This window comes from Pirellulales bacterium, from assembly GCA_019636335.1.
In the GTDB taxonomy this organism is placed as follows: domain Bacteria; phylum Planctomycetota; class Planctomycetia; order Pirellulales; family JAEUIK01; genus JAHBXR01.
This window is the reverse complement of the sequence record JAHBXR010000002.1, coordinates 230,687-288,357: the sequence shown is the minus strand read 5'-3', so window position 1 is coordinate 288,357 and position 57,671 is coordinate 230,687. Positions and strand designations below refer to the sequence as shown.

At 64.2% G+C, this 57,671-nt stretch carries 46 protein-coding genes (2 of these 46 running past the window's edge); 27 read left to right on the top strand and 19 right to left on the bottom strand.

Annotated elements, in window-relative coordinates:
- Nucleotides 1-379, bottom strand: partial view of a hypothetical protein gene (locus tag KF708_03330; GenBank protein ID MBX3411728.1) — the beginning only. The gene continues 2,066 nt to the left of window position 1, outside the view; only the first 379 of its 2,445 coding nucleotides appear in the window; its start codon is at nt 377-379; its stop codon lies off the left edge, out of view.
- A gap of 255 nt (nt 380-634) precedes the next feature.
- Between KF708_03330 and KF708_03325 the strand changes: the two genes are divergently transcribed.
- The 4 genes from KF708_03325 (at nt 635) to KF708_03310 (ending at nt 6,295) form a co-directional block, all read left to right on the top strand.
- A complete protein-coding gene (locus KF708_03325) occupies nt 635-2,272 on the top strand; it encodes an FAD-dependent monooxygenase (GenBank protein MBX3411727.1) in 1,638 nt (545 codons plus the stop codon).
- 44 nt (nt 2,273-2,316) lie between these two features.
- The gene (locus KF708_03320) at nt 2,317-2,979 is read left to right on the top strand and encodes a methyltransferase domain-containing protein (GenBank protein MBX3411726.1); all 663 of its coding nucleotides are present in this window, start codon (nt 2,317-2,319) and stop codon (nt 2,977-2,979) included.
- A 66-nt stretch (nt 2,980-3,045) separates the two neighbouring features.
- A complete protein-coding gene (locus tag KF708_03315; GenBank protein ID MBX3411725.1) occupies nt 3,046-4,869 on the top strand; it encodes a sigma 54-interacting transcriptional regulator in 1,824 nt (607 codons plus the stop codon).
- A gap of 163 nt (nt 4,870-5,032) precedes the next feature.
- Nucleotides 5,033-6,295: a PQQ-binding-like beta-propeller repeat protein gene (locus tag KF708_03310; GenBank protein ID MBX3411724.1), complete on the top strand. Its 1,263-nt coding sequence runs from the start codon at nt 5,033-5,035 to the stop codon at nt 6,293-6,295.
- 73 nt (nt 6,296-6,368) lie between these two features.
- On the opposite strand, the gene KF708_03305 is transcribed toward KF708_03310, so the two are convergent.
- The 4 genes from KF708_03305 to KF708_03290 all read right to left on the bottom strand — a co-directional run bounded on the left by KF708_03305 (nt 6,369) and on the right by KF708_03290 (nt 12,039).
- Nucleotides 6,369-7,409: a WD40 repeat domain-containing protein gene (locus tag KF708_03305; GenBank protein ID MBX3411723.1), complete on the bottom strand. Its 1,041-nt coding sequence runs from the start codon at nt 7,407-7,409 to the stop codon at nt 6,369-6,371.
- On the bottom strand, nt 7,406-8,698 hold the full coding sequence (locus KF708_03300; GenBank protein ID MBX3411722.1) for a DUF1501 domain-containing protein: 1,293 nt from the start codon (nt 8,696-8,698) through the stop codon (nt 7,406-7,408). Before KF708_03300 ends, KF708_03305 begins: the two co-directional genes overlap by 4 nt.
- Before the next feature lie 39 nt (nt 8,699-8,737).
- The gene (locus tag KF708_03295; GenBank protein MBX3411721.1) at nt 8,738-10,456 is read right to left on the bottom strand and encodes a DUF1549 domain-containing protein; all 1,719 of its coding nucleotides are present in this window, start codon (nt 10,454-10,456) and stop codon (nt 8,738-8,740) included.
- 332 nt (nt 10,457-10,788) lie between these two features.
- The gene (locus tag KF708_03290) at nt 10,789-12,039 is read right to left on the bottom strand and encodes a DUF1559 domain-containing protein (protein ID MBX3411720.1); all 1,251 of its coding nucleotides are present in this window, start codon (nt 12,037-12,039) and stop codon (nt 10,789-10,791) included.
- Nucleotides 12,040-12,289: 250 nt separating this feature from the next.
- On the opposite strand from KF708_03290, the gene KF708_03285 reads away from it, so the two are divergent.
- The 7 genes from KF708_03285 (at nt 12,290) to KF708_03255 (ending at nt 23,180) form a co-directional block, all read left to right on the top strand.
- On the top strand, nt 12,290-15,565 hold the full coding sequence (locus tag KF708_03285) for a PD-(D/E)XK nuclease family protein (GenBank protein ID MBX3411719.1): 3,276 nt from the start codon (nt 12,290-12,292) through the stop codon (nt 15,563-15,565).
- Complete coding sequence (locus KF708_03280) at nt 15,562-19,065, top strand: UvrD-helicase domain-containing protein (GenBank protein ID MBX3411718.1); 3,504 nt, start codon at nt 15,562-15,564, stop codon at nt 19,063-19,065. Before KF708_03285 ends, KF708_03280 begins: the two co-directional genes overlap by 4 nt.
- Before the next feature lie 163 nt (nt 19,066-19,228).
- A complete protein-coding gene (locus KF708_03275) occupies nt 19,229-20,473 on the top strand; it encodes a CCA tRNA nucleotidyltransferase (GenBank protein MBX3411717.1) in 1,245 nt (414 codons plus the stop codon).
- A 147-nt stretch (nt 20,474-20,620) separates the two neighbouring features.
- Nucleotides 20,621-21,124 (top strand): hypothetical protein, encoded by a 504-nt coding sequence (locus KF708_03270; protein MBX3411716.1) that lies wholly within the window; start codon nt 20,621-20,623, stop codon nt 21,122-21,124.
- A gap of 100 nt (nt 21,125-21,224) precedes the next feature.
- A complete protein-coding gene (locus KF708_03265) occupies nt 21,225-21,623 on the top strand; it encodes a hypothetical protein (protein MBX3411715.1) in 399 nt (132 codons plus the stop codon).
- Nucleotides 21,616-21,786, top strand: a complete 171-nt coding sequence (locus KF708_03260) for a hypothetical protein (protein ID MBX3411714.1) — start codon at nt 21,616-21,618, stop codon at nt 21,784-21,786. Before KF708_03265 ends, KF708_03260 begins: the two co-directional genes overlap by 8 nt.
- A gap of 302 nt (nt 21,787-22,088) precedes the next feature.
- Entirely contained in the window at nt 22,089-23,180 is a 1,092-nt protein-coding gene (locus tag KF708_03255; protein MBX3411713.1) for a sugar phosphate isomerase/epimerase, read from the top strand.
- A 39-nt stretch (nt 23,181-23,219) separates the two neighbouring features.
- On the opposite strand, the gene KF708_03250 is transcribed toward KF708_03255, so the two are convergent.
- Complete coding sequence (locus KF708_03250; protein MBX3411712.1) at nt 23,220-25,562, bottom strand: MMPL family transporter; 2,343 nt, start codon at nt 25,560-25,562, stop codon at nt 23,220-23,222.
- 346 nt (nt 25,563-25,908) lie between these two features.
- Here KF708_03250 and KF708_03245 point away from each other — a divergent pair, with 346 nt between their 5' ends.
- Nucleotides 25,909-27,324 (top strand): PhoPQ-activated pathogenicity protein, encoded by a 1,416-nt coding sequence (locus tag KF708_03245; protein MBX3411711.1) that lies wholly within the window; start codon nt 25,909-25,911, stop codon nt 27,322-27,324.
- Nucleotides 27,325-27,777: 453 nt separating this feature from the next.
- Here KF708_03245 and KF708_03240 read toward each other — a convergent pair whose 3' ends face one another.
- Nucleotides 27,778-30,444, bottom strand: coding sequence for a hypothetical protein (locus KF708_03240; GenBank protein ID MBX3411710.1), 2,667 nt, complete (start codon nt 30,442-30,444; stop codon nt 27,778-27,780).
- On the opposite strand from KF708_03240, the gene KF708_03235 reads away from it, so the two are divergent.
- Entirely contained in the window at nt 30,443-30,952 is a 510-nt protein-coding gene (locus KF708_03235) for a hypothetical protein (protein ID MBX3411709.1), read from the top strand. The two genes, KF708_03240 and KF708_03235, sit on opposite strands and share 2 nt — an antisense overlap.
- A complete protein-coding gene (locus tag KF708_03230; GenBank protein MBX3411708.1) occupies nt 30,939-32,135 on the top strand; it encodes a hypothetical protein in 1,197 nt (398 codons plus the stop codon). The genes KF708_03235 and KF708_03230 overlap by 14 nt, the downstream gene beginning before the upstream one ends.
- A gap of 61 nt (nt 32,136-32,196) precedes the next feature.
- Here KF708_03230 and KF708_03225 read toward each other — a convergent pair whose 3' ends face one another.
- Nucleotides 32,197-35,268: a serine/threonine protein kinase gene (locus KF708_03225; GenBank protein ID MBX3411707.1), complete on the bottom strand. Its 3,072-nt coding sequence runs from the start codon at nt 35,266-35,268 to the stop codon at nt 32,197-32,199.
- 82 nt (nt 35,269-35,350) lie between these two features.
- On the opposite strand from KF708_03225, the gene KF708_03220 reads away from it, so the two are divergent.
- Nucleotides 35,351-36,100: a sigma-70 family RNA polymerase sigma factor gene (locus KF708_03220; GenBank protein ID MBX3411706.1), complete on the top strand. Its 750-nt coding sequence runs from the start codon at nt 35,351-35,353 to the stop codon at nt 36,098-36,100.
- Between the two features lie 52 nt (nt 36,101-36,152).
- On the opposite strand, the gene KF708_03215 is transcribed toward KF708_03220, so the two are convergent.
- From KF708_03215 to KF708_03180, 8 genes are read right to left on the bottom strand one after another with little or no spacing between them, the layout of a single operon-like run.
- Nucleotides 36,153-37,058: a DUF1559 domain-containing protein gene (locus KF708_03215; protein ID MBX3411705.1), complete on the bottom strand. Its 906-nt coding sequence runs from the start codon at nt 37,056-37,058 to the stop codon at nt 36,153-36,155.
- Nucleotides 37,055-37,489: a hypothetical protein gene (locus tag KF708_03210; GenBank protein ID MBX3411704.1), complete on the bottom strand. Its 435-nt coding sequence runs from the start codon at nt 37,487-37,489 to the stop codon at nt 37,055-37,057. The genes KF708_03215 and KF708_03210 overlap by 4 nt, the downstream gene beginning before the upstream one ends.
- Complete coding sequence (locus KF708_03205) at nt 37,486-38,079, bottom strand: prepilin-type N-terminal cleavage/methylation domain-containing protein (GenBank protein ID MBX3411703.1); 594 nt, start codon at nt 38,077-38,079, stop codon at nt 37,486-37,488. Before KF708_03205 ends, KF708_03210 begins: the two co-directional genes overlap by 4 nt.
- Nucleotides 38,076-38,534: a hypothetical protein gene (locus KF708_03200; protein ID MBX3411702.1), complete on the bottom strand. Its 459-nt coding sequence runs from the start codon at nt 38,532-38,534 to the stop codon at nt 38,076-38,078. The genes KF708_03205 and KF708_03200 overlap by 4 nt, the downstream gene beginning before the upstream one ends.
- Nucleotides 38,531-39,814 (bottom strand): type II secretion system F family protein, encoded by a 1,284-nt coding sequence (locus KF708_03195; GenBank protein MBX3411701.1) that lies wholly within the window; start codon nt 39,812-39,814, stop codon nt 38,531-38,533. The genes KF708_03200 and KF708_03195 overlap by 4 nt, the downstream gene beginning before the upstream one ends.
- 19 nt (nt 39,815-39,833) lie before the next feature.
- A complete protein-coding gene (locus tag KF708_03190) occupies nt 39,834-40,853 on the bottom strand; it encodes a type II secretion system F family protein (protein MBX3411700.1) in 1,020 nt (339 codons plus the stop codon).
- Nucleotides 40,850-41,914, bottom strand: coding sequence for a type II secretion system F family protein (locus tag KF708_03185; protein ID MBX3411699.1), 1,065 nt, complete (start codon nt 41,912-41,914; stop codon nt 40,850-40,852). Before KF708_03185 ends, KF708_03190 begins: the two co-directional genes overlap by 4 nt.
- Entirely contained in the window at nt 41,911-43,143 is a 1,233-nt protein-coding gene (locus KF708_03180; protein ID MBX3411698.1) for a type II/IV secretion system protein, read from the bottom strand. Before KF708_03180 ends, KF708_03185 begins: the two co-directional genes overlap by 4 nt.
- A 247-nt stretch (nt 43,144-43,390) precedes the next feature.
- Between KF708_03180 and KF708_03175 the strand changes: the two genes are divergently transcribed.
- The 3 genes from KF708_03175 (at nt 43,391) to KF708_03165 (ending at nt 46,648) form a co-directional block, all read left to right on the top strand.
- Nucleotides 43,391-44,698 carry a Gfo/Idh/MocA family oxidoreductase gene (locus tag KF708_03175; protein ID MBX3411697.1) on the top strand — a complete coding sequence of 436 codons (1,308 nt, stop codon included), beginning with the start codon at nt 43,391-43,393 and terminating at the stop codon, nt 44,696-44,698.
- A 50-nt stretch (nt 44,699-44,748) separates the two neighbouring features.
- Nucleotides 44,749-45,621, top strand: coding sequence for a phytanoyl-CoA dioxygenase family protein (locus tag KF708_03170; GenBank protein ID MBX3411696.1), 873 nt, complete (start codon nt 44,749-44,751; stop codon nt 45,619-45,621).
- A gap of 196 nt (nt 45,622-45,817) precedes the next feature.
- Nucleotides 45,818-46,648: a diguanylate cyclase gene (locus KF708_03165; protein MBX3411695.1), complete on the top strand. Its 831-nt coding sequence runs from the start codon at nt 45,818-45,820 to the stop codon at nt 46,646-46,648.
- Nucleotides 46,649-46,771: 123 nt separating this feature from the next.
- Here KF708_03165 and KF708_03160 read toward each other — a convergent pair whose 3' ends face one another.
- Nucleotides 46,772-47,704 carry a hypothetical protein gene (locus KF708_03160; GenBank protein MBX3411694.1) on the bottom strand — a complete coding sequence of 311 codons (933 nt, stop codon included), beginning with the start codon at nt 47,702-47,704 and terminating at the stop codon, nt 46,772-46,774.
- Between the two features lie 315 nt (nt 47,705-48,019).
- On the opposite strand from KF708_03160, the gene KF708_03155 reads away from it, so the two are divergent.
- From KF708_03155 to KF708_03125, 7 genes are all read left to right on the top strand, one after another.
- Complete coding sequence (locus tag KF708_03155; GenBank protein MBX3411693.1) at nt 48,020-49,783, top strand: HAMP domain-containing protein; 1,764 nt, start codon at nt 48,020-48,022, stop codon at nt 49,781-49,783.
- A 215-nt stretch (nt 49,784-49,998) separates the two neighbouring features.
- Complete coding sequence (locus KF708_03150) at nt 49,999-50,982, top strand: PstS family phosphate ABC transporter substrate-binding protein (protein ID MBX3411692.1); 984 nt, start codon at nt 49,999-50,001, stop codon at nt 50,980-50,982.
- Nucleotides 50,983-51,083: 101 nt separating this feature from the next.
- On the top strand, nt 51,084-51,938 hold the full coding sequence (gene pstC / locus KF708_03145) for a phosphate ABC transporter permease subunit PstC (GenBank protein ID MBX3411691.1): 855 nt from the start codon (nt 51,084-51,086) through the stop codon (nt 51,936-51,938).
- Entirely contained in the window at nt 51,935-52,810 is an 876-nt protein-coding gene (gene pstA, locus KF708_03140; GenBank protein ID MBX3411690.1) for a phosphate ABC transporter permease PstA, read from the top strand. The genes pstC and pstA overlap by 4 nt, the downstream gene beginning before the upstream one ends.
- Nucleotides 52,811-52,896: 86 nt before the next feature.
- Nucleotides 52,897-53,745 (top strand): phosphate ABC transporter ATP-binding protein, encoded by an 849-nt coding sequence (locus KF708_03135; GenBank protein MBX3411689.1) that lies wholly within the window; start codon nt 52,897-52,899, stop codon nt 53,743-53,745.
- Between the two features lie 6 nt (nt 53,746-53,751).
- Nucleotides 53,752-54,435, top strand: a complete 684-nt coding sequence (gene phoU / locus KF708_03130) for a phosphate signaling complex protein PhoU (protein ID MBX3411688.1) — start codon at nt 53,752-53,754, stop codon at nt 54,433-54,435.
- Nucleotides 54,436-54,466: 31 nt separating this feature from the next.
- Nucleotides 54,467-55,159: a response regulator transcription factor gene (locus tag KF708_03125; protein MBX3411687.1), complete on the top strand. Its 693-nt coding sequence runs from the start codon at nt 54,467-54,469 to the stop codon at nt 55,157-55,159.
- 41 nt (nt 55,160-55,200) lie between these two features.
- Here the strand turns inward: KF708_03125 and KF708_03120 are convergent, their stop codons facing one another.
- Entirely contained in the window at nt 55,201-55,410 is a 210-nt protein-coding gene (locus KF708_03120) for a carbon storage regulator (GenBank protein ID MBX3411686.1), read from the bottom strand.
- A 260-nt stretch (nt 55,411-55,670) separates the two neighbouring features.
- Nucleotides 55,671-56,324 (bottom strand): peptidylprolyl isomerase, encoded by a 654-nt coding sequence (locus KF708_03115; protein MBX3411685.1) that lies wholly within the window; start codon nt 56,322-56,324, stop codon nt 55,671-55,673.
- Nucleotides 56,325-56,617: 293 nt separating this feature from the next.
- On the opposite strand from KF708_03115, the gene KF708_03110 reads away from it, so the two are divergent.
- Complete coding sequence (locus KF708_03110; GenBank protein ID MBX3411684.1) at nt 56,618-56,932, top strand: hypothetical protein; 315 nt, start codon at nt 56,618-56,620, stop codon at nt 56,930-56,932.
- A 293-nt stretch (nt 56,933-57,225) separates the two neighbouring features.
- Nucleotides 57,226-57,671: the 5' portion of an Hsp70 family protein gene (locus KF708_03105; GenBank protein ID MBX3411683.1), read on the top strand. It continues 1,132 nt past the right edge of the window; only the first 446 of its 1,578 coding nucleotides appear in the window; the start codon lies at nt 57,226-57,228; its stop codon lies off the right edge, out of view.

The window sequence follows — 57,671 nt, the reverse complement described above, 5'->3', positions numbered from 1 at the left end:
CTTTGTCAGCCGTCGAGCGCAGCGTGTAGCCTTCGGCAGGTGATGGTGCATTCGCAGGCGGAAGCTGGGACGCCGCGACGCCCACGATGCCTGCGAGTTTCTCGCGCGAACCGACGAGAATCGTGGCCGCCATGGAATCGGCAGCAAGCTGATGTGCGATGCTCCAGCGCACGCCGCTTCGCTTCCACACCTCGTCGACGAGCATCTCGACTGCCTTGCGAGCGGGCGGATCGAGATCCTGCGGAACGATCAGCTGCGCCTTCGTCAGATCGATGGGAGACGTGTCCTTGTCATCGGCGACAACACGCTTGGAACCATCAACGAGCGCGAACACGAGAAGTGCCGCCGTCAGCGCTCCGCAGAACCATCGACGATCCATGAACCATCCGCCTGTCTTGACCAATCAGCCCGCTCACGAATACCCGAGATTGGCCCATTGCAGCCTCCCTCCGTAGACAATTCAAGGAATTCACACCAGAAAGATAGAAAACCACGAAAATCAGCAAGAATGATTACCTCTTCGCGTCTTCGCGGTAAAAAGAGATCACCGCGAAGACGCGAAGGATTCCGGAGGTTGAGTGAACCGCTGGTTTTTCGACCAACGTTCGCGTTTGAGTTGCTGATGAGGATTGTCATGAGTGAAATGATGGACGTACTCGTGGTGGGGGCTGGGCCCGTGGGCTTGATGACGGCGGCCGAGCTGCACCGGCATGGCGTTCGCTGCCGTCTCATTGAGCGGCTCTTAGAGCCATCGCCCCACTGCAAGGCGCTGGGGATCACGCCACGCACGCTCGAGGTGTGGGACGACCTGGCCATCGTCCACCAGGCCCTGACGGCGGGCATGGGACTGCGCGGGCTCGTGAACATCGCCAATGGCACCGACATGGAGATCTCCAGCGCCGCGCTCCCCGAGGGGGCATACGGCTTTCTCACCCTCGCCCAGTACGACGCCGAACAGATTCTGGCCGAACATCTCGGTACGCTCGCTGGAGGCGCCGAGCGTGGTGTCGAGTTGGTCTCGCTCGCCCAGACAGAAGACCTGGTCACCGTCGGCTTGAAGCACCTCGACGGATCGGTAGAGACCGTACAGGCAAAATATGTCGTCGGCTGCGACGGCGGACGGAGTGCCGTGCGGCACGCACTCGACCTCCACTTCGAGGGGGAGCATTACGCGCAGGTCTTCATGCTGGCCGATATCGACATCGATTGGACGCTCGAGCGCGGGTATGGGTACAAGCTGGCCCGTATCGAAAAAGGGGAGTTTCGCGGCGCGGGCGCGTGCATACCCGTGCCCGGCGATTCGCGGCGTTATCGCTTCAGCACGGTCGCTCCCGAGGAAATGCTACCCCAGGATCTCACGACCAGCGGCCAGGCTCACTGGGCGAGCGACGAGGGCCCACCACTCGAGGCGATTCAGGAGATGCTCGACTATCTGTACCCGGCGGGAGCCAAGGCGAGCAACCTGCGGTGGTCGTCGTTCTATCGCATCAGCCATCGCCTGGTGCCGCGTTACAGCTTGGGGCGAGTGTTTCTCGCGGGAGACGCGGCCCACTTGCACCCACCGCTCGGCGGACAAGGCATGAACGCTGGTTTACAGGACGCCTACAACCTGGCGTGGAAGCTGGCGCTGGCCGTGCGGGGCCGCGCGGCCGACAAACTGCTCGACAGTTATCACGCGGAGCGGCACGAGATCGGCCGGCAGATCGTCGAACGCACGACCGCGCGGATGAATCGCGTGATGGAAGGAGACGTCGACGAACAGGAGCCACTGCGCGAAGATTCGCAACTGTGGCTCCATTACCGCGATAGCCCTTGGGTGGCCAACGAACCGGCCGATGCCGCTGAGCGCTGGGCAGGACCGCTGGCCGGAGATCGCGCGCCCGACGTGACCGGTCTGCGGCGTCCTTATGTGCGTCACGACGAGCGGCTGTTCGACCTGCTGCGCGGGCCACGGCACACGCTGTTGCTCTATTCCAGCGAATCGTCACCGGTTGAAGATGGCGAACGCTTCCTCGCGCTGGCCACAGAACTGCGGGCCCGGTATGGAAGCCTGGTCCAGGTTCTCGCAATCGTGCATGCGGATAGCGATGTGCTCGCACTCGAAGGGTTGCCGATGTTGAGCGACGGCCGCAACGAATTCGCACACGTCTATGTTCCGCAAAGCGGATCGGGCTTTCTCGTGCGGCCGGATGGCTATGTGGGCTATCGCGCGGAAGCAATCGACCATGAGCGACTGTTCCGATATCTAGCCGGCGTGCTTCGCGCATCATAGCCGACGTTCTGTACAGCGGAAGGACGGAACGACAAACTCAAGCCATGGAAGAGACGCTGTTCGAGGCCGTTCGCCAAGAATATCGCCAGCTTGCTCCCTCGTACGACCAGCGGTGGCGGAGCTACCTGGCACGGACCGCCGAAGAAACGCTGGCGCATCTAGATCCACTACCACAAGCTCGGGTACTCGACGTTGGTTGCGGCACGGGCTATGTGCTGGCGAAGCTTGCGGAGCGCGAGCCGACCATCCGTGCCGTGGGAATCGATCCCAGCGCCGAGATGTTGCACCTCGCGCGACAACGGGATCTCCCCCAAGCTTCGTTTCTGGAAGGGGTGGCCGAGAACATCCCTCTCGCCGACGCGTCGGTCGATACGGTCCTGTCGACGAGCGCGTTTCACTTCTGGTACGACCCCAACCGGGGACTGCAGGAGATCCGGCGTGTCTTGCGACCGGGGGGACAACTCGTGCTGACCGACTGGTGCGACGATTTTCTCACCTGCCGGCTAGGCACGTGGTGGCTGCGGATCATCGGACGGCCACAGAATGCCGTTCTCGGCAGCAGGGCCTGTGCCGCACTGGTGCGTCAGGCAGGGTTCGTCGACGTTGCGATTCGCACCTTTCGCGCCGGATGGTGGTGGGGCATGATGGCCGCCTGCGGCCGTAAACCCGCGGATGGCTCACCCACAACGGCAGAGCGGCTATACTAGCGGGCGCGGTGTAACGAGCTGATTCGAGCGAGTGGTGCTCTCGTGCCGGTGTATTCTTATCTGACGATGACCGTCGGCAAGCGTGCCGGCGACAGTTTCCTGCTCGACCCTGCGCGCGAGAACCCGATCGGCCGCGGCACGGAATGCACGGTCGTGCTGAGCGATCCCCTCTGCTCGCGCATTCATGCCGTGCTTGTCCATGCGAACGGCACCTGGCACGTGCGCGACGCCGAGAGTCGCAACGGAACGTTCGTCAACGGTCAGAAGATCGACGAGGCGGCCCTCGTGCCCGGGCATCACGTGCGCGTGGGCTCGACCGAGTTCGCCTTTCAACAAAGTGCCCAGCCGCCGACTTCGACGGGCGATACCGACCCCGGCGTCACGCAGACGCTGGTCAAAGACTCGATCGTCGGGCCGAGCAACACGGCCAACCTGGCGATCGGCGCCATTCAAGATCTCGAACAGGCCCACGACCTGCTGCTGCTCTACCAGCTCAGCATCAAGCTGCTCGGTTGCGCCTCGCCGGACGAGGTGGTGCGCATTTCACTCGATCTGCTGCGCGACCGCACGAGCGCGTCGCTGGCGGCCTTTCTCTGGGTCAGCGACGACGGACGTCTCACGCCGAAGATGTTCCTGCCCGAGCAACCCTTGCGCGATTTGCCCTTGAGCGAATCGTTGACGCACCTGGTGCTGGCCGAAGGGCACGCCATCTGGATCGCCAGCCAGCGCGGCGGGGGCACGACCGACGAAACCCTGCGTCACTATGCCGACGCACTGTGCGTGCCTCTGCTCAACGGCACGAAAGTCGTTGGTGCGATTCACGCCTACCTCGAACATGGACGTTTCCGGCAGTCGCAGTTCGACTTCGCCATCTCGCTCGCCAACATCTCGGCGGTGGCCCTGGTGCGGGCGCGCCACGATGTCAGCGTGCAGACCGATTTGCAGCGGTTGAAGGAGAAATCGGCCGGCTTCGGCGAGCTGATCGGCGAAAGTCCGCCCATGCTCGAGCTCAAGTCGAAGATCGGCCGCTTGGGGCGCGCCACGGGTTGCGTGCTGGTGCGCGGCGAGAGTGGCGCCGGCAAAGAGCTTGTCGCCCGCGCGCTGCATCGCGCCAGCACGCGCGCCGATCGGCCGATGCTGTCGGTCAACTGCGCCGCGATTCCGGCCGACCTGATGGAGAGCCAACTCTTCGGCCACAAGGCAGGCTCCTTCACCGGGGCCGATCGCGATCACGTGGGCTATTTTCAGCAGGCCGACCTGGGCACGCTCTTTCTCGACGAAGTCGGCGAGATGACGTTGCAGGGGCAGGCCAAGCTGCTGCGCATCCTCGAAGGCCATCCCTTCCTGCCCGTGGGGGGCAACGAGGAAATCCGCGTCGACGTACGGATCATCGCCGCCACGAATCAGGACTTGCAGGCCTACGTGCGCGAGCGGAAGTTCCGCGAGGACCTTTATTATCGGTTGAGCGTGTTCGAGCTGTTCGTTCCCCCCTTGCGCGAGCGGGGCAGTGATGTTTCGCGGTTGATTGATTTCTTCCTCGAGCACTTCCGCCAGCAACACGGTCGCCCGCGGCTGGAACTCGCGGAAGAGGCAAAGCGCCGCCTGCTGGGATACAACTGGCCCGGCAACGTGCGTCAATTGCGCAACGTGATCGATAGTGCCGTCGTATTGGCGGCAGGCGATCGCATCGAGGCTGATGACCTGGGCCTGCGCGATCCACATGGCGGAGGGGGCTTCGATACGTTGCGCATCGATGACTGGGAACGCCGCCTGATTCGCGAAGCGCTCGATCGCAGCGACGGCAACGTGCCCGAGGCGGCCAAGCTATTGGGCATCGGCCGCGCCACGCTCTATCGTAAGATCGAGGAGTACGGCATCGATCGCAAGTAACGGCAGCCGACTTCTGAGCATGCTGCCTCACCGGATTTGAGCCGCACGGCGAAACTGCTAGCCCGTCTCGTTGGCATGGGCTACCATCAAGGGCTGCCCTACCCCAACCACCGCCATAGAAAACAACCCCGCCCGTACGACTCGCGACGAGGAGTTTTCTTCTATGCGTTTGTCTTTCGTCTCCGATGCCAGCGTGTGTGCGTTGGCGTTGTGTGCTATTTTGACGGCGAGCCCCCTCTCCTCGCACGCGGTCGAAGCGCAGGAGTGGACCCGCTTCCGCGGTCCGAATGGGACGGGCGTCGTCGAGTCGGCCGGAATCCCGGTCACCTGGACGGCCGACGATTACAACTGGGTGGCGAAGCTGCCGGGACTGGGCCACTCGTGCCCCGTGCTGTGGGGGGACCGCATCTTTCTCACGTCGGCTTCCGAAGACGGCACGACGCGCACCGCGATCTGTTTGGATACCACGGGCAAGATCCTGTGGACGAAGGAATACGACGGCTCGCCCCATACGAAGCACGAGCGGAACAGCTTCGCCACGCCCACGCCGGCCGTCGATGCCGACCATGTGTACGTCGCCTGGTCGTCGCCCGAGGAGTATGCCTTTATTGCGCTGGATCACGAAGGGAACGAAGTCTGGCGACGCAATCTGGGCTTGTTCAAGAGCCAGCATAGCTGCGGCACGTCCCCTGTCGTGTTCGAAGATCTGATCATCCTGGGCAACGATCAGGATGGCGAGAGTTTTCTGCTCGCTGTCGATCGGATGACGGGCAAGACCGTGTGGCAGACCCCTCGCAAGACTAATGTGGTGGCCTACTCCACGCCGTGCCTCTATCACCCCCCCAGCGGTCCGCCGGAATTGATCTTCAACAGCGGCGCGCACGGCATCACCAGCGTCGAGCCGTGGACCGGCAAGGTGAATTGGGAGATTTCCGTCTTCGACAAACGCTCGGTCAGCTCTCCCTACGTCGCCGCGGGATTGATCTTCGGCAGTTGCGGCTCGGGGGGCGGCGGCAACTATGTCGTGGCGGTGAAACCCGGCACGGCCGATGGCAAGGTCCAACCGGCCGAGGCCTATCGCATCGACAAATCGGCCCCCTATGTACCGACCGGCTTGGTACACGGTGATCGCGTCTTTCTCTGGGCCGACAATGGCGTGGTCACCTGCATCAACGCGGCCGACGGCGAAGTCGTGTGGCGCAAACGCGTCGGCGGAAATTTCTCGGGCTCGCCCATCTGCGTGAACGATCGACTCTACTGCGTCTCTGACGATGGTGAAGTCATGGTGCTCCGCGCCGGCGAGGAGTTCGAAGAACTGGGCAAGATCCCACTCGGCGAAGAATGCCGCAGCACGCCCGCCGTCGCGGACGGGCGGCTGTATATCCGCACGGTCTCGCAACTCTTCTCGATCGGCGGCAAGAAGTAGCCGCCACGCTGCGCCGGCGGAGAACAAACGAGCGGTGCATCGTCACCGCACACCGCGATGGAACGACGGGCGCTCAGGCCGCCGTCATGTCGTACAGCCGTAGCTTCTTATCGTAATGGGCCACCGCCAGTCGTCGCCCGTCGGGATGAAGCGCCAGATCGCAAGACGTGGCCGCCAAGGCCAGGCGGTGAAACTCGCGTTCGGCATCGGGACGCCAAAACAACAGCGAGCCCCCACCGCCTCCTCCGGTCGCGCCGACGAGGAAATCGTCGGGATGGAAGGTGAGGCCCCACACCACCCCCTGTAGATTCTCTTTCGAGAGTTGTACCAGCTTCGGCGATCCACTCTCCCAGTCGAAGAGCACGACCGCCGGATTGCCGACGCCGGCAAAGGCGTTCGAGACATCGGTGATGCCGCCACACGCCAGCAGGGTGCCATCGTGATTGAACGCGATGGCACGCACGCCGCCGATATCGGCAGCAAAGCCGGCATCGTATTTCCAAAGCCGACTGGCATCGAGCGTGCGCACTTCGGCGCCGCTGGCCACGTCCCACTGGCGGATCACGCCTTTGAGATCGCCCGAGACCAGGTGAACCCCGCTCGGATGGAAGGCCAGGTTGTAGACGTGGCTCTCGTGCCCCGCCAGCTCGCGCACGAGCGTGCCGTCCGTCGCGTTCCAAAGCCGCACCAGGCGATCGTTGCCCGCCGTGGCCACGAGCGAACCACCGGGACTGACGGCCACGGCGCGAATCCAACCTTGATGGGCTTCGCCGACGCGAGCGGGCTCGATCGGGGCGGCGCCGGCGGGCCAGGCGATCAAGCGCCCTTCGTTGCCTCCGCTGAAGAGCATGTCTCCCGCGGGCGAGAAGGCCAGGCCACGCGGCCAACTCTCGTGCCCGACCAACGCCACGCGCTCTCCCGATTCGAGATGGAAACGCTGAATGGTGTTGTCTTGCGCCGAGGCGAAAACGTAAGTGCCCGTCGGATCGAAGCGGCAGGCCAGAAAGGGACTGGTGTACTCGAACTCGCGCGCCGCGCGCGTCTTTGTCGGATCGACGGCACTAGCAGGTGCGGGCGTAGCATTCTCGGCCGGGGCGGCGGGAGCTTCGTTCATATCAACAGTTCCTGAATCACGTCGGCCGAGGGATCGGCCATGGCGATGGGGCGTCCGCCAATAACGTACTCTTCGTGGGGATCGAGTCCGACCGCCTTGAGATAGGTATGGAACAGGTGCCCACCATTAACTTCACGATCGGCCACGGCGGTACCGTTTTCGTTCGTCTTGCCGATGACCGCGCCTGGTTGGATGCCGCAGCCCCCCAGCACGACCGACCAGGCCGTGCCCCAATGATCGCGGCCGTAGAGATGGTTGATCTGCGGCGTCCGTCCGAACTCGGACATGACGACGATCAGCGTGCTTTCCAGCATGCCGCGCTCGGCCAGGTCGCCTACCAGGGTCGCAAAGGGGCGATCGAACTCGCCCAACTGCTCGATGTGGAAGTCGAAGTTCTCGTTGTGCGTGTCGTAATTCGAATGCGAGACTTTGACAAAGGTCACGCCGTGCTCGAGCAGTCTCCGCGCGAGGAGACAATGACGGCCGAAATCGTGCGTGCCGTAGCGCGCCAATTCGGCGTCCCCTTCGCGCGTGACGTCGAACAGCTCGCGCTGGGCGACCAACTTGAGGGCCTGCTCGTAGGAGTAGCTGTAGGCCTCGGTCTCGGCGGTTCGTCGTCGCGCGACGAACCGATCGTTCAGGCGGCGCCGCAGATCGTTGCGCGCCAGGTCGGCGGCTTCGGTCAACGATTCGGCGCGTTTCGTGTTGCGCGGGGGCTCGCCATTACCCAAAGTCACCGCGCCATAACGCGGGCCGAGGAAGGCGGCTTCGCTGGCGCTGACCCCGTTGCCTCCCGGCGTGATGTGGATGTAGCCGGGTAGCGCCGCATCCTCCGGCGAGAGATACTTCGCGGCCACCGATCCCAAATGCGGATAGGGCTGCGCGGGCTCCTCGCGCCGCCCCGTATGCATGATGTAGCTCCCCTTGCCGTGATCGTTCTCGTTCGTGTTCACGCTGCGCACGATCGATAAGTGGTGCATCTGCTGCGCCGTATAGGGCAGCAGCTCTGAGATGTGGATGCCAGGCACCGAGGTGGGGATCGCGCGAAACGGTCCGCCGGTGTCGGTCTGGGGCTTGGGATCCCAGCTTTCGAGCTGGCTCACGCCGCCGGCGAGATAAACCACGAGGACGCGTTTCTGGGTCGAGGCGAGTTGTTGCGCAGCGGCCGGCCGTGCGAAGCCGCCGAAGGCGCCTCCCAGCACACCGCCGGCGCCGGCCAACATTCCTCCGAGGAAGGAACGCCGCGCAATCGAGTGTTCTGTCGAGCGGCAGGCGTAGGCACACTGCATGGCTCAATCCTCATCTACACCCAGAAGGTGCAGTCCATATTAGTGATTGAAGCGGAACTCGTTCGACGCGAGGAGCGCCCAGATAAACTCCGACACGGCGGTGGCTCGCCCCGATTCGCCTTGGGCCGCGAGCAAATGGGCGAACTCTTGCTGCTCGTCCGTCGTGGAACGACGCGACAGCACGCTGAGCACGATCTCGTCACAGGCCAGCGCGGGATCGGAAAGCGACACGGCCCTTGCGGCCAGGTTCTGTCCCAAGGGGGTCAGCCAACTGGCCATGCCTCCATCGTGCGAGAAGTACAAGGCCTGGTGGACCGTGGCCTCCGTGGCGTCCTGCCGCTCGCCGGGCAGGTTGCCGAACAAGGCGACGAACTGCCCGAGCTGACCTAGGAGTTGTGCGTTCAGTCGCTGCTCGCTCATCTCCTCGCGCAGCGTGCGACGTTCTTCGTCCGCGGCGAGCACCTCGCCCAGGCGCGGATCGCCGCGAAGCTGCTGTTCGAACTCGGCACGAATCGCCTCGGACATGCCCGTGGCTTCGAGCGTGCTCGCCGCCAGTTGCTCGGGGGAGAGGGGCTTCAGATTCGCCACCGCGAACGATTCGGGCGGACAAGCCTGGGCATCCAGGTCGGCCGGCCATTCGCTCGAACGTTGATAGGTTTGCGATCGAGCAAGCTCGCGCAGCAAGGCCTTGAGATCGAATCCGCCGGCGGTGAATTCGGTGGCCAGCAGATCGAGCAACTCGGGGTGCGACGGTGGATTATCGCTGTGATCGAAGTGCAAGGGCTCGATCAGACCACGCCCCATCATCCGCGCCCAGAGTCGATTCACGATCGTGCGACTGAACTGGCGATTCTCGGGCGAGGTCAAATCCGTCGCCAGAAATGCCCGGCGACTGAAGCGCGGCTGCGGGCGGACGCCCTCGGCCGGGGCAATGACATACGACTTTCCCTCGGCAAAGGCAGGTTCCACGAGAGAGGTGGTCTCGAGCACGCGGGGCCCCGTCTGGCGTTCCGGCTCGTCGAGAAACGCCGACTTGAACTTCACCTCACCTTCGGCCTTCTCGGCAATCGTGGCCGGTTGGTCCTGGCCGGTAAAGATGAAGCTGCGCGTGAGGTAAGCAGAAAGCCCGTAGAAATAGTCTTGCTTGTAGTCGTCGACCAGCGGGTGATCGTGGCACTGGGCACACTGCAGATCCATGCCCAGAAAGATGCGACTGACATCGCGCACGACGATGTTCGTTTCGCCGGCGCGGTCGAGATAAAACTTCGCCGCGGGCCGCTGCGCGGGATCGAGACCGTCGGCCGAGAGGATCTCGCGCACGAGTTGATCGTAGGGCTTATTCGTGGCGAAGGAACTGCGCAAATACTCCTGCCACTCGGCGGCCGGTACATGCTCGTCGGCACGCCGCTCCATGAGCAACACGTCGAACGTGCGCTGCATGTGCCGCGCATAGGCCGGACTGGCGAGCAAGCGATCGATCAGTTGCTCGCGTTTGTTGGGGGAGGGATCGTCGAGAAAGGCGCGCGCCGCCGACGTCGTGGGGATGCGGCCCGTCAGGTCGAGATAGAGGCGGCGGAGCAGTTCGGCATCGCTCGCGCGTTCGGCCATCGCCCCGGCATGGTGCGCCGCGATCTGCTCGTCGATACGCTCGTGCAGAGGCGGTTCCGCCCCCGTGGCCAGCGGCGAGACGAATGACAGGCAGACCACGATCCCAAGCAGGGACACGCAACCGCGCCAGGGATCTCCCCCTTGCGACATGGCGGATCACTCCGAAACTTTGACGAACCACGACCGAAAGGGGGGAACGTAGCGGGAATCACACACCGGGCAGGACGTTGGAGGAGAGGCCGCGCCACCTCGCTCAAGACAGATGGGATCCGCGGCCCCCACAACGCATGGACAGACGTTGATACGTTAGGCGTTCCGGTACGTCGCGTCAAGAAAATGCCACTGCCACGCGGCGCGGGCGTTTTAGGTGCGGCAAATGAACGAGCGATTCTGCTGGAGGGGTGCCGCGCATAAAAAAAGCCGCACGCTCCCACCAGAGTAAGAGCGTGCGGCGAACTTACGCGATTGAGTGACCAGAACGACTACTGGCCGGGCTCCCAACTGTGCGACTCGTGACCACCGCGGGTCGTGAGGGCATAGTAGGTGGCGGCGTCGATACCGTTCTGGATAAACTGCACGCTGGCGTCACCCATCAGGTGATGGGCACCTTCGGAGTGCTCACTGCTGGGGCCATAATCCCAACTAGCGCTCCAGCCGTTGAATCCATTGGGCGTGCCGGCCGCTACGGGTGGGAAAGTGGGGCCACTGCTGCCTGGGACGCCCATGTAGTAATGCTTCGTCGTGGCATCAATACGTTGATCGATCTGGCCAGCGCCGAAGTTCAGGTTCGTGATGTTGCTGTTCGGGCCGGTCGTACGGAAACGATTCGGGTTTCCGGCCGAGTTCGGCGGCAACAACTGGCTATTGTTCGGCAAGGTTGCAGGATCTGTATTCTTGTGGTAAAGCGTCACGAGCGACGATGTGAAACCATCGTACCAGGTGGCGTAACGACGTTCGCGAGTCTCGACGCACAAGAACGTCTGCGACGTGCCGTCCAGGAAGTCTTGGAAGCGGGTGTGCGATTCGCGCCCACGGAAGGTGGGATACATGGCACCGTCTGGATTGGGCACCGGATTGGTCGAGCTGGACGTGGCCACGCCGAGCATCTTTTCCCAAGTCGAGGCGCCGACGGCTTGATACTGCGACAGCGGCAATGCGATATAAGGCTGACCAAGAGCCAACGTGGCAAGGTCTGTGGTGCTGGCACCGCCGTATTCATCGGCGATCGACGTGTGCGTACCAGAGAACGACGGACAAATATAACCAGGAATAGACGTGCCCGCCGCACGAGGATTGTTTGCATCGACCGCGAGACCGCTGATGGCCGTCGTCTGGAACGTCGGGCGATTGAAATTGATGATGCCGTGCAGGGCGCCCATTTCCATCTGCGGCAGGATCAGCGCCAGGAAGCTGTAGATGTGACCATCCGAGTCCGTGCCGTTCGGAAAACGGTTACGTCCGGTGTGATAGCTACCGGGACGCGGCTGCAGGGCGCCGGTACCACGGATGATCGAACCGGTGGCCGAGGGGGGAAACGTGCCGAACGTCTCGGCATAGTTGTGCAACGCCAGACCGATCTGCTTCATGTTGTTTCGGCAGGTCGAACGGCGCGCGGCTTCGCGTGCGGCCTGCACGGCCGGCAACAGCAGCGCGATCAGGATGCCGATGATGGCGATTACCACCAGCAGCTCCACCAGGGTGAACCCCCTGCGGATACGAGTGAATCGAGACATGGAACGCCTCCTCGCGACAACAAGGATAAAGAAAGAAAACGATGAGGGATCTAGACAGGCGTACAGAAACGCCTGATATTACGCTTCCGAAGTAGCTATGTACGCGAACCCAATGCGAGCGCGGGTCGCTGTCCTGTTCCGGTGAAGACAGGGTCGATCTTAGCGGTTCCTACTCTCCTCTGTCAAACAAAAACGCCCGAACCACCCAGCTTCTCCCTCCACTGGGTGGACACGTAAAAGACGGAGCGCCATGGCAGCCCGGGTCCACCTCGTCGCCGGACCGGCCGGCAGCGGCAAGACCGCTAAACTCCTCCAACTTTATCGACCATCGCTGGGTAAATTGGCCATTGCGAGTTGCCTCTGGCTGGCCCCCACCCATCGCGCCGCGAACGAGGTGCGCCGGAACCTGCTGACGAGCGCCGCACGCAGCTTTCTCGCGCCGGGCGTAGCGACTTTTGAAGAGTTCGCCTTCCGTATCGTCGAATCGGCGCCGCAGCCGGCGCGCCCCATCGATGGCCTGTCGAAACGCCGCCTGCTGCGGCGACTCGTCGACCAGGCCCTCGAGCGTGGCGAACTCCCCTACTTCGCGGCGATCGCCGATTCGCGCGGGTTCGTCGACCTGCTGGCCGAATGGATCGCCGAGCTCAAACGCATCGAGATCTGGCCCGACGATTTCGCCCAGGTCTGCCGCACCCGCGGCTCGCTGGCGGCCAAAGACCGGGAACTGCTCACCCTCTATCGCCAGTACCAGGAGGAATTGAACCGCTGCCAGCTCTACGACTCGGAGGGGCGTCTCTGGTCGGCCCGCGAGCATCTTCGCGCGGGGGAGTTGGGGGCGTACGCGCGGGTGCGTCTCGCCGTCGTCGATGGCTTCACCGACTTCACGCGCACGCAGCACGAGATGCTCGAGTTTCTCGCCGAGCGGATCGAGGACCTCTATATCTCGCTGCCGCTCGAACCGGAATCGGACCGCGACGAGTTGTTCGCCAAAAGCCGCGCAACGCTCGAGGAACTCCAAAGGCGGCATCCGCGGAGTCGCGTCGAACATCTGCCGCGCGAAGAGCGCGCCTCGTGGCCGGCCCAGGCGCACATCGAATCGCAGCTCTTCAAGGATCCGCGCCACATCGCGGCGGCGCGCGACAACCGCGGCCTAGAAATCCTGGCCGCAGCAGGCCGCCTGAACGAACTGGAACTGGTCGGCCGGCGGATCAAGCAGTTGCTCGTCGATGGCGATCCGGCACACGGCGGCGCGCCGGTCGCCGCCGAGGCGATCGCCGTCGTGTTTCGCTCGGTGGCCGATTGGGCGCCGCTGGTGCGCGAAGTATTCGACGAACAGGGAATTCCCTATGTTCTCGAAGGGGAGCCGGCGCTGACCGATCGCCCCCCGATCATCGCCCTGCTCAATCTGTTGCGCGTCGATCAGGAGGACTGGCCCTATCGCCGCCTGCTCGCCGCCGTCGGCAACAACTACTTCGCACCGCGCTGGCAGGGCTGGCACGCCGAGACATCGACCGCGGCGATCGAACGTGTCGTGCGACGTTTGCAGATCCCCTCGGGACGCCGCAAGTTGCTCGAGGCCATCGAGTGGGCACTCGCACGCGCTGACCAACGCGCGCCGCTCGACGAAGAGGGGCAGCGCGAGAATGAGGCGATGGTCGCCGTGCGACAGCGCGACCTGACCCAGGCTCGAAGCACGCTGACGCGATTGGCCGCCGTCTACGATCGCCTTCCGGCACGAGCCGATCTTGCCACGTGGAGCGCGGTGCTGACGGAACTGGCCCAGCAGACGGGGCTGCTTCACGCGGCCTCGGCCGACGATCGCATCGCGTGGGACGAGTTGCTGGCCGCGCTCGAACGGCTGGCGCAGCTCGAGCGACATCTGGGAGAAGAGGCCGAGACACTCTCGCGGCACGAGTTCTATCAACTGCTCGCCGACGTGGCGCGCTGGCATCGCCCCCAGGGGCGCCGCGACGAGTCGGGGTGCGTGCGCGTCGTGTCGGCGCCGGCCGCGCGCGCCTTGTCGATTCCTTACCTCTTTCTGGCCGGGCTCACCGAGCGATCCTTTCCCGCGGCCTTGCGCGAGGACCGCTTCTACACCGAGCATGAGTACCAGGCCTTCCGCGAGGCGGGACTGCCGCTCGAGTTGCGTGCCGACCAGAACCAGAAGGAAATGCTCCTTTTCTATGAACTGGTCACGCGTGCTCGGCGTCGGCTCACGCTCAGCTATCCGGCACTCGACGAGCGAGGCGAACCGCTGCTCGCCAGTCCCTTTCTGACCGAATTGGAACGCGCCTTCGGCCCCCTCGGCGTGACGCGACATGCCGAGACGGGACTCTCGCCGGTGCCGCGCGATCACGACCCCCTATCGCTGCGCGAAGCGCGTCTCCGGGCCGCCGATCTGTCGCTGTCGGGCCAACCCGAGGCGCTGGCCGCTTTCGCGCATGCCGCGCGCACGCAAACGGCGGGCGCGAACATCGTTGCCGGCCTGCGCCTCACGCGCGAACGAAGCCGTCGCGAGGAATTCGGCATCTACGAAGGCATCGTTGTGGGCGAAGCCACGCTGGCGCAACTCGCGCGCGACTTCGGCAACGAGCATCTGTGGAGCCCCAGCCAGCTCGAGCTCTACGCCCAATGCCCGTTCCGCTTCTTCGCCGAGCAGGTGCTAGGCGCGGCGCCGCTCGACGAGCTCGGCCTGCAGATCGATCACGCCCGGCGCGGCTGGCTGCTGCACGAAACGCTCAAGTTGCTCCATCGACAGCAGATCGAGGGAGATACCGCACGCACCGCGCTCGACGAGCATTTCGTAGCCACGCTGGCCGAGCTGCTGCAATCCAGCGCGCACGCCGAAACGCTCTCCGCGGCACTCGACGAAATCGACCGGCGCGTGATCGGTGGTTGGGCCGGACTGTATGCCGAGCAGCACCAGGGCTACAGCCAAAGCTGGAGCGATTTCGACGCGGCGCCGACTCCCAGGCATTTCGAGGTGTCGTTCGGGCTGCCGGCCCCTAGTGACGATGCGATCTCCACCGTCGAGCCACTCATTATTACCGAGGGGGATATCACGGTCCTGATCGGGGGGCGCATCGATCGGCTCGACGTGGGAGAACACCGCGGCCGCGTCGTGTTCAATGTCATCGACTACAAGACGGGCTACGTTCCCTCGGCCAAAAAGCTGCGCGAGTTCCACGCCACCTCGCTGCAGCTCGACATTTACACGCACGCCGCCGAAGACCTGCTGCTGGCCGGCAGCGAGGCCCTGCCCTGGAATGCCGGCTATTGGCAGATCCGCAAGCGCGGCTTTCACCAACCGCTGGCCCTGGCGGTAGACGACGAAAAACGCCTAGCCAGAGCCCCCGAATGGGAACTTCGCCGGCAGAAGCTGCGCGAGACGGTCCTGCGCCTCGTGCGCTCGATCCGCGCGGGCAGGTTCCCCATGTCGAACGAAGACGAAGACTGCACGAGCCGGTGTACGTTTCGCACCGTGTGCCGCGTTCACCAGACTCGCGCCTTGGACAAGTTGCCATGACCGCCGCCACCAGGTTTACCGACGAGCAGGCCCGGGCCATTGCCGAGCGCAAGCACTCCGTGGCGTTGTCGGCCGGAGCCGGTTGCGGCAAGACGTTCGTTTTGACCGAACGCTTCCTCTCGCATCTCGATCCGCACGGCCCGGCGCAGCGGCGCGTGAAGCATCTCTCGCAATTGGTGGCGATCACCTTCACCGAGCGCGCCGCGCGCGAAATGCGCGATCGCATCCGCGAGGCCTGCCGGCGGCGCTTGCTCGGCGCCGACGACGCCGACGCCGGGCACTGGCTTTCGTTGCTGCGCGATCTCGACAGTGCCCGGATCGGCACGATTCACGGGTTCTGTGGTTCGCTGCTGCGCAGCCACGCGGTCGAAGCCGGCCTCGATCCTCGCTTCTCGGTCATCGAAACGGCCGAAGCTCATACGATCTTGTCCGAAGCGATGGACGATCAACTCCGGCGACTTTTGACGGCGCGCGACGAGTCGGCACTCGAGCTGGTTGCCCGGCTGGGGCTGCCGCGCGTGCGCGAGTACCTGGCACAGTTGGTCGAGTCGCGACAGGACATCGACTTCGGGCGTTGGATTCAAGAAACGCCCGCCGCGCTAGTGACCTTGTGGCAGCAGTATCAACAAGCCACGGCCCTGCCCGCGTTGCTGCGACGCCTGGCCACGTCTCGCGGCACGATCGAATTGACGGAGCTGTTGCGCGAGCACGTGCCCGATCACCCGGTCATGCAACAGCGCCGTTTGATATTGCTCGACCTGCTGCCGCAGCTTCAATCGGATCCCCTGCCGAGCAACCCGGCGCAGTTGTTGCGAGACATTCGTGAGCAAGCCAAGGTCCAAGGGGGGGGCTCGGCCAAAGTCTGGCCGAGCGAAGACGTATACGAGCGCGTGAAAAATCGGCTGACGTCGCTCCGAGCCGAGATCGATCAAGTCGGCAAGCACGTCGAGCTGGATCTCGGCGGCTGCTTGGTTTCGGCCGATCTCGGACTGCGGCTGATCCACGTCGCGGCAGAAGTCGCGACTGCCTACGAGCGACGCAAGCGGGAAGCGGCGCAGCTCGATTTCAACGATCTGCTGATCGGCGCACGCGCGCTGCTGACCGATCCGGCGCACGAGCATGTCCGCCGCAACGCCGCCAGCGCCATCCAGATGCTGCTGGTCGATGAATTCCAGGACACCGACCCCTTGCAGGTGTCGCTCATCAAGGCCCTCTGCGGCAACGAACTCGCCCGTGGCAAACTGTTCTTCGTCGGCGATCACAAGCAGTCGATCTACCGCTTCCGCGGAGCCGACCCGAGTGTCTTTCGCCGACTGCGCGAGGAAACTCCCGAGCAGGGCCGCTTGCCGCTGTCGCGAAACTTTCGCAGTCAGCCGGCGATTCTCGACTTCGTCAATGCGCTGTTCTTCGACTCGCTGGGAGACCATTACGAGCCGCTTGCTGCGCACCGCCCACAACTGACCGAGAAGCCCGCCATCGAGTTTCTCTGGTCGCCGAAGCAGGAAGACGATCTCTCGAAATCGCAACAGCGGCAGCGCGAGGCCGATTGGATCGCGCGCCGCCTGCGCACGCTGATCGATGAGAGGACGCCGCTCGTGGTCGACCATGGCAAGCAGCCGGGCGAAGCGCCCCACCTGCGCCCCGTGCGGCAAGGCGACGTCGCCATCCTGTTTCGCGCCCTGTCCGACGTCGAATATTACGAAACGGCGCTCCAACGCTATGGACTCGACTACTACCTCGTCGGCGGGCATGCCTTCTACGCGCAGCAGGAAATCCACGACCTACTGAACCTGCTGCGGGCGGTGGCGAGCCCCTGCGACGAAGTAAGCCTCGTCGGTGTGCTGCGCAGCCCCTTCTTCTCGCTGACCGACGAAGCACTCTACTGGTTGGCCAGGCAGAACGGCGGGCTGGCTGTGGGGCTCTTCACCCAGAAACTACCGCGGCAGCTTGCTCCGGCCGAGCAGGAGCGTGCCGCTTTTGCCGCCGCGACCTTGCGCGAGCTGCGTGCCAGGAAAGATCGGTTGCCCGTGGCGGCGCTGGTGAACGAGGCGCTCGCGCGCACGGGCTACGACGCCATTCTGCTGGCCGAGTTTCTGGGCGAGCGCAAGCTCGCGAATCTGAAAAAGCTGGTCGAGCAGGCGCGCCAATTCGATCGTACTGGCACCTTCACGCTCGACGACTTCATCGCACAACTCTCCGAGTTCGTCGCGAGGCAGCCGCATGAACCGCCGGCCGCCACGCAGTCGGAAGATACCGACGTCGTGCGACTGATGACGATCCATCAGTCGAAGGGGCTCGAGTTTCCGGTCGTGGTCGTGCCCGACCTCGATCGCAAGTCGCTCGCGCGTGGTTCCGGCATGGCGTTCGACCCCCAGCTCGGACCGCTCGTTCGCGTACCGCAAGAGCGCGAGGACAAGCAGCCCACGACCGGCTATGAATTACTTGCGCTGGTCGAACAGGCCGAAGAAGAGGCAGAAACGCGACGCCTCTTCTACGTGGCCACGACCCGCGCGGCCGATTACCTGATGCTGGCAAGCTCCGTCGAATCGTTGGGAGAACCAGGCGGTGCCTGGACGCAACTGCTCGCGCGGCGTTTCGATCTGGCGACGGGCGAACTTTGCGGCGTGCTTCCCCCCGGCATGGAACGCCCCCTGGTGCGGGTCACATCGACGGAGCCCCCGCTGCCCGCAGGAGGGACGACGAGCAAACCGCGTGTCGACCTTGCCGAAACGCTCGCCGGTCTCGAACGCGCCGGTCGGCAGACAACCGGCCAACTGCCCCGGCTGGTGGCGCCCGTCCCGGTGCGTCTGCTGGCGCCACGGCAGTTTTCCGTCTCTCGGCTGTCGGGCGACCTTCATTCCACACAAATCGTGGCCGACGAGGAGCGGGGCGAACTGCTCGACCTCGAGACGATCGAGCCCGATCTTCGAAGCGGAGGAGCCGCGCTGGGAACGCTCGTCCATGCCGTCATGGCCGAGACCCCCTGGGCAGGCCAGGTCGATTTGCCGCGGCTGGTACGCGAACAGGCCGAGAACCTGAACCTGGTCGCCAGTGTCGATCTACAGCAGGCAGCAGAACTTGTCGCCCACTTTTGCAAGTCACCACGGGCGGCAGAGTTGTCCCACGCCCAGGCGGTCTACACCGAATTGGAGTTCATGTTGGCCTGCCCCGATGATACCAACGGCATACCGCCCGGCTGCTACCTGCGTGGCTATATCGACTGTCTCTATCAAGACGCACGTGGGACGTGGCATCTGCTCGACTACAAGACGAACGATACGAAGTCCGCCACGCTCGACGACCTGGCACAACATTACGAACTGCAGATGGCCGTTTATACGCTGGCCGCCGAACAGAGCCTGGGAAGCGAGCTGGCGTCGAGCACGCTCCACTTCCTGCGCGCCGGCGAGGAACGCGCCTGTCTGGTGGGGAGCAAGAACCGCCGCCGCGCCGAGCAACTCTTGCGCGAACGGCTGGCCCACGTGGCCAGCGTCGCTTGAGCAGCTTGCTGGTAATGAGGGTCTCGAAGCTGCGGGGATCGTATCCACGCCGCGAGTGATTTGTGTCGCCACGGCGTGTCGAACGAGGACACTCGTTCGCCAGGCCCCGATTCGTGTAATCTATCGTCCGTTTCTCGGCGCGACTTCGACCTGACGGCTTCCCATGGCTCCGACCGACCCTCAAGCACAGCGCGACTTTGCCCTTTCGGTGGTCGAGCGACTGCGTGCGCGTGGTCATACGGCCTACTGGGCCGGAGGCTGCGTGCGCGATCAACTCTTGGGACGCACGCCGAAGGACTACGACGTCGCCACGAATGCCACGCCACTCGAGATTCGCGAGGCCTTCGGCCGCAAGCGGACGCTCGAGATCGGCATCGCCTTCGGCGTCGTCGCCGTACGCGGTCCGGCCGGGGCGGGCCTGATCGAGGTCGCCACCTTTCGCCGCGATGCAAGCTACAGCGATGGCCGCCATCCCGATGCCGTCACGTTCAGCTCTCCCGAAGATGACGCCGCGCGGCGCGACTTTACGATCAACGGGCTCTTTTTCGATCCCGTGGCCAAAATCGTGATCGACTACGTCGGCGGGCGAGAGGATCTGCAGCGTCGCCTGATCCGGGCCATCGGCGAACCGCGCGCACGCTTCGCCGAAGACAAGTTGCGGATGTTGCGCGCCGTGCGCTTCGCGGCCACGTTCGACTTTACGTTCGATCACGAGACGCAAGCCGCCCTGGTCGAGATGGCCGACCAGGTGACCGTGGTCAGTCCCGAGCGCATCGCGGCCGAAATGCGAGTGGTGCTGAGCCACGCGCGCCGCGCCGAGGGAATGGCACTGCTGCGCGAAACGACGCTGCTCTCGGTGGTGGCGCCGGAGTTCGACGGGCTCCCCGAGAGCGATTGGCGCGAAACGCTGGCCGTGCTGGCGGCACTCGGCGAGGCCTCGTTTCCACTGGCCCTGGCGGCGCTCGCCCATCGTGTTTCGGCGCCAGGCTTGGCGATCGAGTCGCTCGCACGGAGCTGGCGTCTGGCCACGCGCGAGGCCGAACGGGCCGCCTGGCTCGTGACGCAGCAGCGCTCCCTCGACGACGCGCCCCGACGTCGCTGGTCAGAGACGCAACCGTTGCTCATCGAACCCGGGATCGACGATTTGATCGCCCTTGTCGCGGCCATCCGGCAGGCCGCCAGCAAACCGCACGACGATCTCGCCTGGTGCCGTCAGCAGTTGATACGCACGCCGGACGATTTGAATCCTCCCCCCCTCGTCTCGGGGCACGATCTCCTCTCGCACGGCGTGCCCGCCAGTCCGCGCATGGGACAACTGATCGCCACGCTGCGCGCGGCGCAACTCGATGGCGAAATCCACTCGCGTGCCGAGGCCCTGACCCTGGTCGATCGACTGCTGGCCACCTAGGACGCCGCAGCACGCCGAGGCCAGGTTGGCACGGACGAAACCTCGCGCAGGCACTCGCCTCCCAACTAGACAGCGCCCCATCGCATTCTTAGGATGCGGCAAACCAGTTTCCTCGCCTCTCTGTTCTCGCTTCCAAGGAACCGCCGCGTGCTCCTCGACATTCTCGGTATCGTCTTTCGCTGGATGCACATTTTGGCCGCCATCACGGCCGTGGGGGGCACGATCTTCATGCGGACCGCCTTGCTTCCCTCGCTCGCTGTGATGTCGGAAGAGCAGCGCAAGGCCCTGACCGAGGCCGTCCGCTCGCGGTGGCTCATGCCGGTGATGTTGTCGTTGGGCTTCCTCTTGGTCAGCGGGCTTTACAACATTGCCATGCTCGAGATCAAGTACAAGTTGAGCGATATCCCTTACTACCATCCCCTTTTCGGCATCAAGTTTCTGCTGGCGTTGATGATCATGTACATCGCGGCGGCCCTGGTCGGCCGGGGCAAATCGACCGAAAAAATTCGCGCCAACTCCCGCTTCTGGCTGAACCTGAACATGTGGCTGGCGATCGTCCTGGTGATGATCTCCGGCGTGCTGCGGATGGCGGACAAGCCGCTCAAGGGGCCCAAGCCGACCGAGCCGGCGGTGGTGGCGCCCCCCGCCTAAGCCCACTTTTGCCGAACGAATGATCTCGAATTATGCTCGAAGAGTGGGGCCGCTCGACATCAAGCGGCCCGATCCCTTCGTTGCGGAGCTGCGCTTACCCATGCACGACCGACTGCGCGCGATCGAGATTCTTCGCGAGGCCCGCGACCTGCTTGTCCATCAACTCAGCGAACGCATCGTCGCGGCGGAAGAACGCGTGCTCGACGACGCGCGCGGCGAGACGTACGGCAGCGAGATCGAATCGCTCTACGAGGGGCTCGGCCTGAAGCTGTCGAACATCACCGCGATGCTGGCTGCCCTGCGCCTTCATCACGACGAACCGATCGTGCATGTCGAGCCCGATCTGGTGCAGGTCGCCACGCACGGACATCAAGCGGCCTACGTGCAGACCGATACGAACGAGTTTGCCCGGCCGAACCCGCACGCGGCGACGTTCGACACCGGGGCAACTCAGCAACCTGGCGATTCCCACGATCAAGGCGGAGACCGGCATGGATAAGAAGGCCAAGAAACGCGTTGAAGTCCTCAAGCAGAAGCTGCAGAAGCTTCGCCAGCAGTTGGCCGGAGCCCGCCAGCAGCCCGACGAACCGGACGACATCCGCCGCCTCGAGCAAGAGATCGCCCAGGCCGAGGCCGAACTGACCAAGCTCAAAGACTCTTGATCGCGTCGCTTCGCGACGCACGGTTCAACCTGCCTGGGAAATGGACCGGCCGAACTGACCCGTCCGAGTGCCCGTAGAAACCGTGCGGTGGCGGGGCCGTGGGGCAGGTGCCTGCCTGACCCTAAGTGCTGGCCGCCAAGTTCTTGCGCGGTTTTTTGCCCTGCTCGTGGAGGGGGATTATACTGGCCTCCTGTGGCCCAAACGGCTCCCTTTCGCGGTGTTCGTGCCGCCCCGGTCTGGCCGCCACGTCGGCTGGTACTCCCCTATTTTGCACCTCGCTTCGCGATCGGAGTTTGCCTTCCATGCGTTCCCTCAGTCGACGTGAATTTCAGAAACGGGCCTTGGGAGCTCTCGCCGGCAGCCAGGCACTCGCCTGGGGCGCCTGGGGGCGTGCCCAGGAGCCAGAGCTCGATACGAACCCGCTTGCTTCCCCGACCGGCAGCGAAGAAGTCGTCGAGGAAGCGACCTCGTCGAACGGTCCCTTCGTGCGGCCGAACCTGCTCTACGGGCTGGCTACCACCTCCTGGGCGCGCGAAGTGCCCCCGGGACAGCCGCTCCCCTTGATTCGCATTCTCGACGAGACCGCCGCCTCGGGGTTCAACGGGCTGCGCATTCACACCTATCCGAAGATTCTCGAAGACAACAACATGTCGATCGAGCAACTCAGCGACGAGCTAGGGACGCGCGGGCTGAAGTTCTGTTCGATCCCCTTCGGCGGACGCTATTACGATCGCAAGAAGCAGCAGGAGCTGATGGATCAGGCCCGCGACATCTTGCGCATCCATCAGTATTTCGGCGCCAGGACGATGACCGTCTACATGCCGACGATGCCCCAGGGCCTGCGCACCGAGGACAAGGAATTCGACGATCTGTTCGAGCAGATGTGCCAGTTCCTGAGCAGCATGGGGCGCATGGCGGTCGATCACTTCGGCGTGCGGATCGGCGTGCAGAACCACATGTACTCGATGGTCGAGACGCCCGAGCATGTGCGTTCCTTTTTGAAGCGCACCGATCGCCGCTACGTCTATGGCTGGTGGGACACCGCTCACCTGCACCTGGCGGGGGGCAGCGTGAAGGCGATCTTGCGATCGACTCTGCCGAACCTGGTCGGGCTCGACTTCAAGGACGCCACGCGCCATCCCAAAGACCACGCCTACAAGGCCCCCAACGGCGAGCACTTTGCCGGCGATACGCCGCAGGGTCGGTACTACAACTCGATGTTCGAGCTGGGTCGCGGATCGATCGATTTCCCCGAGATCCTGCGGATGATGGAGCCCATGAACTGGCGCGGCTGGCTCATCCACGATCTCGACACGATTCGCACCTCGTGTGCTGAGAGCTTCCGCCACTCGATGTCCTACATTCGCCGCGAGCTCGACCCGATCTACATGTAGTCGAGCACGAAGAAAGCTCGCGTTCCCGCCCGCCGCGCGTCAATGCGCGGCCACGCTGGCGGTATCTCCATCCGCCACCGCGCTCGCCTCTGACGGCTGCCGCGCGGCACGGCGTTGACGTGCGGGGACGAACCAGGCCAGCATCGCCGGCAGGATGAACAGGTCGCCCAGCAGGGCCGAACCGATCGCCGTGCAGGACAGCCAGGCGAACAACCGGCTGGTCGGCATCTCGCTCGTCAGCACGCTGGCAAAGCCTACCAACAGCACGAGCGTGGTCGTGACCACCGCTTCGCCCACGGCGTGGAAGGTGCGGCGGATCGCCTCGTGGACGTTGCCGTCCACTTCCAACTCGCGGCGAAAGCGCGCCAGGAAATGAATCGTGTCGTCGACGGCAATGCCGATGCAGATGCTGAACACGATCACGCACGTCACCTGCAGCGGCCGCCCCGTCATCACGAGCACGGCGGCCGTGAAGGCCATGGGGAAAAAGTTCGGCAAAATCGCCACCAGCCCATAACGTAGCGAACGGAAGCCGATCATCATCGCCACGAAGATCACGCCGTCGGCCAGCGTCTGGCTGGTGACCAGGTCGACGATCATGGTGTTGATGTTGCGTCCCGCCACGACAACGCTCCCCGTCAGATGTACTTGCATGCCGGGATGCCGCGCTTCGATGTCGGCGAACTGAGCGGCCAGACGTTCGAAGATCGGCCGATGCGCCGCGATGCCGCGATCGCGCAGATGCACGGTGACGAGCGCCTTGTGCAGGTCGGGCCGCGCGAAACGCTGCACGACGTCGGTTGGCGCCAGGGCCAACAGCGGCACGCGGGCAGCCAGATTGCCCGGCTGCCCCGGCAAGGCCTGCAGCAGGTTGACGATCGACAACGGGTACTGCGCGCCCTCGGTATGCCGGCAGGTCTCTTGCACCTCGAAGATCAGGTCGATCACTTCGGGAGAACGCAGTTCCTTGTCGTCGGGCCATTCGACCAGGGCGTATGCCATCAGCATCCCACCAAAGGCGCGATCGCAATCGATCAGCGCCTGATACGACTCGTTCTCCGGCGGGATCGTCTCCGTCAGGCGATTGTCGGGGCGGAGTTGCAGGGCGATGACGCTGAAGAAGATCGTCGCCGCCAGACCGGCGAGCGTCACCGAGCGGGGATAGCGCATCAGGAAGTCGACCAGGCGGTCGAACGCGCGCGGCAGCCAGTCGCTGGCCTGGGGCAGCCGCTTCGGCTGCAGGCGGTATCCCAGCGCTGTGCTCGACAAGAGCGGCACGACCAGGATCACGGCACAGAACGACAACAGGGCTCCCATCGCGCAGGTCAGACCAAAGCGCCGCACGACATCGAGATCGGCCACCGCCAGCGAGGCGAAGCCCACGCAGGCCGTGACCGACGTGAGCAGGCAGGGGGGCCCCAGATGCCGGATGGTCAGCTTGGCCGCCTCGAGCGGCGTCTTGCCCGAGGCCACCGAGCGACGAATGTCGTGCATCAAGTGGACGGAATCGGCAAAGCCGACGACGAGCACGAGCGTCGGCAGCACCGTGTTGATCACGTTCAGTTTTTCGCCGATGAGCCCCAGCGTGCCGAGGGTCCAGAATGAGCCGAGAATCGGCGCACTGGCCACGATCATTACCGCCCAGAAGCGGCGAAAGAGGAGCGTGGCCATGCCGAAACCGAGGATCGCGCCGATCACGATAAAGCGCGAGCTCTCGCGCTGCACCGTGCGGAAGATCTCGACGCGGATCGGCGGAACGCCCGTCAGTCGCAACCGCAATACTCCCTGCGCATTCACCTGGTCGAGCACGCCGCGCAGCCGCGCGATGTGCGGCTCGATATCGCCGATCGAGAGGGAGTTGCCTTCGAGCCGCACGATGGCCAGCGCCGTGCGGGCATCGGGAGAAAGCACCTGCCCGACGATCATGGGATGCGCGACCGCCGCGGCACGCGCGGCGGCGAAGGCCTCGCGCGATGGCTCGCCTTCATGCGGCAAGAGCGAGCGAGCGCCCCCGCGCACGGGATCGACCACCACGACGTCCGCCAGGCTGCGCACCTCGTCCACGCCCTCGAGCGTCTGTAGGCTGGCGATCGCGGCACGCAGGGCGGCGATGCGCTCGGGGGTGAAAAGATCGCCCGAGGGATCACCTTCGCCCGCCGGTTCGATCACGACGACACAGTCGTTGTCGTCGGAGCCGAAATCGGCAAAGACTTTCTCCAATTCGACGAAATCGTCGTCGGCCGTGCGAAAGACGCTGCGCGGCACGTCGTCGAAGCCCAGCCGAGCGTTGCCCCAGGCCGCCGCCGCGGTATAGAGCACGATGCAGAGCGCCACCACTCCCCGATGCCGACCGAATAACTCGACCACTCGATCCATGAACACGGCGCAAACTCTCACATGCGACGAAACCGACCGCGGGGGGCGCGGTGGAGAAGCCGCGATTCTATCGGGCGAGCCGTCGATCGCGGAAGTGGACTGCCGCGGGGTGCGCACCGGCGCGAACGATTGGCGCGCTTACCGTCACGGCCGTCGTGCCCCCAGAAAAGGCTGAAACTTCGCCCCTCGGGCATCGGTACGACCTGCTGGCCAGTCACACCTGGCCCTGGTGGTTGCTGGCCCGCGCGGGGCGGTCTACGATGTTGTTTTCCCCGCTTCTTTGGCCCGGCCCGGGGAAGGCCGCGCCAGGCTAACCCGCCTTCTCCCGCATAGTTCTTTCGAGGAGCCCTTTGTGAACGTGTCGATGAAAAAGCTGACGCTGTGGCTGTTGCTCGCCACCCTCTCGCTGACGGCTCCGGCCCTGGCCGAAGCCCCCTCGAAGAGCGATCCCACGGCCGCGCTCAAGAACTACGTGGAAAAGAAGGACGACACCTACGGCTGGGTCCAACGTCAGACCAAGAAGTTGGGCAACGTCGAAGTCGCCGAGCTGACGCTCACCTCGCAAACCTGGCGCGACATTCCCTGGAAGCATCAACTCTTCATCTTCCGCCCGTCGCAGCCTTCTGAATCGAAGCAGGCGCTGATCCTCATCTCGGGGGGCGACTGGAAGGAAGCGCTGGCGGCCCCCCCCACGGAAGAGAACGGCAAACTGCCCGGCGAGGCCCAGGTGTTGGCGGGGCTGGTCGAAAAGCTGAAGACCCCGGTCGCCATCCTTTCGCACGTGCCGCAGCAGCCGATCTTCGACGGCATGGTCGAGGATGAAATCATCTCCTACACGTTCGAGCAGTATCTCCAGTCGGGGGACGCCGAATGGCCACTCCTCTTCCCCATGGTGAAGAGCGCCGTCAAGGCGATGGACGCCGTGCAGGAATTCTCGGCCAAGGAATGGAACCTGCCGATCGAGCACTTCACCGTCACCGGCGCCTCGAAGCGCGGCTGGACCACCTGGCTCACCGGCGCGGCCGATCCGCGCGCCACGGCGATCGCTCCGATCGTGATCGACACGCTGAACATGGGCCCGCAGATGAAGCACCAGCTCGAGTCGTGGGGCAAGTACTCCGAGCAGATCGAGGACTACACGCGCCGCGGTATCCAGTCGCAGGCCGAGACCGAGCGCGGCATCGCTCTGAACAAGATGGTCGATCCCTACAGCTACCGCGACGACCTCAAGCAGCCCAAGCTCATCGTCAACGGCACGAACGACCGCTACTGGACGCTCGATGCGTTGAACCTGTACTGGAACGATCTCGAGGGCGAGAAGTACATCCTCTACGTGCCGAACAATGGGCACGGCGTGAATGACTTCGGCCGCTTGCTGGGCACGATCGGCGCCTTCCACGAGAAGGCCGCCGGGCGTCTGAAGTTCCCGCAATTGAGCTGGGAGAACAAGGAAGCCGACGACAAGCTGCACTTGAAGGTGAAGAGCGATCTCGCACCGGAGCAGGTCGTCGCCTGGGTCGCCACGGCCCCGACGCGCGACTTCCGCGAGGCCGAATGGAAGTCGTATCCGACGGAATGGGTCGACGGCGAGTACCGTTACTCGCTCGACGTGCCCGAGGAAGGCTACGCCGCCATGTTCGGCGAGTCGGTCTTCCGCGCTCCGACGAACATGAAGTACTACCTGTCGACAAACGTGCAAATCGTGGGCACGAAGGATGCCCCGCTCGCCGAAGTCGAACAGGGGGAACCGGTCGGCGCCGGCAAGTAGGGCCGGTTACTTGCTGGCCGCTGAACCCTGGCGCGTGGATGATCGTGGGTCGCACTGCGTCAATGCGCTAGTGCTGTGGAAACCCAATCACGTTGGTCGCCTCTTCGTCCGACTCATGGTCGTCGAGCATGTCATCGAACAAGGTATAGAGGTACCAGTCGAGGTCTGGCCCACCGATCAGCAGGTCGACTTCCATGTCGTTGAAGACAGTAACTCTAGGGATCAGATTTGTCCCGTTATTCAACCCACCAGGAGTGCCGGTGAGGTGCGCGACGCGCTCCTCGTAGCTGTTGGGAGAAAGCCATTCCGCTTGGATGGGCATAATGGTAGAGACGGGAACGATGGGCAGGCCGAAGCCGATGTAACCGGAGACGAGCAGATCTTCGCCGGAACCTCCTTCTAGGGTGTCGGCCCCACCAAATCCGAACAGCAGGTCGCGACCGGCGCCCCCCATCAGCGAGTCATTATTTTCGTCTCCGCTGAGTAGATCATCTCCCTCGTCGCCGCTGAGCGTGTCGTTGCTATTTCCGCCGAGGAGCGTGTCGTTGCCGGGGCCGCCGAAGATCCGATCGTTGCCCTCGGCGCCGTCGAGCACGTCGTCTCCCTCATCGCCGAAAATGTAGTCGTTGCCCCCCTATCGCCTTCGGCGCCGTCGCCGTAGATGGTGTCGTTGCCGGGGCCGCCGCGCAGAACATCTCGGCTCCCACCTTCTTGTCCGTCGCCTTGAATGAAATCATCCCCCGCTCCGCCGAAGATGGTGTCGGGGCCGTCATCACCCAGCAAGGTATCCGCGGCGGCGCCCCCATATAACGAGTCCGAGCCGCCCCCCCCGTTGAGCCGCGCGGAAATCTCCCTGAGGCCGGAAGCGTCCAGTACATCGTCGCCTTGGTCCCCAAAAGCCACGACGCGCGCTACGCCGAAAAACGTTTCGGTCAAATCGATTCCGACACCCCCCAAACGCGACATGTGGACTTCGATCGCCCCGATGCCGATCTCGGTAATCGTGACGGCGTCGTTGCCCGACGATCCGCGCCACGTGACCGTATCGCCCGCCTGCTGGAGATCGTACACGGTCATGCGGTGCGTAGCGATCGGGCCGGCGTCGCCGTCCCGGTCGGTCGCGCGCACGCGCACGTTCCAAATCGTTCGCGTCGTGTCCGTAAAGGTCCGTGTCACCTGGATGCCACTGGGACCGACGATGGTCTCGTCGTACGTTCCATCACCATCCCAGTCGATCTCGAAGGTGAAATCGGCCGCCTGGTCCTCGGGCGCGGAATCCGTGGCGACGAGTGTAAACGTCTGCTCGCCATCGATCTTGGCAGTAGACGACCCGACGAGGCTGACCAGCGGGGGAATATTGGCCACCGCGAGCGACGTCTGCGTCTCCGTCGTGCCGAGATCGTCGGTGACACGGAGCGTGACCGGGTACGACGACGGCCCGTCCTGGATGCCTAGCGCGAGCAACTCATCCCAAGTGACGATGGCGGTCGCCCCCGTCGCGTCACCGAAGATGTTGTCGCCATTGAGGTCCCAGGAGAAAAGGGCTTCGCCGGTCGTGCCCCCGACGGCGGCATTTAGAACGAGGCGTTGCCCCTCGCCGATCAGGTACGGCCCCCCTGCCCCTACCGGGGCCGGCGGGCCATCGACGCGCCACAACTCGGAGCCGACCGCGGGTGCCCTCGACGTAAAGTAGAGCGCGCCATTGACGTTCGAAAGCTGCGAGGCTAGGAGAGTGCCGCGAACGAACGTGAGATCACTGACCAGCGCGGTCCCACCGGCGGTGCCGTCGCTTCGCCACAGGGGGTTGTTGTTCGCATTGAAGTTGGTAAAGAACGAATTCCAGTCGGTGAAGAAGAGCGTGCCATTGACGTTCGTCAGTTCGCCGGGAAGAACGCCCCCTTGTACAGACGTGACCATCGTGGTTCCGGCCGCAGTCCCATCACTCTTCCAGAGTTGAAAAGATCCTTCGGCGCCGTCCACTCCATCGCTAGCGGCAAAGTAGAGGGTTTCGTCGATGACTACGGACGGCCTGGGTATGAACCCAAGTGAAGTAACGCCGCTCGCAGAGGTGAGCTTGTCTCGAATCAGCACCGTTCCATCCTCGGTCCCGTCGCTGCTCCAGAGTTCCAGCGCCTCTGCGCCATCGGCGCCGCGCTCCACGCCGAACATGAGCTTGCCGTTGAAACTGGTCAAACCCCTAAAAATGGTGCCGCCGCCGGGGTTAATGTCCTTGACCATCACGGTACCGTCTTCGGTCCCGTCGCTCTTCCACAGTTCGGTGCCGTTCGTGCCGTTGTTGGCGCTGAAGTAGAGGATTCCTCCCACTTTCGTCAGGTTGCTAGGATTGGAACTAGCAATTCCAGGATTAATGTCCTTGACAAGCACCGTTCCGGTCTCGGTCCCATCGCTCTTCCAAAGCTCCAGGTCGTTGGCGCCATCATCGGCGGTGACGACGGCGGTGAAGAAGAGTACCCCCTCCACATTCATCAGATTGTCGGGACTGGAACTAGCGGTTCCGGGATTGATGTCTTTGACGCGCACCGTGCCGGTCTCGGTCCCGTCGCTCTTCCAAAGCTCCCGGTCGTTGGCGCCATCGGTTGTAACGATGGCGGTGAAGAAGAGTGTCCCCCCCACATTCGTCAGGTTGCCGGGACTGGAACTAGCGGTTCCGGGATTGATGTCCTTGACGCGCACGGTGCCGGCCTCGGTCCCGTCGCTCTTCCACAGTTCGACGCCGTTGCCGTCGTCGGCGGTGAAGTAGAGCGTACCGTTGACGTTCACCAGCCCCGCCGGCGACGACCCCGTGGCGCCGGGTCGAATATCCTTGACCAGTTCGGTCCCGTCACTCGTGCCATCGGTCCTCCAGAGTTCCACGCCGGTGCCCGATCTGGTGGCCGCGAAATAGGCCCAGCCGTTCATTTCGACGGCCTGGGTCGGTGACGCCGCTGCCGTGCCGGGGTTGATGTCGGCGACCAGCGCGGCGCCGATCGACAGCAATTGTCGCGATTCGAGACGTTCGACTTCCTTCGATTGCGGAGACCGCGGCCCCGCGAGTTGATTCGATTGTCGAACGTTCTTCCACCACCGAGCGCGGGAACGCGTGTTACGAGTTGATGCCATGGATTGTCTTCGGGGCGGTGTGACGGTGCTTTTTGATGACAGTGCTTCGTGCAAGAAGTCGCCGGCGAGGCAACGTTGCAAGCGGAATGACGCGCAGCTTCGCGTCTCTGCCCCGGCTAATGCCAATTTCGGGGAAGCTGCGCAACAGAAAAATCGCACAAAACGCGGCCTTCGCCACAAGCCCAAATGCCGTAGCGAGTTGAAGAAAGAAAAAGTGCGGCCAGATTCGGCGCAGAATGCTCCGGAATCGCCAAGTCGAACTTACGGCGATGAACGCATGGTCAAGCTTTGCCACCACGCCTTCGTCTTACGGGTGCGCGTTTCTGCAGTGGGCGGAGCGCGGCAGTTTGGTTCTTCGCGGTCACCATCTCACAAAAAACCAATTCCCCCCAAATTTTTGTTGCGCTTTGCCTATCCAGGTGGCATTACCAATATTGCGCCTGTCCCCTGCGCCGGGCATCGGAAGGCGTTTCGTTTTGTTCAGGAGCCCGTTCATGCCGTATTTTGAAGCTGGTCGAAGCTGGGGCGCCGCGAGTTCACGCGTCTGCGGCCTGATCGGGTTTGTGATTGCATGTCTGCTCGCGCAGCAACCCGCCAAGGCCACCCTGGTGACCTTTACAAGTCTTTACGAGACCGCCCCCGACGGCTTCACCAGTTTTTCATCGAATCCATCGCTGAATAACCACGGGCAGATCGCCTTTGTCGCCAGCGGACCGGGCGGGGCGCCCCGCACGCTCTACGTGGGCACAGGTGGTCCCACGACTACGATTGCCGCCCTTGGAGCGACGTTCAGTCAATTGTCCAATTCCGCAGACATTAACGATGCGGGAAACGTCCTTTTCAAGGCGCAGCAAACCTCTGGAGTTCAAGGCGCCTACGTTGGGAACGGTGGGCCGCTGATGACGGTCATCGACACCGACGGCCCCATCGCCCCTCCGTTCTTGAACGATTTCGGAGTGCCCGACCTGAACAACGTGGGCAGTGTCGTTTTCAGGGGGGCGCTCGATGCGGGGGGCTCGGCCATGTTCGTGGGAAACGGAGGACCGCCGGTTCCTGTCTTCTCAGGTACGCAGAATGGCAGTCCCACGATCAACAATGCCAATACGGTGGCCTATGCGACCTCGAGCGCCGTCCATCTCTGGAACAGCGGCAGCACCACGACCCTGATCAGCTCGGGTGCTGGAATTTCCAGTTTTGCAGGATCGCCCGACATCAACGACTCGGGCGCAGTTGCTATCGCGGGCGGAATCGTGTCGGGAACGTTAGCCATTCTTCGAGTCGACCCGTTCGGCGCCGCAACGGTGGTTGCCGACGTAAATGGCCCGTATGCTTGGTTCGACTTTTCGCCGGCTTTAAACAATCTGGGCACGGTGGTGTTTCAAGCCGACCTGGATGGAGGCGGAAAGGGGCTGTTCACCGGCTCCGACCCGGTTGCTGACCGGGTAATCGCGACCGGCGATTCCTTGTTCGGCTCGCAAATCACCGATTTCGGGTTCTCGCGCCGTGGCTTGAACGATCACAACCAGGTGGCTTTCAACTATTGGCTGGCCGACGGTCGATCGGGCATCGCGGTGGCAAGCGTGCTGGTTCCCGAGGCCGGCACTCTATCGATAGCCGGATGGGGAAGCATCGTCGCTGGCGTGGGGCTCATGAGGTGGCGGCACCGCACTCGCCGGCGGCAGATTGGATGAGGCTTTCTCCGTTGGGCGCCAAGCGTGATTTCATCGCGACGCCCACCGCCCCCGAGCTACCCTACGGGGCGTTTTGCTCGGCCAGTCGCCGCCGGGCCTTGAGGAGGTGGTCGCGATAACCATCGCGGTCGCGCTGCTCGTCCACGAAGTCGTCGTACTCGTCGATCGCCTCCACGAGGAGAGCCTTGGCACGCTCGCGATCCTTGCGCCACAGCAGATCGCCCGCGAAGTAGAGCGCTTCGGCGAACTGCTGTTGTGTCAGGACATCGAAAGGTTGCGCTGCGTGCGTGCGGCGCAGCGCGTCGCACGCGAGCAGGTAGCGCTCGGCGGCGTCCGCCAGCCTCCACATTTTCCTCAGCACGTCTCCCTGCTGATACAGGCTTTGCGCATGCAGGCGCAGAATCGTGTCTGTCGACGATTCCTCTCGTTCGAGGAACGCCGCGGCCAGCGTTTCTTGTTTCTGAAAGCAGGCCAGCGCGCGGGGAAGTTGGTTGAGCGCGCGATAGGCGTGGCCCAGTCCGTCCTCGCATGCCAGCAGTTCGCTCGCCACGGAGAAGCTGCGTTCTCGTTCCAGCAACTCGAGTTCCGCCTCCGCCCAGCGCAACTGCTCCAAGGCGTCCTCGAAACGCTCGGCGTTGATGAATGTCCCGGCAAGCTTGCGCCGCACGCGCGCCAGTCGGTAGCGGAGCTTCGGCGTGGCGGCATGAACGGAAGTCCAACGATCAGCGATCGCGATCGAATGAAGCGCAAGGTCCGCGGCAATCTCCGTTTCACCGAAGGCCTGACACAGATCGACGGTCTGAGCGACCACGTCCAGAGTCACCGACTCATCGACGTCCGAGAGCTCGTCGAACGGCTGGGCGGACGGCGGCACTTGGTCTCGGGCGCCATCGTCGAGGGGCACGATCAACTTCTGAGTCATCGGCACCAACAGGTCAAGTGACTGGCGCGCCGCATCGCGCTGCTGGTTGCGCAGTTGCAGGCGGGCCAACTGCACCAGGGCCTGGCAGGTCTCCTGTTGATAGGAGAGCGAGGCCTCCCCGTTCTGCAACAGCTCGCGCCATGCGTCACAACACCGCCGCGCGGATTCCATGGCGTCGGCCCAGCGCCGCAGCTCGAACTCGCAGTTCGACTGCTTGGCCAGAAATTTAGCGCGGCGCTCGAGGTCGCCGGGCAGGAGCGGCTCCAAGCCGCCGAGTCGTTCGACGGCCGCCAGGCCTTCTTGCGCGGCGGCGAGCTGGACCTCGACGTCGAATTCCCATTTGTCATAGCTCCCGCACACGATCGTCAATTGAACCCAAGCATCCACGTGCGTGGGAGCCTCTCGAAGCACGGCGCGCAGAATTTCGCGAGCGCGATGGATCTCGTCCGCGCCCAGGCGACGATCTTGCACATTCAACCCGATGGCTATGACGCGCCACGCCAATGCCTCGGTAAGTCGGTTGGGCACAGCACGACGTTCGCGCTCGGAGAAAAGGTTCAATTCGTCGAGTGCGCGCCGGCCCAAAGCGACTCTGGCTTCATTGTTGCCCAGCAATCCGTGCAGTCTTGCGCCGCTCGCCAGCGCCGAGGCAAACTCCGCGCGTAGCCGGGGCTCGCCGGCACATTGCTCGATCACGCGCTCGTAGTGCAGCAGCATGCGTTCGCGCACGAGCCGGATCGAAGAGCGGTCGTTGACCGTCCAAGGGCGGCGGCGTTCGTGGCTGACATAGGAGAGCTCTTGCACGGCGTTGAATGCGTCGGCCAGGCCGGAGACCGTCCGTTCGCGCTGGGCTTCGGCCCGCCGCCATTGCCATACGACGCCCAGGAAGCCTGTGACGAACACGAGGATCAGCGAGAGGGTCAACGTGGCCAAGGCCGGCCGGCGGCGCGCGAGCTTCCAGAGCCGCTCGTGCGCGCGAACCGGCCGCGCGGTGATGGGACGGCCTGCGCGAAAGCGGCTGAGATCGTCGGCCAGCGCGGCGGCCGTCGCATAGCGCTGAGCGGGCTTCTTTTCCAGGCACTTGAGGCAAATCGTCTCTAGATCGATCGGCACCGACGGGCGAAGCCGGCGCGGCGGCACTGGCTCGAAGCCTTCCAGTTGCCGCAGCGTTTCCCAGGCGGTTTCCGCCACGAACGGCGGGCGACCAGTGAGCAACTCGTAGAGAATGGCCCCCAATGCGTAGATGTCGGTCGGCGGTCCAAGCGCATCGCTGAGCGCGGTGGGCGCCTCGGCCACCAGCGCGCCGGATGCCTGCTCCGGCGCCATGTAGGCAGGCGTGCCCAACAGCGCGCCGGTCGCCGTGCAGACTCCTCGTTCGGACAAAAGCTTGGCCAGTCCGAAGTCGGTGATCTTGGGTTGTCCGTCGGGCGCCAGCAGGATGTTGGCCGGCTTGAGATCGCGGTGCAGGATGCCCTGTTCGTGCGCGGCATGCACGCCGCGGGCGACCGTTTCCACGAGCGAGGCTGCCTCCGCTGGTGGAGCAGGGCCGTCGGCCAACCGATCGGCCAGCGTTCGCCCTGCGACATATTCCAACGCGAGGTAGGGCAGCCCGTCTCGCTGCCCCGCCTCATAAAGCTGGACCACGTTGGGATGGACGACGCGGGCGATCGCCCGCGCTTCGATCGCCAGGCGTTTGTGGACTTCGGCGTCGGCAAACTCGCCCGCCAGCAACGTTTTCACGGCGACCGTGCGGCCCAGCTTGGTGTGCCTCGCTTTGTAGACCACGCCGGTAGCGCCACGCCCGACTTCCGCCAGAAGCTCATAGCCGTCGAGGGCCGTAGCGGACATCGCCAGCGAGTCATGGCCGTCAACGATTGCGGCGCTGCCGGTGGTGTCATCGTCATTCAGGTCGGCGGCGATACCTTCGACGAGTTCGTGAACTTCGAATTGGGCCTGCAAGACCGAAGCAAGGGACGGGAACCGGGCCAGCAATTCAGCCCGGAGGCTGGTCTTCTGCTGCTCCAATCGTGCCGCGAACTCCGCGTAGATCAGGTCGAGCAACGTCTCGCGATCGTCGCCGACGGCGAGCCGGCCGGCCAAGAACTCTTCGACGCGCAGCGATTCTCCCGCGGTCAGGCGTTGCTCGAACTCATCGCACAACGCGCGGACTTGCGCTCGGTCGGCCAAATCATGCAGGGTCTTGCCAGCCATATCGGTTTGCCCCCTGAGACGTTTGCCGGATGGAAATTCACCTGAAACGCGTATCTCGGACGACCGCAGTGGGCGCGCCACCTTGGATCGCGATTCGATTATAATCACGCGGGCGTGGCGCCGTGTCACGCGCCGTCTTGTGCGCTGCGAACTTTTGCTTCTGTCCTCAAAACCACGGCGAAACGCGCAACACCGCATGCCGCAGTGTTCGGGTTTCACTAGGGTCAAATGGGTGCCGCCGGTGAACGACTTCGGGGAATTGGTCGCGCGAGTGCGGCAAGGCGACGAACGCGCCACGACAGAGTTGGTGGTCCGCTACGAACGGCTGGTTCGGCGATCCGCGAGACGCTTTCTAGGGCCGAAACTGCGTCCCTATCTCGACTCGGTCGATGTGGCGCAATCAGTCTATCGCACGCTTCTGCTGGGACTGCGCCATCGGCGCTTCAACGTCTCGACGCCCAATCAATTGGCCGCCCTGGCGCTCGTCCTTGTCAAGCGCAAGGTTGCACGGCAATGGCGCAGCCTCCGCCACGAATTAGCTGCGCGGCAGGGCTCGCCACAGGCCAGTCAATTGGTCACTTGCCTGACACATTGCGCCGCGCGCCGCGGGGAAACACCGGCTGAAGTCGCCTCGCGCCAAGAAGAATTATCGCGCATGCTGCAGCGATTGCCCGTGATTGAGCGACAACTTATTGAACTGCGGCTGCAAGGTTTTACAACAGCCGAAGCCGCTGCTGTTTTGGAAATCGATCCCGCGCTGCTCCGTGTGCGACTGCATCGTCTCCGACGGAAGCTTCAAAACACAGGGCTGTTTCGTGTGTTGCCCATCTAGCTCTAGCCACCGTCTCTCCGGCTGTACATTCGCAGCTTGGCGTTCAATGATATTAGTCGTCCCAGTCCTTCATCAACTCTCCGTCGCTGCGGTTGCCGAGTTGCCGGTACGTCGCCTGGTCGATCGACTCCGATAGAAAGCGGACCGAGCCATCGCCCAGGCCGAAGTTGGCGCCGCCGCGATGCTCGCTGCCGAACCCTCCGACGTAGAGATCCCCGTCCGGCTGCTCACCTTCGGCGGAATCTTCTTCCTCAGTTTCGTCTGCCACGCCTCCGCGGTACATCGCCTGGTACGCTTCCTCGGGCACTTCGGTGGCGTTGATCACCTTGCCGGTGTTGCGCAGAGTGGCCCGCGTGCCCGAGGCCCAACCCAGATCGCGAGGATCGGGCAGATGCTCGCCCAAAAAGAGCGTGTTCGAGCTGCCGTCGAGCATGTCGTCGTAGCGCAGCGCGCGGTTCAAAATGAACGCGCCGTTGTTCGAGACATCGATCGGCGCCTCGACATCGTTATGGCAGGCGGAATAGGCCGTTTGCACAATCGTGTTCTTCTCGGGCCAGTAGCGCCCCGAAGAAGGACAGCGCAATAGCGCGAGATTCAACTGGCGCACGGGCAGGTTCTTGTCGTCGTAGACGCTCACGTTGAAGTCGAGGTGTTGATACGCCGCCGGCTGCTCGACGTATGGCAGAAGGCGCGTGATCCAGCCGAAATGATAACCGTCGGGCTTGTTGCGGATCGATCCCTCGGCATTGATCGTGCCGGGAGGCAATGTCTCGAACGCGTTGTCATAGTTCTGCAGAGCGATGCTCAATTGGACGAGGTTGTTGGCGCACGAGCTCCTGCGTGCCGCCTCGCGCGCCGCCTGAACCGCCGGCAACAACATGGCGATCAGAATGCCGATGATGGCGATCACTACCAACAGCTCGACGAGCGTGAAGGCGTTCGGTCGACGTCGATTCATGGCTGCTCTCCCTGCTCGGTGAGTTGAAGTTTGATTTCCCTGGTGCGCCGCACGCGCTGTGGCTTTCCGGCCGGATAGTCCGCGGTGACGACGATGTTTCGCTCGAGCGGCTGCGCGTCGTGGGGCGCTACTCGAATGCTCACGACGGCCTCGTCGGCGCCCCCCAGCGACGATGCCGCAACGTGCCAAGTTTCGCCGAGATATGCAGCATCGCTCGCCAATCGCTCGGCCGCGCGGCGCACGCCCGAATCGGCCAGCCAATCGACCTGCAGTTCTTGTTGCTCCGTGCGCGCCACCTTGCGGCCGCTGGCGACGTTGTTCGCCAAGCGTGTACCCAGCGCCACGCAGAGCACGAGAATCAGCAGTACGACGATCATGACGCCCCCTCGATGGCCTTGCCAGGCGTGCCGGGGATTGTTTCGTCGTGTCATGGTGCTTCTCCCATCGGCTCGGAAGGCTCCGACGCATTCGCCGCCGCGCGAATCGGAGCCACGATGTTGCGTCCCACCAGCGCGATCACTTCGTGCCGCTGCGCGGCGGAGGTCCCGGCCGACGGCATTCCGCGGGAAGCCGACTCTTCGGTCCATTCGAGTCGCACCAAGGTGCGGTCTCCACTTGGCTCGAGAGCAAAGCGAACGGCGCTCTCCCGTGGGAGTCCATAGTTTTCGAGTCGCACGGGCTTCCCGGCCTGCGTTTCGCGCCGGGCGAGTTCTCCCTGCTCGTAGCGATACTCCACGGTCCGCTCGTCCGCTTGCGTCAACTTGAGACGAGGCGATCCCTCTTGGTCGAATGCTTCGGCGTGGGTTGCTTCATGCACGTCGCGGCGGAACTGCTCGACGAGTCGGCCTTCGACGATCTGTTGTTCGAGCGTACGGCGTCCATCGCCGCGGCCCGTGAGCAGGAAGCCGAACAAGGTGGCCGCGACGCCGAAGATGGCGCTGATGATGGCAATCGACACGACCATCTCGATCAGGGTCGTGCCGCGCCGCACCACTCGCCGTTGTGTTGCCAGAGCGATCATGGGGTCGCCTCCTCGGGTGGCGTCTCCGCAGGAGAGGTTTCCGTCGCCGCAGCTCCACCCGTCGTCGGGTAGAACCAACTCGTCAGTCGGACCGGCGCGTCGTCTTGTCCGGCGCGATTGCGCCAGCGAATCTCGACCGAAAGCCGCCGTGCCGATACCTCGCCCGGCTCATCGACGACCGAGACCGCCAGGCGCGCCTCGGGCAGGCGGCTCACGGCGATGTCCGAGAGTTTCCATTCCGTCACGAATTCGGGCGCGATCTGGTCGGCTGGCAAGGCCGCGGCACGCTCCATGAGATTTGCAGCCTCGGCCAGCGCCACGCCCCGGCGCTCGGCGCTGCGTTGCTGCACGTGAGCCAGGCCCGAGAGTTGCGCCGTGATCGCGAGCGCCGTTCCCAGCACGGCGGTCGACACCAAGGCTTCGAACAGCATCGCCCCCCGCTTGTGTTGGTTCATGTCAGGCTCCCGATCATCTCGACCAGCGGTTGGAAACACACGATGACGATCGACAACACGACCAGCCCACACACGATGACGGCGATCGGCAGCAAGACTTGCCCCAAGGCGGCAACACGGTAGACAAAGCGCCGTTCACCACTCGCGGCCAGCTCGCGCATGACCCAAGGCAAGTTCCCCACGCGCTCGCCAGCTTGAAGCGCGGCGGCGTCCGAGGCTCCGAGTAGGCCCTGCGATTGCAGGGCCACACACCAGTCGCCGCCGATGGCGACCTGCCGGGCGGCATTTTCCAGCCGTGGCCGTGCCCAGGCAGAGGGAAAGCCGGTAGCAAGAGCTTCCAGCAAGGGCCCAAAGGGACGGTGTGCCTCGGCCATCGCTGCCAGCGACCGCATCACGAGTGCCATGTCGATGCGCCGTCGCAAACGGGCCAAGGGGCCAAAAGACCAGCGAACCACGCCCAGCGAAAGGAGTAGCGACAGAAAGAAGAGCCCCGCGAGCAGGAGAAATGCCAGCATGCTCGTCACGAGGACTCCGGTCGAGTGTGCGGCGTTCGGTAGCCAATTCCAGGTCGTCGTCACTGGCATATCGAAATCTTCGGCGATCTGGTGGAACTTCGGAAAAATGAAGGCCACCATTCCCTGCATGTAGAGAAAGGCCAGCGCCAGCAGCGCGAACAGGTAGACCGCCCCCATCGCCACGCCGCGCCAAACGGGGCGCTCGAACGCATGTGCATCGGCGACCTCGCGCAGCGGGAGGGCGAGATTCCCGCTCAGCGTTCCGGTGACCACCGCCACCAGGGCGGCATCCGGCAGAAGTCGGGGCACCGCTTGCGCGGCATCGAGCAGTGTCGCCCCCGACTCGAGATGCTGGGCGAAACGTCGCAGCCGTCGACGATAGATCAGCCCCGACTCGCGCGCCATGGCCCGAGCCAGTGGCGCCAGTGGAATTCCGCGCTCGGCCGCAGCCGCCAGCGCTCGCACGAATACCACGCGTTGCGCGGCATACCGCTCGGCGATCGTCATGGCGCCCACGAACAAGCCCAGGGCAATGATCAAGATCGAGAAGGGAAAGAACGGCAGGACGAGCGCGGCGGTCACCAACAAGCTCAAGAGGAACAGGCCGAACAGATACCCGGAGAGCAATTGGTCACTCAGGTCGAGTGCGCGATCATCGTCCGCGTGCCGCCGCAACCAGACAATCAGCACCGGAACGCCCGGCACCGCGGCGGCGAATGCCAGGCATGCTAGTCCCGCCGCAACCTGCACGAAGGTTTCGATCATGTTCGACCCCAAGCCGATCTCAAGAAAGTGCCGTAGTGATTCTCATCAAGGGTTCGAGACATGCCGTCATCGCGCTGGCCATGGCAATCGCCACGAAGAGAAAGACGATAGGAGGCACCGCCAGCCGCACGAGTGAAAGCTGGCCTTGCGCGCGTCCACCGAAGATCTCGGCCGCCGTGTCGAGCGCTTCACCCAGGGCCGCATGACGTTCACCCCACTGGATCAGTGTTGCCAGGGTCGCGGGAAAGCGGCGCTGCCGCGAAATTGCCACGGAAAAAGCCTCTCCAGCAGCGACTTCGATGGACAATCGGCGGCAACCCCGTGCCAGATCGGCGTCGTCGGTCGCTTCGGCTGCCAGCGCGAGACAGCGGTCGAGTGGCACCTTCCGTTCGATCAGCAAGCCTACAAGCCGTGCGATCTCGGCCAGCGACGCGTAACGCCACAACGGTCCGACGAAAGGCACTCGATCGAACAACCAACGCCAACGTGCGCTCCCGATGGCCAACCGCACCAGGCCGAACAAGCCTGCCAACAGGACCAATCCCAACAGCACAGGCCACGGACCTCGGCTATAAAGCGTCGTATAGAAGCCCGTAAACACGGGAACTTCCGCATCGAACTCCTCGATCAGCTCAGCGGCGGTCACGCCCACGAATGACTGCACAAAGATGACCACCACGGTCGAGAGGCCGACCAAGACGAGCGGGTAGACAAGTCCCGCCCAAGCGGTACGACGCAGAGCTTGTGTGGCCGTTCGCAGTTGGAGCAGCCTACTCAGGGTGTCTTCGAGTTGCCCCGTCTCCGCAGCCGCGGTGATCAAGGCGCGAATATGTGACGGAAACAATGAATTCTGCGAGCGCAGCGCCGCGTCGAGCGGTTCGCCCGCCTCGAGCTTGTCGCAGACATTCTCGACGGCACGGCGGACGCGGCGCGAACCGGTCTCGGCCGCGTAAGCGCGCAGTCCTGCCGCCAGCGGCAGCCCCGCCCCCGTCAGTCCGGCGACCTCCAGTCCGGCATCCCAGGCGCGCTCGTTCATCATTGGGCCAGTCCTTGCATGAAGTGCGCAAAGGGGACGAACAGCGCCAGCCCAACCGCCAGCACGGTTCCACCGCCCACGAAGAGGGTAACCGCGAAGGGAAACCAGATGCGCACCAACTCGGCACGATAGGCCGCGCGGCGGCGATAGCCGGCCGCGGCATGTCGCAGCGCCGCCACGATTGTTTCGCGACGATCGCCCAGCAGCATCCAGCGCACCACCGGAGCGCTGTCTGCGGCCTCGACCGAGGCCGACGCCAGGCTTTCGCCCCGTCGCAGCGACGCGGCAATTTTCGCATCGGCCAGACGCGTGCGCGGATCGCCGGCGGCGTCCCCCGCCAACTCGATCGCGTCGGCCAGGGGAACGTCGTTCTCGATCAACAAGGCGAGAATGTCCGCCTCGACCGCCGTGCGCGAATCGCGCTGCACGCGGCGCAGGCCGGGCCAGAAATAGAGCGCCCCGCGCGTCCACCGCGATTCGTCGACGATGGCTCGACCCGTGCTCCACCACCAGAGGCCGAAGCCCGCGAGCATCACCGCCGGGGGCAACAACACCCATTGCGGCGTCTGTCCTAGCCTTACCAGCGCGGCCACGAACCACGGCCCCTGGATGTCGAAGCTGCGGTTGGTGAGCAGGAACATCGGCAGGATGTACACCGCCAGAAAGACGAGCGTGGCATAGGCCAGCAACATTACCACCAGCGGATACACGAGCGCCGCGCCGACACCGCGTCGCAGATCGGCCAGCCGTCGCAACGAACCGGCCACCCCTTCGAGCGCCGCCGACAAGCGCCCGCTACGCAGGCCGGCCTCGATCACGGCGCGAAAATAGCTCGGCATCTCCGTACCGGTGGCGGCGATGGCATCGGGCAGGCTCTTCCCGGTTTTCAATTGCTCGGCCACCTTGCCGGCGAAGCGTCCCATGCGACCGGGCAGATCGCTCGCCAGCCCGGCCAGGCCCCCTTCGAGCGGCACCCCGGCGCGCGACAGCGCGGCGATCTCGTCGCACAACAGGCCCAGTTCCGCGAGCGTGGCCTCGCGCGGTTTCGGCTGCGGTATGCTCATGGCGCCGATCTCCCCGGTTCGGAAAAACCCAATACGCGACGCACTTCGGCCGGACTGGTGAGCCCTGCTTCGACCGCGTCGCACGCTCGTTGCCAGCGTGATACCATGCCCCCGGCCACGGCCAGCTCGTCGAGCTGCGCGGCGTCCGTGCGCGACAACACCGCGCGGGCCAGGGCATTCCGATCGATGGTCAGCATCTCGGCCAGCACCATCCGCCCGGCGTAGCCCGTGCCGCGGCAAGCGTCGCATCCAACCGGCAGCCGCGCCCCGCTCACCCGCAGCCCGAGCAGTTCGTCGGCCGATTCGTTCGGTCGGGCGCAGTCGCACAGGCGCCGTACCAGTCGCTGGCAGAGAATGGCCAGCACTCCGCTGCGCAGCAGGTAGGGCTCGATGCCCATGTCACTCAAACGACTGATGGCGCCGGCGGCGCTGCCTGCATGAAAGCTGCTGAGCACGAGATGCCCTGTCAGTGCGGCCTGAAAGGCCACCTCCGCGGTGACTCGATCTCGGATCTCGCCCACCAAGATCACCTCGGGGTCTTGGCGCAAGAGAAAGCGCAGCCCCGTGGCCAGATCGAAGCCTGCCTTGTCGTTAGTCTGCGATTGCGCCACGCCGGGAACTTCGACTTCGATCGGGTCCTCGAGCGAAGCCAGGCTGCGCATGCCACCGCTGGACGCGGCCAGTTCGCGCAGGCAGGCGTAGAGCGTGGTCGTCTTGCCACCCCCCGCCGGTCCCGTGACCAGTAGGGCGCCGGAGGTTTCATTCAGCAGTTCGGCCAGCCGCGCGGCAATCTCCGCGGGCAAACCAAGATCGGCCAGGCGCTGATAGCTGCGCCGCGCTCCAAAGAAGCGCACGACCCCTTTTTCGCCGTGCAGCGTGGGAAACGTGCTGAGCCGCATCTCGACGTTTTCCAGACCAGGCACCCCGCGCAAACGCCCCTCCTGCGGCGCGTCGGTGCGGTAGGTCAACAGATCGGCCAGGACCTTCAACCGCGCGACGAAATTGGGGGCCATCGCGGCGGGCAAGACACCGACCGATTGCAGCACGCCGTCGACGCGCCAGCGCAGCTCGAGACCCTCCGCCGTGGGTTGAAGATGCAGATCGCTGGCCCCGACTTCGCACGCCGCCGACAGCGCGCGGTCGACCAGCTCCGGAGAAAAAGCCCCAGATGCGCCCTTGGTCGGCGCAACATCAGCCAAGAAATGTGCGATGGCCGAATGCCGCAACATCGCAACCCTGCTGCGAACGGCGACAAGATACTCTGTTCCGTTTATGAAAAGGCCGCGACTTGCCTCTGAAAAGCCGCAGCGCCGCAGATTATCTCGGTTCGGAGTTGTGAAAGCAAGAAAATTCTTACGCGTCGTAACCGAGTCGGATAACCTGTAGATACCGACTGTCGTCGGCGGCAGTCCGACGTCCCCCACGCAGGTGAGATAGAGAGAGCGCCGCATGAAACGACGCCCCGTGCTAGCAACCTTGAAGCCCCCCTCGCGCCGCACGTTTCTGGCGACCTGTGCCGCCGCAACGTTGACGCCTTATATCTTCACGTCGCAGGCCGAGGCGCGCACCCGCCCCCGTTCGCCCAGCGACCGCCTGCGCATCGGCGCGATTGGCATGCGCTATCAGGGGTCGGTCATCACGAACGAGGCCCTCCCCTACGGCGACGTGGTGGCCATCGCCGATGTCGACCGCCAGATTGCCGAGAAGGCGCGCGAGCAGTTCGGCGGCAAGGCCGAGCTCTACGAAGACTATCGCGCGTTGCTCGATCGCCAGGACGTGGATGTCGTGATGATCGGCACGCCCGACCACTGGCACACGAGGATGGTGATCGACGCCTGCCGCGCCGGCAAAGACATCTACTGCGAAAAGCCGCTCACGCTCACGATCGACGAAGGCCATCACCTGCTGCGCGCCGTTCGCGACCGTGGCGCCGTCGTGCAGGTGGGGACCTGGCAACGCAGCGATCACAACTATCGCACCGCGGTCGAGATGATCCACGCGGGCCGCCTCGGTGCGATCAAGAAGGTCTCCGTCGTCCTGGGCAAGAACGTGCAAGGGGGGCCCTTCGCCACCGCCGAAGTGCCGGCCCACCTGAACTGGAACCTGTGGCAGGGGCAGACACCCGATGTCCCCTATATCGCCGAGCGCAGCCATTACACCTTCCGCTGGTGGCAGGAGTATTCCGGCGGACAGATGACCGATTGGGGCGCCCATCACATCGACATCGCCCAATGGGGCCTCGGACAGCAGCTCAGCGGACCCCTCGAGATCGATGGCCGAGCCGATTATCCCCAGGTCGAAAACGGCTACAACGTCGCCACGAACTTCTCCGCTCGACTGCGCTACTCCAACGGCGTCGAAATGGAGATCCTCGACCACGGCCGCAACGGCATTCTCTTCGAAGGAGAGCTGGGGCGCATCTTCGTCAACCGTGGCACGCTCGAAGGCAAACCGGTCGAGGATCTAGCCGAGCAGCCGCTGCCGCGCGAAGAGTTCAAGCTTTACGCGCACGACAACCTCGATCGCCCGCCACGCATGGGCAAGATCGAGTCGATCAAGAACCACATGGGCAACTTCGTCGATTGCGTCCATTCGCGCGAGACGCCCCTCTCGGACGTCGTGTCGCAGCATCGTTCGGTCTCGACCTGCCACCTGGCGAATATCTCGATGCGCCTCGGGCGACCGTTGAAATGGGATCCGGCGCAAGAGCAGTTCGTCGGCGATGACGAGGCGAACGGCCTGCTCCAACGACCCCAGCGGGCCGGCTTCGAGATTCCCACCTGAACCAGCCGGCGGCGCGTCGCAACAATCCAACAAGAGGAATCAATCCGCCGATGGCCGACGATCTGTCGCGACGTCACGATCTCGTCTCCGATCTGTTTCGCCTGCCGACGAGCGCGGCGGAATGGGATCGCTATCGACTGACCGACGAGCAGGTCGCCTTCTTTGACGAGCATGGCTACGTCAGCGGCATTCGTGTGCTCGACGACCAGCAGTGCGATCGACTTTGCGCGGAACTGGCCCGGCTGGTCGATCCGGCCTCGCCCGGTCACGAATACTTCTACGAGTTCCATACGAACGAGTCCGTCGATCCCAGCCGCGTGTTGTTTCACGCCCTGGGCGCGTGGCGCATCGCACCAGGGTTTCACGACCTGCTGTGGCATCCGGCGATCACCGTGGCAGCGGCGCAGTTGCTGCGCGGGGCCGTGCGATTCTGGCACGATCAACTTTTTTGCAAGCCGGCCGAGCATGGGGGCGTCGTCGCCTGGCACCAGGACTACTCGTACTGGACGCGGACCAGACCCATGGCGCATCTCACCTGCTGGATCGGACTCGACGAAGCGCGCCGCGACAACGGCTGCCTGCAGTACATACCGGGCAGCCACCGTTGGGACCTGCTCCCCATCACGGGCCTGGCCGGCGACATGGACGCTATTCGCGAGGTGCTCAACGACGAGCAGATGTCCGCCATGCAGCGCCCCGTGGCCATCGAGATGCGCCGCGGCGAGGCTTCGTTTCACCACCCGCTCATGATCCACGGCTCGCAAGCCAACAGCACGCCGCGCCCCCGACGTGCCGTGGTGGTGAACATGTTTCGCGACGGCGTGGCGAGCGATTCGGGGGAAGCGCTGCTGGCGGGGGTGCCACCGATCCCCGCCGGGCAACCCATGGGGGGCCAGTTCTTTCCGTTGCTCTACCAGCCCTGATCGGCGCAATCGTATCGATCCGCGCGAACTCGTCCGGCGGCGATGAGGCGGTTTGGCAACACGCCGCGGGATGCCGGCTCTCCCCAGACGTTTCGAGCTAGAGTGAAGATGCGGCCAACTCGGCGCGCGTGGCCGGTCTGTCATGCCCGACGATGCTGACGCACTCACCTCTTGGCGAAACCCCAGGACGCCGCGCGTGTACGTCTTCTACGTCCTGACCATCGCGTTCGCCAACCTGGCCCTGGGCTATGGGACAGCGGTCTACCTGCGTCGCGGCGCGACGGCGGGCACGCTCGATGCACTCGCTAGCGAGGACGCCACGAGATCCCCGTCGCCGATAACCGCCGCGGCGGCACCGGCGGCCACCCCCCAGAAACTATCCGCTTTCGAGTCTGCCGAGACGATCGAGGCGGCCTCGAGCAAGTCTCGATCGGCGCTCTTGGGCGAGACACCAAACGCCACGGGCGAGACGGTCTGCAGCAGCCTCATCCAGCGTTCGGTCTTCGAGGAGATGATCGCCGGCTGGCGCGCCGACGATCCGCTGCAAGAGCGTTCGGCCACGCTGGGGCTCATCGCGGTCGACCAGATCGCCGAGGTGCGCAAGACGCAGGGGGACGACGTGGGCGATCGCCTCATGAAGGCCCTCGCCGACGTGATCGACGACACGATTCGCAAGCCGCGCGGCACCGACGCCGCCACCTATTACGACCGCGATCGCTTCGGCTTCTTCTTCGGCGACACGACACCACAAGAGGCGACCCACGCCATGGAGCGTCTTCGCCTCTCGATCGCGCAGGGCCGTTACGTGCTGGGACGCGAGACGATCACGCTCACCGCCAGTTGCAGTGCCGTCGGCATGCTACGCGGCGAAGCAGACGAACTGTTGCTCGCGCGGCTGGAGTTCGCCGCGCGGCAGGCGTCGATTCTGGGGGGGAATCGCACGTGCCTCGATGCGGGACACGGCCCCGTGCCGATCGACCCGATCGCCATCGACGTGCCCGAGCGCACCGTGCTCTTGAACCCGTAAAGCGTTTCCTCACCGGTCCAGGGCTCTGTCCAAGCCTAGTAATTCGGGTTCCCCAGCCGGGTGGCGATCCCAAGAGTTTAGCGCCATTAAAACACCGGACAAGCGGAGTTTTTCCGCAGCCTGCTAGGGCGTCGCCGCCGGCTCCACCGGCTCGCTATGCCGGGTCGAGATGGTCAGGTCGAGCAGGGCAGGCAGTTCCGCGTTGTTCGCCAGGTAGACAATCTTCCCCTTGATCGCCACCTTCTCCTCACGCAGCACCACGCGACGCGTCGTCGCATCGACGTACAAATCGCCCGTCGAACTCACGACCTTCAGATCGCTTTCTTTCAGCTTGAACGGCAGCGTCGCATTGTCGGCGATCGAATAGCGGACGGCGTTGGCCTGCATCTTCACGTGCTCGAGTTGGCGACCATCCTTTTCGACGGGACCGACGTATTCCAGCTTTTCGTCGAACGTCATTTGTTGACCCTGCCCCAGATTCATGACCTGCGTGTGGGTCCACGCATCGCCCGGCTTGACCGGTTCCGCCGGAAAACGATCGATGGCCATCTGCAGATTCGACTTCAAGATCGCCTCATCGAATTGCGAAGCGAGCAACGGCTTGATCTCGGGGGACAGCTTCTCGAGCAGCTCCGAATAGCCCGTGAAGGATTGCACCCGCAGTTGTTCGTTGATCATGGCGGTCAACTCGGCGCCAACGATCGCGCGCAGGGCCCCTTTCAGCAGCCCGGCCGGTGGGTCGCCATCTTGTCCATCATCGGTCTTCGAATCGAAGTCGATGCTGATTCCCCCGGGCAGCCCGATGCTCGCCTTCACCGTCTCGAATTTGAAGTGTACCGGAATCAAACCTGTCGCATCTTTCTCGCCGACCGAGTAGAGCACCTCGAACGTTTGCTCCGACGAGGTTTCGAGCAGTTGCTCGGCGATGTTGAGCTTCTGATCGATCCCCACCGTTTCGCTCGTGCGGTACTCTGCCGGCTTGCTGAAATCGGTCCGCAACACCACCTGCGCGTGCGCCGTGGCGGATAAAGCTGCGCCGAAAAGAAGCGTCGACAACAAGATTCGTGGGCCGGTGCGCATGAGCCAAATCTCCGGGATTCCAAGGTCCGATCGCAAGACAAACGATACGCCTGGGTAATTCGTCCGCGGCGGAGTTTATTGCCCTTTTTTCGCAGATTGCCTGGCAGGCTGCCACCCGCCAGTCGCCACTATTTTAGGCTATTTTTCGCGCGCACAGGTGGATGATCGATCGGCAACCAACCCTCCTGCGCGAGGTGGCCAATTGTCCCAACTGCAAGCGCCGCCGTACCATGAGTACCGCCGCGCGGCGTGTCTTCGGTCTCGGCACGCTACTGGCATGGGAGATGCCTGATGCGTTCGTCCGCCCTGTTCTGGAAGCTCTTTCTCGCCTTTGCGGGGCTGAACGTCTTGTCGGCGGTCGCCTTCGTCGTGGTCCTGAGCGATGCTCAAAACGATCAAGTCACTACCCAGGTGCAACACGATCTGCACGACACGGCGCTGGTGCTGCGAAGCCGCGTCGCCGAGCTGCTCGCTCCTTCCGACGCCGCCTCGTTGCAAGAGCTCGTGCGGCAACTGGGGCAGGAAGCGCAGTTGCGATTGACCGTCATTGACGAGAACGGCTCCGTGCTGGCCGACTCAGACGGCGCGGTCGACCAGATGGAAAACCACAACTCGCGGCCCGAGATCGTCGAGGCCCGGGCCACGGGGATCGGCCATTCGCGTCGCGAGAGCGCCACGCTCGGCACGTCGATGTTCTATCATGCGCTGCGGATCGGTGATGTGGCGCAGCCGCGCGGCTTCGTGCGTGTGGCGGTCCCCTTGGCGGTGCTCGATGCGCAACTGGCCGACACGAAGCGTCTGATCTGGTCGGTGGCCGCCGGAGTCAGCGTGGTCGGCTTGCTGCTCACCTATTGGATCGTGGGGCGCATTCTGCAACCCATCGCGGCGCTACGCGCGGCGGCCGAAGCGATCGCCGCCGGCGACTATCAACATCGCGCCTACGTCACCAGTCACGACGAGCTGGGCAAGCTGGCCGACGGCTTCAACCAGATGAGCGCCGAACTCGCGCGGCAAATGAATCAATTGCGCGAGGGGAGCGACCGCCTGGGGACGCTGTTGGGCAGCATGGCCGAAGGGGTGATCGCCGTCGACGACCGCCAGCGGATCTTGTTCATCAACCCGGCCGCGCGCGACCTGCTGGGGCTGGCGCGTCAGGATCCCGTCGGCTCCCCCCTCCTGGCGGCCGTGCGGCAACACACCCTGCACGAGGTCGTCCAAAGTGCGCTCGCTCGGGGGCATGCCGTCGAAGCCGAATTCGAAACCGCCACCCCTGCTCAGCGTTCGTTGGCGGTCCGCGCCTCACGGCTGCCGGGCGAACCCACCCCCGGCGTTGTGCTGGTGCTGCGCGACGTCTCCGAACTGCGACGCCTCGAGAAGCTGCGGCAAGAGTTCGTGGCCAACGTCTCGCACGAGTTGAAGACGCCGCTCAGCTCGATCAAGGCCTACACCGAGACCTTGCTCGGCGGCGCGCTGGCCGATCCGCAGCACAACGTGGCGTTCCTCAAACGCATCGAAGAACAGACCGAACGTCTGCATCAGTTGATCCTCGACCTGCTCAGCCTGGCTCGTCTCGAGGCCCGTCAGCAGACGTTCGAAGTCACCACCGTCGCGCTGTCTCCGGTCATCGCGGCTTGCATCAACGACTATGCCCTGGCCGCCGACGACAAAAAGATTGTGCTCGAGCGGCGAGACCAGCATGGCGACCTGCGCGTCCTGGCCGATGAGGAGGGCTTGCGACAGATCTTGGGAAACCTGGTCGACAACGCCCTGAAGTACACGCCCGAAGGGGGAGGCGTCGCGATTACGACCTACACCGAGGGGGAGTTCGCGCTGCTCGAGGTGTCAGACTCCGGCATCGGCATCGCCGCCGAACATCAAGACCGCGTCTTCGAGCGGTTCTATCGGGTCGACCGCGCGCGGTCGCGCGAACTGGGGGGCACGGGGCTGGGACTTTCGATCGTGAAGCATCTGGCCCAGGCCTTCGGCGGCGGCGTGGGCCTGCGCAGTACGCTCGGCCAAGGGAGCACGTTCTTCGTCCGACTGCGACTTGCCTAGCTTGCCAACGGCAAAAGTTCTTTCCAGGCCGAAAGTTGCAGTCGGCCCGACGATCACTGCCCCGCGACGTACGGGCCATTTCATGGTTTCTTCATTGTTTCTTTACAACGTCTCCCTATGCTGTCGGGCGTCTGATGGGTCGCCAAGCGATCTCCGTCAGGGCAGGAGCCCGTCGAGGCGATTCGCCAAGGCCGCACCAGAGGGAATGGCACTCTATGTCCGCTTCGCCGGAATCGCGTCTCGATCGCCAACGACACTGGTTCGCCGGGCTGGGCGCAGCAGCCTGTCTGCTCGTCGTCGCGCTCTTGCTGACAGGATGCGGAGGAAGTGGCAACGCCACCACGATTCGCATTGACGGGTCGAGCACGGTCTTCCCGATCACCGAGGCCGTGGCCGAGGAGTTTCGTGGCGAACAACCCCATACTCGCGTCACCGTGGGATTCTCGGGCACGGGGGGGGGCTTCAAGAAGCTGATCGCCAGCGAGATCGACATCTGTAACGCCTCGCGTCCCATCAATCAGAAGGAAGTCGACGCCTGCAAGGAACATGGCATCGAGCTTTTCGACCTGCGGGTTGCCTTCGATGGCCTGGCCGTCGTCGTGAATCCTGGGAACGATTGGGTCGAGTGCCTGAGTGTCGAACTGCTGCGCGAGCTATGGCGCCCGGAGAGTGGCGTGAAGCTCTGGAGCGATCTCAATCCCACCTGGCCCAAGGAAGAGATCAAGCTCTACGGCCCCGGCACCGATAGCGGCACATTCACCTACTTCACCGAAGTGATCGTCGGCGAAGCAGGTTCCTCGCGTGCCGATTACACCCCCAGCGAAAACGACAACATGCTCGTCAGTGGCATCGAGGCGGACAAGCACGCGTTGGGCTACTTCGGCATGGCCTACTACGAGGAAAACCGCGAGAAGCTGAAGCTTCTGGGCATCGATGGTGGCAAGGGTTGCATGAAACCATCCACCGAGACGGTGCTCAATGGCGCGTATGCGCCTTTGTCTCGACCACTTTACTTGTATATCCGCAAGAGCGCGCTCCAGCGTCCCGAGGTGGTCGAATTCCTGCAGTTCTACCTGGCGCATGCCGCCGAACTTGCTACCGAGGTTGGCTACGTGTCGGCCCCCGACGACGTGGCCCAGGAGAATCAACAAGTTCTCGATGCCGCGATCAAGGCGGTCGGCGCGGCGAAGAGCCCCTAACATTCGTCCCTCGCAGGTTCCCTTTGTCCTCGGAAGTCACCAAATCGATCTGGCGCACCCCTGGCGAGGCCGCCACGCCCCGGCAGTGGTTCGAGCGCGCGATCGCCCTCACGCTCGGCGCCTGCGCCGGCATCTCGGTGCTGACGACCGTCGGTGTGGTGGTCGTCTTGCTCGTCGAGTCGATCCCCTTCTTCCGCGACGTCTCGATCGTCGAGTTTCTCATCGGCACGAAGTGGACGCCGCTGTTGAAGCCGCAGCATTTCGGCATCCTGCCCTTGCTGTGCGGCACGATGTGGATCGCCGTCGGGTCCGGCTTGTTCGCCTTGCCGTTGGGACTGGCCACGGCCGTGTATCTGAGCGAGTACGCGCGGCCGGGCATCCGCGACCTGGTGAAGCCCGCGCTCGAGATTCTCGCCGGCATTCCCTCGGTCGTGTACGGCTACTTTGCCGTGGTCGCCGTCTCGCCCCTCATTCGCTGGATCTTTCCACAGGCCGACGTCTTCAATGTCGTCAGCGCGAGCGTCGTGGTGGGCATCATGATATTGCCGATGATCGTCTCGCTCAGTGAAGACGTGCTCCGCGCCGTCCCGCGAGCCTTGCGCGAGGGGGCCTACGCCCTCGGCTCCACCAAGCTCGACGTAACGGTCCGCGTCGTCGTTCCCTCGGCGGCGTCGGGCATCATGGCTTCGTTTCTGCTGGCCCTGTCGCGCGCCATCGGCGAGACGATGGCCGTCACGCTGGCCGCCGGGGCCACGCCGCAGCTCACGCTGAACCCGCTCGACAGCGTCCAGACGATGACCGCGTACATCGTGCAGATCAGCCAGGGGGATACGCCCGCCGGCACCATCGAGTACCGCACGATCTTCGTCGTCGGCCTCGCGCTCTTCGTGCTGACGCTCGGCATGAACGTACTGGCCCAGTACATCCTGTCGCGTTTTCGCGAGGTGTACGAATGACGCCTCAAACCCCGGAACCTCTCGCGCGTCGCCGGCGCTTGATGGCGCGGGCCTTCGAGCTGGCCTGTCTCGGCGCGACGCTGCTGTCGGTGGTGCTGCTCTTCGTGCTGTTGGGCACGGTGCTGTACCAGGGACTCGGCTCGCTGACGTGGGATCTCCTGACTCGCCTGCCGTCGAGGTTGCCCGAGCGAGCCGGCATCAAGGCGGCGGCCTTGGGCAGCCTCTGGTTGATCGGGCTGACGACGTTGATCTCCGTGCCGGTGGGCGTCGGCGCCGCGATCTACCTCGAGGAGTACGCGCGCGACGGCCGCCTGCGCCGTTTGATTCAATTGAACATCGCCAATCTCGCCGGTGTCCCGTCGATCGTGTACGGTATTCTCGGCCTGGGATTGTTCGTGCGGGCCCTGGCGCTCGACCGCAGCGTGATCTCGGGAGCGCTCACGCTCTCGCTCGTCATCTTGCCGGTGGTGATCCTGACCGCGCAAGAGGCGCTGCGTTCGGTGCCGGTCTCGATTCGTCACGCGTCGTACGCCTTGGGCGCCACGCGCTGGCAGACGATCTGGCACCAGGTGCTGCCTGTTTCGATCCCGGGTATCCTCACGGGGGTGATCCTGGCGGTCTCGCGGGCGCTGGGCGAGGCGGCCCCACTGGTGGCCGTGGGGGCCGTGGCCTACGTCTCGTTCGTCCCGAGCGGACTGCGCGATGCCTACACGGCGCTGCCCATCCAGATCTTCGACTGGAGCCAGCGACCGCAGCGCGAGTTCCACGATCTGGCGGCGGCGGCGATCATCGTGTTGCTGGCCGTGTTATTGTGTTTGAATGGAATCGCGGTCTATCTTCGTCAACGCTATGGTAAACGCGTCCGCTGGTAATTGCAGGGAGAGCGCAAGCGGCACGCCCGAGGCGCGTGCCTAGGTCTAATCCGATGCCCGATTCCAACGTACAACCCCTGCCGCGGATGAATCCCCCGAACGATCCAGCGCGCCACGACGGTCCCGCGGTCCCCACGCCCCGGCCAGCGACCGCGCGCGATGCGGGCCCGCCGGTGGATGGTCCCGTCAAAATTCGCGCCCGCGATCTGTGCGTCTTCTACGGCGCCCATCAGGCGCTGACGAATGTCTCGCTCGACATTCTCGAAAAATCGGTCACCGCGTTGATCGGTCCCTCGGGTTGCGGCAAGTCGACCTTTCTACGTTCGCTCAACCGCATGAACGACATGGTCGAGGGGTGCCGCGTGACCGGCCTTGCCGAGCTCGACGGCCAGAACATCTACGACCGCCGCACCGACGTGGTCGAGCTGCGCAAGCGGGTCGGCATGGTGTTTCAGAAGTCGAATCCCTTTCCCAAGTCGATCTTCGAGAACATCGCCTACGGCCCGCGCCTGACCGGTATCCGCCAGAAGGGGGTACTGCACGAGATCGTCGAACGCTCGCTGATCCGGGCCGCCCTGTGGGACGAGGTGAAGCATCGCCTGCACGAATCGGCGATGCGTCTGTCGGGAGGCCAGCAGCAACGCTTGTGCATCGCGCGCTCGCTGGCCACCGATCCCGAGGTGCTGCTGATGGACGAGCCGGCCTCGGCGCTCGACCCCTCCTCGACGGCGAGAATCGAGGATCTGATTTTCGAACTCAAGGCCGGCTACACGATCGTCATCGTGACGCATAACATGCAGCAGGCCGCCCGCGTCGCCGACCAGACCGCGTTCTTCTACCACGGCGAACTGGTCGAGACGGGGCGTACAAACGACCTCTTTACGCGTCCCAGCCAACAACGGACCGAAGACTACATCACCGGCCGCTTCGGGTAGACCGCCATGAGCAAGCACTTGCAACGCGACCTGGAGAAGCTGCAGCGCCAACTGCTGGCGCTCTCCTCGTCGGTCGAAGAAATGATCAACAAGGCCTGCCGCGCGCTGCTGCACAAGCAGTCGAACCTGGCCGAGCAGGTCGTCCACTCAGACAACACGATCGATCAGCAGGAGGTCGCGATCGAGGAGGAGTGCCTCAAGATCCTCGCCCTGCACCAGCCGGTGGCCATCGATCTGCGCCGCACGGCCACCGCCATGAAGGTGAACAACGACCTCGAGCGCATCGCCGACCTGGCGGTCAACATCGCCGAGCGCGCGCTCTGCCTGGCCGTGCATCCGGAGCTGGACATTCCGGCCACGCTGCACCAGATGGCCGAGTTGTCTACCGCCATGGTGCGCGATGCGCTCGACTCGCTGGTGCGGCTCGACGTGCAGCTCGCCCGGCAGGTCTGCTCGCGCGACGAGCGCGTCGACGCCTTCAATCGCGAGGTGATCGACGATCTGCGCGCCGAAATGCACACGCGTCCGGAAACGATCGAAGCCGCGCTGCACCTCTTCTCGGCCGCGCGGCACATCGAGCGCATTGCCGATCACGCCACGAACATCGCGGAAGACGTCATCTACCTGGTCGAGGGGGAAATCGCCCGGCACCGGCACGATGCGCCCGCCCCCACCCCGTCCGCCCGCTAGACGCGTGGCGCGCTACTCGCAAGGTCGCATGATGTCGAAAGCTCGCTTGCTCATCGTCGAAGACGATCGCCCCCTGTCGGAGGTGCTGGCCTACAACCTGCGCCAGGCCGGTTATGAGATCGCCGTCGCCAGCGACGGCCGCGATGGCCTGCGCCAGGCCGAGGTCATGGTGCCCGACCTGGTCGTCCTCGATCTCATGCTCCCGCTGATCGATGGGCTGGAGGTGTGCCGCCGGCTGCGCTATCAGCCCGCCACGCAGAACATGCTCATCCTGATGCTCACCGCCAAGGCCGAAGAGGCGGACGAAGTCGTGGGCCTGTCGCTCGGGGCTGACGATTACATGACGAAACCCTTCAGCGTGCGCGTGCTCGTCGAGCGCGTCCACGCCCTGCTCCGCCGACGACACACCACGCCTGATCATCACGACGTCGCCTCGAGTCACGGCATCGTGATCGATCGCCGCCGGCACCGCGTGACGGCCGAAAATCTGCCGGTCGACCTGACGCGCAGCGAGTTCCGCCTGCTCGATTGTCTCGTGCGGCAGCCGGGCCGAGCCTTCAACCGCTCGGAATTGATCAATGCCGCCGTCGGCGAGGACAGCCTGGTGATGGAGCGCACGATCGACGTCCACATTCGCGCGCTGCGGCAGAAGCTCGGCGACTATGCCGAGCTGATCGAAACGGTCCGGGGCGTGGGCTACCGCTTCCGCGACGAAGCGCCCTAATGTTCGGGCACCTTTGCTCGTCGGTCCCACTCATGCGCCAGTTAACCGACGGGCAAGAGCGCGGACCGCTCGTTCGTCGTCCGCCCAACGGCCAACTCGCTGTGCGGTTCCAACTCGCCGCGGCGAATCACCACCTGCGACGGCGCCTCGATGCCCAGACAAACGCGGTTGCCGCGCACGTCGAGCACGACCAGCGTGATGTCGTTACCGATATGAATCGTTTCGTTGGGCTTGCGACTCAAGACCAGCATGACGATACCTCCCCACGATAAAGGAGCTGAAGATCGAGGCCCGACGTAGGGCACGTCGCCGGCCACGTGGCGGACGGAAGCTCGCTCCGCCACGACGCTCCATCCGCTGTCACCCGGCGAGCGGAAGGTAGCCTAGCAAGTGGCCATGAAGAATTCGTGGAGATCATGCACGAATTGCGTGCGGTCACCCGCCGTCGATGTCGGCTGGTGAGCATAGGCAGTCGATCCCGACGGACGATGCTGCCCGACGCGACGCTCGCCTAGCGTAAGCGGCGCATCGATTCGATGCGCACGGCAGTGTTCGGTCGTCCCGCATCGGCCGGCGAGTTGCCGATCTGATCGACCGTCTCGAGCCCTTCGATCACCTGACCGAAGACGCAATAGCCATAGCCATCGGCCTCGGCGCTCTGGTGATCGAGCGCATTATTGTCTCCCAGGTTGATGAAGAATTGCGAAGTCGAGCTGTCGATCAGGTCGGCGGCGCGGGCCATGGAGATCGTGCCGCGACGATTCGACAGACCGTTGTGCGCTTCGTTGCGAATGGCCGGACCCGCGGACTTCTCCGCGAACTTCTCATCGTACCCTCCGCCTTGCACGACATAGCCGGCCGAAACCTGGTGGAAGACCGTGCCGTCGTAGAAGCCCCGATCGACGTACTCGAGAAAGTTCGCCACGGTGATCGGCGCTTTCTCGGCGTCGAGCTGCAGGGTGAACTTCCCCTGGTTCGTGGCGACGACCACCTTGGGATGCTTCTGCTCCTCGCGCGACAGGCGGCGCGATTCGGGACGCTTCGCCTCCTTCGCCGGACTGGTGGTGCCCTCGGGCGCGGCGGCCGGTTCGATCTTTTCCGATGAACAGCCTGTCACCATCAACAAGCAGCCGCTCAACGCCAGACATCGCAATGCCATCCGCATGACGAGGGCCCTCCCTGGTTTGCCCTGCTCGAAGAAAACTGCCGGCCCATCGCTTGGGCCGCTCGCAGGGGGCGTATCATGGGCGGATCGCGAAAACGACGCAAGCTCGATCTGCGCCAGGGTGACGGACTCCCGGGCCAGGCGACCACCGCGACCGAGGGCAACTAGGCGAGAAGGGCGAAATTCGGTATGATTTTGACGAAGCAGCCGGGGTCCCGAGCCTCACGCGACGGAGCTGTGAGCGGCTCGCCCGGCCCCGCTGGGGGTTCCAAGCCTGGAGAGAAGAAGAGAACATGGCCCGCAAAGTCGTCAGCCGTAAGGAATTGCGAATCGAGGCAGAGGCTGCCGAACGCAAGGGTGAAGGCAAAAAGCCTGTCAAGGCGAAGAAAGACCCGACCAAGGCGCCTGTCAAGCGGAAGAGCCGTGCCAAGAGCACCAAGGACGTCCGTCTGAAGGCCTTCTGGGGCGTCTTTAGCCAGTCGATGAAGCGTGTCGCCCTGTTCGAGTACAACGAGCGGAAACAGGCCGACAAGAAGGCCGGCGAGTTGTCGGTCTCGTCGAAGACCCCGCACTTCGTGCAGGTGGTCAAAGAAGTAATCCAGGAATAGTCACGGCCGCCATCGGGCGGGGCATGACTGGCGGAGATCGCGCGCTGCTGCGCCGCAGACATGAAGAGTACCGTCGCTCGGGCGCGTGACCGAGTCGAGTTGCCTCTTAGCTTGACGCGCGCTTTCAGCGTGCCGACAATCGCTACACCGGCGTGCGCGGGGCGATTTCGCGCCGGCTTCTAGGTCGCCGACGGCCCCTGTGCAGGGCGAGGCCGTCGTCGTGGCGAACGACACGGCGCACCTTTCGGCCCCGCACCTTTGATTCCCGCCTCGACGGCGCATAGTAGAGTTCCATGGAATTTCTTCCCGGCCACACGGTGGGTATCGATCTCGGCACCACCTTCTCGACCATCGCGCATTTGAACCCCGAGGGGGTACCCGTCCCGCTGGCCAACGACGATGGCGACGTGGAAACCCCCAGTCTCGTCCTGCTGGCCGAGACGGGGCACGTCATCGTAGGCCCCAGTCGCATGCGGGCCGCGATGGAAGACCCCGACCATGTCGTCGAACGCGTCAAGCGCGAGATGGGCAATGTCGAGTACAAGCGCACCTTCGACGGCCGCGAGATCACGCCCGAGTTCCTCTCGGCGCTGATTCTCAAGAAGCTCAAGCAGGACGCCAGCGCCAAGATCGGCGAAGTCTCGAACGCCGTCATCACGGTGCCCTACTACTTCAACGACTCGCGGCGCAAGGCGACGCAAGACGCGGGTCGCATCGCGGGCATGAACGTGATCGACAT

Bases quoted from the DNA above. Each gene is read 5' to 3' on its own strand.
- KF708_03195 (MBX3411701.1), bottom strand. From the start codon at position 39,814: ATGATCGAAACCTTCGTGCAGGTTGCGGCGGGACTAGCATGCCTGGCA.
- KF708_03295 (MBX3411721.1), bottom strand. From the start codon at position 10,456: ATGTCGCAAGGGGGAGATCCCTGGCGCGGTTGCGTGTCCCTGCTTGGG.
- KF708_03260 (MBX3411714.1), top strand. From the start codon at position 21,616: ATGGATAAGAAGGCCAAGAAACGCGTTGAAGTCCTCAAGCAGAAGCTG.
- KF708_03235 (MBX3411709.1), top strand. From the start codon at position 30,443: ATGGATTGTCTTCGGGGCGGTGTGACGGTGCTTTTTGATGACAGTGCT.
- KF708_03225 (MBX3411707.1), bottom strand. From the start codon at position 35,268: ATGGCTGGCAAGACCCTGCATGATTTGGCCGACCGAGCGCAAGTCCGC.
- KF708_03135 (MBX3411689.1), top strand. From the start codon at position 52,897: ATGAATCCCCCGAACGATCCAGCGCGCCACGACGGTCCCGCGGTCCCC.
- KF708_03205 (MBX3411703.1), bottom strand. From the start codon at position 38,079: ATGATCGCTCTGGCAACACAACGGCGAGTGGTGCGGCGCGGCACGACC.
- KF708_03325 (MBX3411727.1), top strand. From the start codon at position 635: ATGAGTGAAATGATGGACGTACTCGTGGTGGGGGCTGGGCCCGTGGGC.
- KF708_03150 (MBX3411692.1), top strand. From the start codon at position 49,999: ATGTCCGCTTCGCCGGAATCGCGTCTCGATCGCCAACGACACTGGTTC.
- KF708_03115 (MBX3411685.1), bottom strand. From the start codon at position 56,324: ATGCGGATGGCATTGCGATGTCTGGCGTTGAGCGGCTGCTTGTTGATG.
- KF708_03155 (MBX3411693.1), top strand. From the start codon at position 48,020: ATGCGTTCGTCCGCCCTGTTCTGGAAGCTCTTTCTCGCCTTTGCGGGG.
- KF708_03185 (MBX3411699.1), bottom strand. From the start codon at position 41,914: ATGAGCATACCGCAGCCGAAACCGCGCGAGGCCACGCTCGCGGAACTG.
- KF708_03315 (MBX3411725.1), top strand. From the start codon at position 3,046: ATGACCGTCGGCAAGCGTGCCGGCGACAGTTTCCTGCTCGACCCTGCG.
- KF708_03190 (MBX3411700.1), bottom strand. From the start codon at position 40,853: ATGATGAACGAGCGCGCCTGGGATGCCGGACTGGAGGTCGCCGGACTG.
- pstA (MBX3411690.1), top strand. From the start codon at position 51,935: ATGACGCCTCAAACCCCGGAACCTCTCGCGCGTCGCCGGCGCTTGATG.
- KF708_03210 (MBX3411704.1), bottom strand. From the start codon at position 37,489: ATGACACGACGAAACAATCCCCGGCACGCCTGGCAAGGCCATCGAGGG.
- KF708_03265 (MBX3411715.1), top strand. From the start codon at position 21,225: ATGCACGACCGACTGCGCGCGATCGAGATTCTTCGCGAGGCCCGCGAC.
- KF708_03310 (MBX3411724.1), top strand. From the start codon at position 5,033: ATGCGTTTGTCTTTCGTCTCCGATGCCAGCGTGTGTGCGTTGGCGTTG.
- KF708_03280 (MBX3411718.1), top strand. From the start codon at position 15,562: ATGACCGCCGCCACCAGGTTTACCGACGAGCAGGCCCGGGCCATTGCC.
- KF708_03240 (MBX3411710.1), bottom strand. From the start codon at position 30,444: ATGGCATCAACTCGTAACACGCGTTCCCGCGCTCGGTGGTGGAAGAAC.
- KF708_03180 (MBX3411698.1), bottom strand. From the start codon at position 43,143: ATGTTGCGGCATTCGGCCATCGCACATTTCTTGGCTGATGTTGCGCCG.
- KF708_03200 (MBX3411702.1), bottom strand. From the start codon at position 38,534: ATGAACCAACACAAGCGGGGGGCGATGCTGTTCGAAGCCTTGGTGTCG.
- KF708_03300 (MBX3411722.1), bottom strand. From the start codon at position 8,698: ATGCAGTGTGCCTACGCCTGCCGCTCGACAGAACACTCGATTGCGCGG.
- KF708_03125 (MBX3411687.1), top strand. From the start codon at position 54,467: ATGTCGAAAGCTCGCTTGCTCATCGTCGAAGACGATCGCCCCCTGTCG.
- KF708_03215 (MBX3411705.1), bottom strand. From the start codon at position 37,058: ATGAATCGACGTCGACCGAACGCCTTCACGCTCGTCGAGCTGTTGGTA.
- KF708_03230 (MBX3411708.1), top strand. From the start codon at position 30,939: ATGCCGTATTTTGAAGCTGGTCGAAGCTGGGGCGCCGCGAGTTCACGC.
- KF708_03110 (MBX3411684.1), top strand. From the start codon at position 56,618: ATGGCCCGCAAAGTCGTCAGCCGTAAGGAATTGCGAATCGAGGCAGAG.
- KF708_03285 (MBX3411719.1), top strand. From the start codon at position 12,290: ATGGCAGCCCGGGTCCACCTCGTCGCCGGACCGGCCGGCAGCGGCAAG.
- KF708_03255 (MBX3411713.1), top strand. From the start codon at position 22,089: ATGCGTTCCCTCAGTCGACGTGAATTTCAGAAACGGGCCTTGGGAGCT.
- KF708_03305 (MBX3411723.1), bottom strand. From the start codon at position 7,409: ATGAACGAAGCTCCCGCCGCCCCGGCCGAGAATGCTACGCCCGCACCT.
- KF708_03275 (MBX3411717.1), top strand. From the start codon at position 19,229: ATGGCTCCGACCGACCCTCAAGCACAGCGCGACTTTGCCCTTTCGGTG.
- KF708_03290 (MBX3411720.1), bottom strand. From the start codon at position 12,039: ATGTCTCGATTCACTCGTATCCGCAGGGGGTTCACCCTGGTGGAGCTG.
- KF708_03320 (MBX3411726.1), top strand. From the start codon at position 2,317: ATGGAAGAGACGCTGTTCGAGGCCGTTCGCCAAGAATATCGCCAGCTT.
- phoU (MBX3411688.1), top strand. From the start codon at position 53,752: ATGAGCAAGCACTTGCAACGCGACCTGGAGAAGCTGCAGCGCCAACTG.
- KF708_03170 (MBX3411696.1), top strand. From the start codon at position 44,749: ATGGCCGACGATCTGTCGCGACGTCACGATCTCGTCTCCGATCTGTTT.
- KF708_03120 (MBX3411686.1), bottom strand. From the start codon at position 55,410: ATGCTGGTCTTGAGTCGCAAGCCCAACGAAACGATTCATATCGGTAAC.